The following is a 45,807-nucleotide window of genomic DNA, read 5'->3' as shown; positions in this document are numbered from 1 at the left end:
GGAGACGCCGCATGAGCGCCAAGGCCCTCGTGCCCACGGAGGCAGCGCCGGAGATCCCCGAGAACTGGCGGCACTCCGTGATGATCGCCTATCTCGTCATCCTCGTCGCCTTCGGCGGCGGGGCCGGCTGGGCGTCGGTGGCCAAGATTGCCAGCGCCGCGATCGCGCCCGGCACCATCATGGCGCAGTCGAACAAGAAGACCGTCCAGCATCTCGAGGGCGGCATCGTCCGCGAGATCCTGGTGCGCAACGGCGATCCCGTGACCGAGGGACAGCTTCTCGTGCGCCTCGACAGCACGCAGCCGCGGGCGACCCTCGATACCTTCCGCAACCAGCGCGCCGTCGCCCTGGTGCAGGAGGCGCGCCTCGTCGCCGAGCGGGACGGGGCCGGCATCATCATTCTGCCGGTCGAGCTCAAGGAGCGGGTGAACGATCCCGTGGTCTCACGGGCGCTCGCCGACCAGAACGCCAGCCTGCGCGAGCGCGCCACCTACCTGCGCTCGCAGGTGGACACCCTCAACGCCCGCATCGCCCAGGCGGAGCAGGAAATCAAAGCCCTGCGCAACGACGCCCAGGCCGCCCGCGACCAGATCGCCACCATCGACCAGGAGCTGCCGGGCCTGAAGGGGCTTCTCGCCAAGCAGCTCGTGGCCGTGACCCGCGTGACCACGCTGGAGCGCGAGCGCGCCCGCCTCCAGGGCCTTCAGGACCGGGCCGTCTCGGACGGCGCCAAGGCCGAACAGGGCATCAGCGAGACGAAGTTCCAGATCGAGCAGATCCGCCAGCAGTTCCTGCAGCAGGTCGCCTCGGACCTCATCGACATCCGCAAGACCCTCTCGGACCTCAACGAGAGGGAGAACGTCGCCCGCGACGTGCTCTCGCGCGTCGAGGTGCGCGCGCCGAAAGCCGGCATCGTGCAGGGGCTGGCCTTCTTCACCATCGGCGCGGTCGTGAAGCCGGGCGACACCATCCTCGAGATCGCGCCGACCGGCGAGGAGCTGAGCGTCAGCGTCCAGATCCCGCCGAGCGAGATCGACGCGGTGATGGAAGGGCTCAAGGCCGAGATCAAGTTGCCGACCTTCCACTCCCGCCGGGTGCCGCGGATGTTCGGCAAGCTGCGCTCGGTCTCCTACGACCGGGTGGCCGACCCTCAGAACCCGGGCAACTACTATTTCCAGGGCGAGGTGACGGTCGATCCGGAGACGATCCCCGACGAGATCCGCGACAGCCTCAAGCCCGGCATCCAGGCCGACGTGATCATCACGACCGGCGAGCAGACGCCCCTCGACTACCTGCTCGGGCCGCTCTTCGACCGGGTCAGCCACGGCCTGCGCGAGCGCTGAGGCGCATGGTCCGGGGCGCGATCACCGGCGTAGCCGGAGGTATCGTCGAGGGCTGGCTCGCCCTGGACGGCGGCGGGAGGCCGCGCACGGCGCTGCTGGCCGCCGAGGACGGCATCTCGGTCCGGGCCATCGCCGACCGGTATCGCGCCGACCTGTTCGCGGCGGGGCTCGGCCACGGGCATCACGGTTTTCGGGCGCGGGTGCCGTTGGGGGCGGGGCGCCGCCTCCGGCTCGTGGACGAGGCGAGCGGGCTCGCCCTTTCGGAGATCCTGTTCCCTGCCGCGGATGCGTCCGACGATCGCCCCCTGACCGTCGAGGCGCTGATTGCCGGGCCGCCCCGCTGGACGACCGCCGAGCTCGTCCGGCACGCGGAGAACCTTCCCATCGCGGCGACGCTGGCGGCGCTCGGCCCCCAGGTCGCCCTGGAACGGATGACGCGCTTCATCTTCGGCGAGGTGCCCGACGTCGGCAGCCTGCGGGACCTCGTCCAGGCCGTCACGGACGAGCGGATCGGGCCCGTCGACGCGTTCCGCATGCTCCTGCGGACGGCCGAGCGGATGGCAGGCGGACCGAAGCCCCTGCCCGGCGTCTACGAGGGCACCTACCCGTTCCTGCGCCGATAGGGGCCGGAACGCCGCGAACGGGACGATGCCGGCGCTCATCGCCAGCCTGCCGAGGATGGGCGCGTCGAGAAGGATCGGGCGCGGGGCCGCCTCCGCCGGTCACGGCGTCACGAGCAGGAGGCCGGCGAGCGCCGCCGCTAGGGCCGGCGGCATCACCAGCAGGCCGAGCTTCAGGAACCGCCAGGCGCCCACCGATTCGCCCTCGCGGCGGATGGCCGTCAGCCACAGGATGGTGGCGAGCGAGCCCGTGACCGAGAGGTTCGGCCCGAGGTCGACGCCGATCAGGATCGCGGCGGCGACCCGCTCGGGCACGTCGGCGGCCTGGACGGCGGCGCCCGCGACGAGGCCGGCGGGCAGGTTGTTCACGAGGTTGCAGAGCACGGCCACGAGGCCGCCCGCCCCCCAGGCGGTCGCGTCGGGATGGGCGGTGGCGGCGGCCCGCAGGAGATCGGCGAGGCGGGCGAGGACGCCGGTGGCGCCGAGCGCCTCGACTAGCACGAACAGGCCGGCGACGAGGGGCAGCACGCTCCAGGAGATGTCGCGCATCGTGTCGACGAGGCCGCCCCGGCGGATGGCGAGCACCACGAGCGCCGTCGCGAGGCCCGCGACGAAGGTCGGCAAGCCGAGGTCGAGATCGGCTGCGGAGGCCGCCATCAGCGCCAGCGCCGTGGCGAAGATGCCGGCGGCGGCCACCTTGCCGGTCGTCGAGAGCGGCTTCGTCTCGACCGTGCTCTCGATCCGCATCTCCCGCAGGGCGCCGGCCTGGGTCAGGCGGAGCACCGCGTAGGTGACGGCGATGGAGAGAAGCGAGGGCAGGGCGAAGCGCGCGAGCCAGGCCCCGAGCGGCGGCATGTGCGCGGCGTAGACGACGAGATTGGCCGGGTTCGAGATCGGCAGCACGAAGCTCGCCGCGTTGGCGATGAAGGCGCAGATGAACAGGTAGGGCAGCGGCTCGGCCTTGGCGGCGCGGGCCGCGGCGTAGACGGCGGGCGTCAGCACCACGGCGCAGGCGTCGTTCGAGAGGAACACCGTGACCACGGTCCCGACCGCGTAGACCAGGGCGAAGAGCCGCGTCGCCGAACCCTTCGCGAAGCGCACCGCGAGGGCGGCGAGCCAGTCGAACAGCCCCTCCTTCCGGGCGATCTCGGCGAGCAGCATCATGCCGATCAGGAACAGGTAGACGTCCGTCCCCTTGGCGATGCCGGTCCAGGCGCTCGCGAGCGGCAGGAGGCCGAAGAGGACGAGCGCGGCGGCGCCGAGCACGGCCCAGATCGCCTCGGGCCAGGCGAAGGGCCGCACGATCACGCCGAAGGTAGCGAGGCCGGCGATGATCCAGGTCGCGAGATGGGGTGTCAGCGTGAGCGCGCCCATGATCCGTCGTCTTCGTGATGGGGGTGGTTCAGAGGGGCGAGGCGAGCGCGCTCACCAGTCGCGCCCGGCCCGGTTGGGGCCGAGCTGGTCGCCGCGCAGGCCCTTGTCGGGCCAGGCGGGGAGGTGGAGGTCGTCCGTGCCGATCCGCAGCGGGCGTGGGAGCGTCGCGAAGGCGATGCCGACCGGCTCGATGGCGTCGCGGTCGAAGGCGGTCACGGTCTCGCCGTCCTCTGCGGTGTGCCAGGCCTCGACGGTGATCCGCTTCGCGCCTTCCGGCCACGGGACGTTCGCGGTGAAGCAGCGCTCGCCCTTGGCGGGGGGCGCCATCGGCTGCCAGAAGCCGTCGTCGGCGCGGCAGCGGCAGCGCACGTCCGCGCGGTCGCTCAGCACGAGCGCGCAGGGCGATCGTGTCGGCATCCTCCCGGCCGGCGGTCGCGACGCGGCGGTCGGCCGGGGCCGTGATCATCACGAAGGGCCAGTCCCGGTCGGAGGGCTTGAAGCGCCAGCTGACGACCCCGCCGTCGAGGGCGCAGACGGCGTAGCCCGTCGAGCCGTCCTCGTTCTGCCCCACGGAGCGGGCGGCGGCGTAGTGCGTGCGCCCGTCGGGCGTGATCTCGTTGTAGTGGGTGTGGCCCATCTCCACGAGCCGGACGCGCCCGTTCCAGATCGCGCCGGCGACGTCCGTCGCCTCGGAGCGGACCTGAATGTCGGCGGGGTAGGTGTGCATGAAGACGGCACAGGGAATCCGGGCGGTGCCGTCCTCCCGGAGCGTGTCGCGCACCTGATCCGCGAACCACTGCGCCTGCGCCTTGCCGAGCCGGAAATCGAGGCCGACGCCCTTCCGGCCGTGGCCGGCGCTGACCATGTCGAGGAACAGGCAGCGCACGTCGTTGATCGTGGCGGCGTAGTAGTACTGGCGCAGCGTGACGGCATCGCCGTCCATGTCCACCTCGTGGACGAACGGCTTCGGCAGCCCCGTTCCGTTCCGGAACCGCTCGAAATCCTCCATGCGGCCGTGCTGGCGGTCGTGATCGCCGGGGATGAGGTGGAGCGGCCCGGCCGGATGGTCCCTCAGCGCCGCTTCGAGGATCGCGTACTGGTCGGCCTCGCCGTCGTCGGCGATGTCGCCCGGCAGGTAGACGAAATCGAACCCCTCTCCGCGCAGCGTCGCGATCTCGGCGAGGATCGCGTTCACGTCCGCCTCGAGTCGCTGCTTCTCCCGCGCATCCGCGGGCGTGTCGTCCTCCTTCGGTGCGACGAGATGCAGGTCGCCGACGTGGAGGAAGACGAACGGCGCCTTCGCGCCGCCCTTCGATGCCTTGGCCATGGCCGCCGATCCCCCCGGACGCGCTCAGGCGATCGCCGGCGCGACGCCGGTCGTGGAGCCGCCGCTCGGAGTCGAGGCTACGGGCGGCTCGTAGTCGCGCGTCTCGGGCATCAGGGTCAGGTAGACGACGAAGCCCGCCGCCGCGATCGCGGCCAGCGTCAGGAAGGCGGCGCTGAAGCCGGCGCCGACGATGACGAGGCCCGCGAGCGTCGCGGAGAAGGAGGCGCCGAGCCCCTGGGCGGTCGCCACCGCCCCCTGGGCGACGTTGAAGCGGCCGGTGCCGCGGGTGAGGTCGGCGACCACGATCGGGAAGAGCGCGCCGTAGATACCCGCGCCGATGCCGTCGAGGCACTGCACGGTCACGAGCCAGAACGGGTTGTCCGAGAAGGTGTAGAGCACGCCGCGCAAGGCCAGGAAGCCGAAGGCGGCCAGGAAGATCGGCTTGCGGCCGATGGCGTCGGCGCGGGCGCCGACGAAGACGGCGATCGGCACCATCACGCACTGGGCCGCGACGATGCAGAGCGCGATGAGCGATGTCGCGTAGTCCTTGCCGACGACCTTGGTCAGGAACTGGCCGACCGAGGGCAGCATCGCCGCGTTGGCGAGGTGGAAGGCGGCGCAGAGGCCCGCGAAGAGCAGCAGGTTGCGGTTCGAGAGCAGCGCCGCGAAGCCGGACGGAGCGTGGTCCGCGCTCTGCGCGTCGCCGTCGTCGAGGCCGCGGGCGAGATCGTCGTCGATGGCCTCGGCGGGGATCATCAGCATCGCGACGATCGAGGCGGCCGCCAGCGCCGCCATCAGCCAGAACACGACGATGGGGCCGAACAGGTAGGCGGTGCCGCCGGCGATGGCCGCGGAGGTGGCGTTGCCGGCGTGGTTGAAGCCCTCGTTGCGGCCGATGCGCTTCGAGAACGCCTTGGGCCCCACGATGCCCAGCGTGATCGCGGCGAGCGCGGGCGGGAAGATGGCGCCAGCGATCGCGGCGATGGACTGCGTCGCGGCGACGAGGGCGAAGTTCGAGACGAAGGGCAGGGCGAGGCTGCTCAGCGTCACGGCGACCGCCGCCGCGATGACGATCGCCCGCTTCGAGCGCGTGCGGTCGATGAGGGCGCCGGCCGGCGTCTGCGCGATCAGACCGACGAGACCCGCGATGGTGATCACGAGGCCGATCGTGGCCTCGTTCCAGCCCTGATCCGGGCCCCGGACCGCCAGGAGATAGATGGCGAGATAGGGCCCGAGGCCGTCGCGGACGTCGGCCAGGAAGAAGTTGAGGGCGTCGAGCCCGCGCAGGGTCCGCGTCGACGGGGCGCGCGTCGTCTCCGCCGCCGTGGAACCAAGCTCGCCCATCTCGACCCCCGCGCCCTCGCGGCCACGCTGGTCGCAGCCGGTGCGCTAACAGGGGCCGCCTTGCAAGGTTCCTGGCCTTCCTTTCACGACGGCGTGAGGGCGCCGCCTGGCCCTAAGACTTTGGTCCAAGGGCCGTTTCGGGCCCTTTACCGACCGGCCAGCAGGGGGGACCAAGTGGGATCTGAGGCGTAGGACGGCGTCGGCACTGGCTGCTCCACCTTGCCGGTCACGTCGACCATGTAGAGCTTGCCGCCGCCCTGGCCGCCGGGGTCGCGGAAGAACAGCACGTACTGGCCGTTTGGCGCGAAGGTCGGGCCCTCGTTGTGGAAGCCCTCCGTGAGCACGCGCTCGCCGGTGCCGTCGGACTTCATCACGCAAATCGCGAAGCCGCCCTTGCGCTGACGGGTGAAGGCGATGAGGTCGCCCCGCGGAGACCAGGCCGGCTGCGAGGCCGAGCCCTCGCCGAAGGAGATGCGGCGGGGGTTCGAGCCGTCGGCACCCATCACGTAGATCTGCTGCGAGCCGCCGCGATCCGACTCGAACACGATCTGGCTGCCGTCGGGCGAATAGGTCGGCGAGGTGTCGATGGCCATGCCGTTGGTGATCGGGGTCTGCGCCTTCGAGGCGAGGTCCATCGACACGATGTCGGCGTTGCCGCCCTGCTGGACGCTCATCACGAGGCGGCGGCCGTCCGGCGAGAAGCGGGGGCTGGTGCTCATCGATTCGACGTTGCCGAGGTTCTGGCGGGAGCCGGTCTCGAGGTTGATCACCTGCACGCGCGGTTGGTGGCCGGTGGCCTGGGCCATGAAGGCGATGTCCTGGGTGGCCGGCGAGTAGCGGGGCGCGACCACGGAGAGGTCGCCCGAGGTCAGCGCCCGCACGTTCGCGCCGTCCTGGTCCATGACCATCAGGCGCTTGCGGCGGTTCTCCTTGGGGCCGGACTCGTCGACGAAGGCGATGCGGCTGTCGAACCAGGGACCCAGCCCGGTGATCTTGGTGTAGACCGAATCCGAGATCAGGTGCCCGGTGCGGCGGGCGTTGGCCGGGTCGGTGGCGTATTGCTGGCCGGTCATCTGCTGGCCCGAGGTCACGTCCCAGAGGCGGAACTCGACCTTGAGGCGGCCGCCGCCGTCCCGCGAGACCCGGCCCGTGACGAGACCCTGGACGCCGGCATCCCGCCACTTCTCGAAGCTCGGGGCGGCGTCGAAGGGCGGCTGCTCGGGGAAGCGCGCCTTGTCGAGGGGCGCGAAGTAGCCGGAGCGGCGCAGGTTGTTCGTGACGACGCTGGCGACGAGGCCGCCGAGGCTCGGGTCGCCGGTGAACTCGGCCACCGCGATCGGCATCGGCTGGAAGCTGCCGCCGCCGATGCGCAGCTGGAGCTGCGCGCGGGCCGGCGCGGGGGCGAGGCCGACGAAGAGGGCCGCGAACAGCGCGAGGAGAAGGGCGACGGGCGCCGACGGGCGCCGTTTCGAGAGGCTGTGCGTCATGGGTCCTGTCCGGGCTCCGGCGGAGCGATGAGGGCGGTCGCGGACGGGTCCGGCGTTCTCAGGTCGCCGAGAACTCGAACTCCGCGTTGATGGCCTTCCAGTCGTTGTAATAGGGCGCGTACTGGGCCGGGATCTTGTAGGGCGCGCAACGCCGCACGGCGCGCAGCGCGGCCTGGGCGATGGACTGGTCGACGGCGCTGGCGCCGCCGCGCATGATCCGGGGCTCGGCCCCGAGCGATCCGTTCTGGTTCAGGCGGATGTCGAGCATCGGCAGCACTACGCCCTGCGCCGCGCCCGGCGGCGCCGCGTAGCAGCGCTCGATCTGCTGCTGGAGCATGCCGACGAGGGCGTCGCGCATCGAGGGCGAGAGCCGCTGCGAGGTGCCCGTCGCGGCACCCAGCGCCGCCATCTTCTGCACTTCGTGGCCGGTCGAGCCCGTGGACTGCGAGGGCGCTTTCGAGGCGAGCATGGTCTTGATGTCGCCGGCGTTGAACTTGTCGGCGAGCTCGGCCTGCTTGCGGGCCTTGGCCTCCGCGTCGGCCTTGGCCTTGGCGGCCGCCTCCGCCTTGGCTTTCGCGGCGGCCTCCGCTTTCGCCTTGGCGGCGGCTTCAGCCTTGGCGGCCTCGGCCTTCTCCCTGGCCTCTTCCGCCTTCTCGCGCTCCGCCTCGGCCTTGGCTTCGGCCTCCGCTTTCGCCTTGGCCTCCGCCCGGGCCTTTGCGGCGGCCTCCGCTTTCGCCTTGGCGGCCGCATCCGCCTTGGCCTTGGCTTCCGCGGCGGCCTCCGCCTCCTCGCGCTCGATCAGCTTCGTGAGCTGCTCGCGCTTCTCGGCTTCCGCTTTCGCAGCCTCCGCCTTGGCCTTCGCTTCCGCCTTGGCCGCGGCAGCCTTCTCGGCCGCGGCTTTCGCCGCTTCGGCCCTGGCAGCCTCCGCCTTCGCCGCTTCCGCCTTCTCCTGGGCGAGCTTGGCGGCTTTCGCCTCCTCGGCGCGCTCCAGGCTCTCGCTACGGAGCGGCATCTCGTCGACGGAGGCGAGCTTCATCTGCGCGGTGCGGGTGGGTGCGGCCGGCGCATCCTTGGCGGCGTTCTCGGGCTCGCGCTCCTCGATCTTCTCGGCCTTGCGGTCGGCGCGGGGCGTGGCGTTCGGCATCGGCTTGTCGGCCTCACGCACGCCCTTGGTCAGCTCCGAGAACTGGTTCTCGGTCATCACCTCGACCGGCACGCCCTCCTGGGCCTCCGGCATCGCCTGCGCAACCACGGCGAACAGCGCGAAGCCGAGCAGCCCCGCGTGCACGGCGGCCGAGATCCAGACGCCCGGTTCCCTGCGGTCGAAGGAGAGCCTCACCTCAGCCGGCCTCCCCCGCTCAGCGCTGGTCGGGCTCGGTGACGAGGGCGACCTTCTTGAAGCCGCCGCCGGTCACGATCGCCATCACCTGGGCTACGCGCCCGTAGTCGACCCGCTTGTCGCCGCGCACGAACACTCGCTCCTCGAAGCCGGACTTCGCGGTCTCGGTGAGCCTCGGGATGATGGTGTCGTCGGTGAGCTCGTCGTTCTCCAGGAAGACTTGGCCGGTCTGCCGGATCGAGAGGGTCACGGGCTTGGTGTCGGAGTTGAGGGGGCTCGCCTTCGACTGCGGCAGGTCGAGGGGCACGCCGACCGTCATCATCGGGGCCGCGACCATGAACACGATCAGCAGAACCAGCACGACGTCGATGAACGGCGTCATGTTGATCTCGTTGATGGGGGCGCCGCGGCGTCCGCGCCGCCTGCGCTTGCCGCCCCCCGCTGCCGCTCCGGCCATAGCCATGTCGCGCGTGTCCTTGCTTCAGGCGGCGAGCGAGAGGCGCTCGTCGATCTGCCGGGAGAGGATGGCGGAGAACTCGTCGGCGAAGCCCTCGAGCCGCGACTGCGACTTCGCCACGCTCGCCTGGAGCTTGTTGTAGGCGAGCACCGCGGGAATCGCCGCGAACAGGCCGATGGCGGTGGCGAACAGCGCCTCGGCGATGCCCGGCGCCACCACGGCGAGCGAGGTGTTCTTGGAGGCGGCGATCGAGGTGAAGGCCGTCATGATGCCCCAGACCGTGCCGAACAGGCCGATATAGGGGCCGGCCGAGCCGATCGAGGCGAGGAACAGCAGCTTCGAATCGAGCCGCTCGACCTCTCGCTGGATGGTCACGTCGAGCACCTTGTCGATGCGCTGGGAGAGGGACTGGATCTGCCGGCCCGAGCCCTCGAAGGAGCGCTTCCACTCGCGCATCGCCGCGACGAACAGGGCCGCGAGGCCGGTGGCGGGGCGGTCGTTGAAGGAGCGGTAGAGTTCTTCGAGCGAGCGGCCGGACCAGAAGGCGTCCTCGAAGGCGTCCATCTCCTCCTTGGTGCGGCGGAAGAGCAGCGTCTTGTCGACGATGATCGACCAGCACCAGACCGAGGCGCCGAGCAGCCCCAGCATCACGATCTTCACGACGAGGTGGGCCTGCCAGAACAGGCCGAACAGGCTCATGTCCGCGACGGGCTGGGCGGCCTGCATGGCGTCGGCTGGGTTCATGGCGGGCGGCCCTCGGCTGCGATCCTCGCGCGGTCCTCGCGGACGCCGCGGCGGGGTCCTCGCTTTCGCGACGAAATTGGCGAGCGATATCAGGGCTATCGCGGGCGAATCTGTCGAAAGTAAGGGCCGCGCTTGCACTGCGGCATGAGCGGAACTCCGCGACCGAGTTAAGGCCCCCTTACGGTTAACAATCCCTTGCTCAGGCGCGCTTTGCGGCCGGGGGCTCGAGGCGGCGGCGCAGCGCGTCGGGCATGCGCACCGCCCGCCCGTCGCGGATGCAGGCGACGACCACCTCGGCGCTCACCAGCACCTCCCCGCCCCGGCGCACGCTTTGCGTGAGGTGCATCGAGGCGCCGCGAAGCTCCCGCGTCTCGGTGTGGACCGTCAGTTCGTCGTCCATGCGCGCCGGGCGCAGGTAGTCGAGTGTCATCTTCCGCACCACGAAGACGAGCCCGCCCGCCTCCCGGTGCAGGTCCGACTGGTCGCCGGCGAGCCCCCGCAGCAGCTCCGTGCGGCCCCGCTCCATGAAGCGCAGGTAGCTCGCATGATAGACGAAGCCCGAGAAGTCGGTGTCCTCGTAGTAGACGCGCACGGGGAGGGTGTGGGCGGTGTCCACGGGCTCAGGCGTCCGGCTCGTCGGCGCCTGAGAACAGCCCGAACTGCACGCTCGGATCGCGGGCGGGCTCGGCGAAGCCCATGTGGCGGAAGGCATGGGGCGTGAGGATGCGCCCACGGGGGGTGCGCTGCACGAAGCCCTTCTGGATCAGATAGGGCTCGATGATGTCTTCGATGGCGTCGCGCGGCTCGGAGAGCGCGGCGGCGATGGTCTCGATGCCGACGGGGCCGCCGCCGAAGGAGGCGGCGATCAGCGTCAGGTACTTGCGGTCCATCACGTCGAGCCCGGCCGGGTCGACGTCGAGGAGCTGGAGCGCCCGGTCGGCCACCGCACGCGTCACGGTCGGTGCGTCCTCGACGATGGCGAAGTCGCGCACCCGACGCAGCAGACGCCCGGCGATGCGGGGTGTCCCACGGGCGCGCCGCGCGATCTCGTCGGCGCCTTCCTCCGACATGCCGATGCCGAGGACGCGCGCCCCTCGGCTGACGATGAGGCGCAACTCGTCCACGTCGTAGAACTCGAGCCGGATGGGGATGCCGAAGCGGTCGCGCAGCGGCGTCGTGAGAAGCCCCGCCCGGGTTGTGGCACCGACCAGCGTGAACTTCGGCAGCTCGATCTTCACCGAGCGCGCCGCCGGCCCCTCGCCGATGATGAGGTCGAGCTGGTAGTCCTCCATCGCCGGATAGAGGATCTCCTCCACCGCCGGGTTGAGGCGGTGGATCTCGTCGATGAAGAGCACATCGCGCTCTTCGAGGTTGGTGAGCTGCGCGGCGAGGTCGCCCGCCTTGGCGATCACCGGCCCCGAGGTCGAGCGGAAGTTCACGCCGAGCTCCCGGGCGACGATCTGCGCGAGCGTCGTCTTGCCGAGGCCGGGGGGGCCGACGAACAGCACGTGGTCGAGGGCATCGCCGGTCTTCTTCGCCGCCTCGATGAAGATGCGCATGTTGGCGCGGGCGGCCTTCTGCCCGATGAACTCGGACAGGTTCAGCGGCCGGATCGACTGGTCGACGTCGTCGGGCCGGCTCTCCGGGTTGAGAAGGGATTTCGGCTTGCTCAAGTGGCGGGCTGGCTCGGCGGGCTCGAGAGGCGGAGCGCCCCTCCTAGCCCGCCCCAGCAGGGATGTCTAAGCGGCGGTTCGAGGCCGCCGGAGCCGTGAGCGCTGCCTCGGGCCGGCACGGCGCCCGGTCATCCCGCTGCCGCGCCGGAGCGGGGTTCGCTCCGGCGCCGCGGCCTCAGTTGGCCTCGGGCTCGATCTTCTCCAGGCCGCCGATATGGCGCTGGGCGTAGAGCTGCAGGCCGACCTGGCTGATCAGCTCGAGCTGCGTCTCGAGGAAGTCGATATGGCCCTCCTCGTCCTCGGCGAGGTGCTCGAAGAGGTTCTTCGAGACGCGGTCGTTGATCGACTCGCAGTACTGCGCCGCCTCCAGGTAGAGGGCGCGGGCCTCGTTCTCGGCGGCGAGGTCGGACTCGATGATCTCCTGCACGTTCTGGCCGATGCGCAGCGGGTCGAGCTCCTGGAGGTTCGGGAAGCCTTCGAGGAACAGGATCCGGTCGATGAACTTGTCGGCGTGGTTCATCTCCTCGATCGACTCCTTGCGCCAGGTCTTAGCGAGGTCGATGTAGCCCCAGTCGTTGAGCATGCGGAAATGCAGCCAGTACTGGCTGACGGCGGTCAGCTCGCTGCGCAGGCCACGGTTGAGATACTCGATGACCTTGGTGTCGCCCTTCATTCCCATGCTCTCCGTTCAGATCGTCCGTGACGGTCCGGGAGAGAGCGCGGCGACTCACGCGTTCAGGCTGCCATCTCCTCGGCCGTAGTTTGGAATTGAACCAAACTACACGGGCTGTGGCAACCCGTCGCGCACGCATGGGCGGACGTCGCCGCCGCTTCCTCGAGGGCGTTGCGCATGATCGAGCGGATGGTGCGGGCGCAGCGTCCGCACTTCGGGCTGCAGCCGAGGCAGGCATAGACCTGCGCGGGGGTGCGGGGACAGCCGGGTCCGTCGACGAGGCAGCCGCGAACCGCGCCGTCCGACAGCACGTTGCAGGAGCAGACGATCATGCGCGACCCGGTCCCCGGCCTTCCGCACCGAGCGTGCGGAACATTCCCATTGCCATCGGCGTGCGCGCCAGTTTAGAACTCTTGAAAAGTAGAGGTTTTTCAAGCTCTTAGCGCGCGGAGGGCAGATGACATCGTGCGCGCTCCGGGTCAAGGGGGCGATTCCAACGTGCGCGATCCGGTCGCGCCCTATCGGGCGAGCTCGCGCAGGCCGAGCTTGATGAGCGTCTTCGTTTCCGCACCCTCGCCGGCCTCCCTCAGCGCCGCGGCGATGGCGGCCGAGGCCTGGATCTGGGGATAGCCGAGATTGACGAGCGCCGAGATCGCGTCGGCGACGGGCTGGGGCGCGGTGCGTTCCTCCACGGCCCCGGTCAGCGCGATGAGCGCGGGATCGATGGGCGCGAAGGCGGGCGCCTTGTCCTTCAGCTCCGCGACGAGCCGGGCGGCGAGGCGGGGGCCGACGCCGGGCGCCCGGGCGATGCCGCCCTTGTCGCCGGTGGCGATGGCGGTGGCGAGCGCCCCGGGCTCCAGCACCGAGAGCACGCCGAGCGCCACCCGCGTGCCGACGCCCTGCACGGTCTGGAGCAGGCGGAACCACTCCCGCTCCGCATCGGAGCGGAAGCCGTAGAGGCGGATCATGTCCTCGCGGACATGCGTCTCGATGGCGAGTTCCGCCGCCTCGCCCGGCTGGGGCAGACGCTGAAGGGTGCGGGCCGAGCAGTGCACGAGGTAGCCGACGCCGTGGACGTCGAGGATTACGAAGTCCTCGCCGTAGGAATCGACCACGCCCTTCAGTTTGCCGATCATCCGCTGGAGTCCCCGCCGCCGCACGCCCGAGGCGGCCGCCGCGCCAGCCCTACAGTCCGGTGGCGTCCCGCGCCACGGCTTGAGGGCAGCGCCGCTTCATGAAAGACGGGAGGCCCGCAACGGAGACCCACCGAGACGATGCGCCGGACCCTGCTTGCCGCTCTCACCGCTTCCCTGGCCCTCTCGGCCGCGCCGGTCCTCGCGCAGCAGGACGCGCCACCCGCGCCTAGCGCCGACCCGACGCAGGTGCGGCCCGGCGCCTACGTGCTCGATCCCGCCCACGGCAAGATCACCTGGTCGCTTAACCATCTCGGCTTCTCGACCTATTACGGGCAGATCACCGACGTGGAGGCGAAGGCCACCCTCGATCCGAAGGAGCCGGGGAAGAGCCGCGTCACGGTCACGGTTAGGACGGACAGCGTCAACGGCCTCAACGACCGGCTCAACCAGCACGTCAAGACGCCGGACTTCTTCGACACGGCGAAGTTCCCGACCGCCACCTTCACCACGACCTCCGTCGAGCCGACCAGCCCGACGACGGCGCGCATCCTCGGCGACCTGACCCTGAAGGGCGTGACGAAGCCGATCGCCATCGACGCCACCTTCAACCAGGCCGGCATCGCGCCGACCGACAAGAAGTACACGGTCGGCTTCGATGGTCGCACGGTGATCAAGCGCTCGGACTTCGGGATCAACGCCTTCCTGCCGATCCTCGGCGACGAGGTGACGCTGCGCCTCGAGGGCGAGTTCAAGGCGGCCGAGTAGGGGGTCTCAGCCCCTGGCCAGCGCGGCGGCGATCCGCGCCGCCGCCGGCCCGGAGAGCGCGGCCGGCGCGTGCGCCTTGGCGAGCGCGTGGGCGCCGCGGTGGCTCGCGTGGGTGATGGCGATGGCCAGCGCGTCGGCCGCATCGGCGAGCTTGAACTCGGCCTTCGGCAGCAGGAACCTCACCATCGCCTGGATCTGGACCTTCTCGGCGTGGCCGGAGCCGGCGACGGTCTTCTTGATGAGGTTCGCCGAGTATTCCGACACCGGGATGCCGGCGAGCGCCGGCACCAGGAGCGCCACAGCGCGGGCGTGGCCGAGCTTCAGCGTCGCCTGCGCGTCCTTGTTGACGAAGGTCTCCTCGACGGAGACCTCGTCGGGCTTCGTCGCGGCGACCACCCGGCCGATGCCCTCGTAGAGCTCGCGCAGGCGCAGCGCGAGCGGCAGGTCGCCGTCGGAGGTGACGACGCCGCAATCCCCGTAGGAGAGCTTGGTGCCCGTCGCCGTGATGATGCCCCAGCCGGTGCGGCGCAGGCCCGGATCGATGCCGAGGATGCGGACGGTCTCGCTCATGCCGTGATCCGTCCCATCGCGCCGCGCGGCCTCAGCCCTGGAGCTTGGCGATCAGCGCCTCGGAGAGGGCGAAGTTGACGTAGACGTTCTGCACGTCGTCCTGATCCTCGATGACCTCGACGAGGCGCATCAGCTTCTCGCCGGTCTCGTCGTCGACGTCGACGGTGTTCTGCGCCTTCCAGATCAGGGCGGTGCGGGTCGGCTCGCCGAAGCGGGCCTCCAGCGCCTTCGAGACCTCGCCGTAGGAATCCTGGGCGCAGGTGACCTCGTGGCCGTCCTCGTCGGAGCGCACGTCGTCGGCGCCGGCCTCGATCGCCGCCTCCAGCATGGTGTCGGCGTCCGCCACGGAGGCCGGGAAGGCCACGACGCCGACCCGGTCGAACATGAAGGCGACGGCCCCGGTCTCGGCGAGGCTGCCGCCGGACTTGGTGAAGGCCGAGCGCACGTCGGAGGCGGTGCGGTTGCGGTTGTCGGTCTGCGCCTCGACGATGAGCGCTGCCCCGCCGGGACCGTAGCCCTCGTAGCGGATCTCCTCGTAGTTCTCGCCCTCGCCGCCGGCCGCCTTCTTGATCGCCCGCTCGATGTTGTCCTTGGGCATGTTCTCGGCGCGGGCCGCGAGCACCGCCGCGCGCAGGCGCGGGTTCATGGCGGGGTCCGGCGTGCCGAGCTTGGCCGCGACCGTGATCTCGCGGGCGAGCTTGCCGAAGAGCTTCGAGCGGACGGCATCCACCCGCCCCTTGCGGTGCATGATGTTCTTGAACTGGGAATGGCCGGCCATGGGAACCGCTGAGTGTCCGGTCGCGGGGCGTGAAGGCCGCCCCGGCGCCGCGCGTCGGGAGAGGACCGGTTTATAGGCGCGCCCGCCCCGCGGAGGCAACGCGGGGAGCCCTGCGCCGCGCCCACGCGTTGTGAGGAGATGAGACCCGGACGCAGCCTGCTCGCGCTCCTCCTCGGCCTGGCCGGAGGCGCGCTCCTGTTCCCGAGGCCGGCAAAGGGCGGCTGCGAGGCGCCGCCGCGCGATCTCAGGCGGCGCTGCGGGCCGGTCCGTGCCAGGCGCGCAGCGCCTCGAGGGTGACGATCCCGCCGGGCCAGGCGCGGCCGGCGAGGTGCCGGTGCGGGGCGCCCGGCTCCCCGAGGTCCGAGACGGCGGAGAAGGCCCCGTCGAGCCGGTGCCCTTCCGTGTAGCGGCTGCGGGTGGCGAGGACCGGCAGGCCCGCGTCGAGCGCCGAGCGGATGCCGGCGGCTGAATCCTCGAAGGCCACGGCATCTTCCGCCGCGACGCCGAGGCGCTCCAGGGCGAGGAGGAACACGTCGGGCGCGGGCTTCTTGCGGGCGGCCTCGTCGCCGGCGGCGATCACGTCGAAGGGCCGCTCGCCCGGGGCGAAGTTGGCGGCGACGAGCGCGTCGACGTTCGGGCGGGTGGTGGTGGTGGCGACCGCGAGCTTCACGCCCGCCGAGCGCGCCTCGGCGATCAGCCGGGCGACGCCGGGGCGCAGCGGCAGCGCGCCGTCGGCGACGAGCGCACCGTAGAACTGCGTCTTGAGGTCGTGGATCTCCGGCAGCCGCGCCAGGAGATCGGCGGCCTCCCCGGGATGGGCCATCTCGATGTAGTGGGCGAGCCGCTCCTTGCCGCCCATCACCTTGAGCAGATCGGCGTAGAGGGCCGGCTCCCAGTGCCAGGGCAAGCCCAGCTGCGCGAAGGCCCGGTTGAAGGCCCGGCGGTGCAGGTCCTCGGTCTCGGCGAGCGTGCCGTCGACGTCGAAGATCAGCGCCCTCAGCACGCGAGCGTCCTGCCGGAAGCTCGATCCGCCGCGTCGCGGATCGCATCGATGCGGGCGGCGTAGCGCTCGGGTCCGTCCTTGAACACGGCGTTGCCGGCCACGAACGCGTTGGCGCCCGCCGCCGCCGCACGGCCGACCGTTTCCGGGCCGATGCCGCCGTCGACCTCGATGTCGATGTCGCGGCCCGCCGTCATCGCCCGCACGCGGGAGACGGTCTCCAGCGCGCTGTCGAGGAAGCTCTGGCCGCCGAAGCCGGGGTTCACGGTCATCACCAGCACGAGATCGACCATGTCGATCAGCGGCTCGACCATGGCGGCCGGCGTCCCGGGGTTGAGGGCGAGCCCCGCCCGCTTGCCGAGCCCCCGGATCGTCTGGAGCGAGCGGTGGGCGTGGGGGCCGGCCTCGACATGGACCGTGATGGTGTCGGCGCCGGCCTCCGCGAAGGCGGCGAGGTAGGGGTCGGCCGGGGCGATCATCAGGTGGACGTCGAAGGGCTTGTCCGTGAAGCGCCGCAGGGCCTTCACCACGGGCGGGCCGAAGGTGAGGTTCGGGACGAAGTGCCCGTCCATCACGTCGAGATGGATCCAGTCGCCCCCCGCCGCGTCCACGGCACGCACCTCCTCGCCGAGCCGGGCGAAGTCGGCCGAGAGGATCGAGGGAGCGATGAGGGTGCGGGGCATGCCTGTCTCCGCGGCCGGCAGGCGCCGGCCGCTCTCGCATCGCAATATAGCGTTTCCGACCTGCGCGTACAGGAAGCAGGGACCTGAATCGCCTTCGCCCGGCTCAGCTCCGCAGGGCCTGCTTGATGGTGACGCGCCAGGGCGTCGTCGGCCGGCCGATCAGCGCGGCGAGGGTTCGGCCGCCGTCGTAGAGGGCGCCCTTCGCCGCGCCCGCGTCGGAATTCGAGAGGAGGCCTGCGAAGGCATCCGGAAGTCCCGCCCCGATCAGCGCGTCCTTGAACGCAGCCTCCGTCAGGTCCCGGTACGCGACGGGCCGCCCCGACAGCTCGGCGACGGCGGCGGCGAACTCGGCGAGGGTGTAGGCCTCGTCACCGGCAAGCTCGTGGATCGCGCCGGATGCGTCGGCTCCGGTCAGCACGGCGGCCGCCGCGTCGGCGTAGTCCGCGCGGGCAGCCGAGGCGATGCGTCCGTCGCCTGCGCAGCCGAGCAGGGCGCCGTGAGCGAGGGCGGCCGGGATCGAGGCGGTGTAGTTCTCCGTGTACCAGCCGTTGCGCAGGATCGTGAACGGCAGGCCGGACGCGCGCAGCAGCGCCTCCGTGCGGCGATGCTCCTCGCCGAGGGCGAGCGGCGTGGTGTCGGCATGGAGGAGGCTCGTGTAGGCAACCGAGGCGATCCCAGCGCGCTTGGCCGCCTCGATCACGTTGCGATGCTGGGCGACCCGCTGCCCGATCTCGCTCGATGAGATCATGAGAAGCCGGCCGATCCCCTGGAAGGCGGCGTCGAGGGTCTCGGGGCGCCCGTAATCCGCGATCCGAAGCTCGACGCCGAGGTCGGCGATCCGCCGCGCAGTTTCGCTCGCAGGGTCGCGCACGCCTGCCACGATCCGGCCGGGCGGCACCGTCCGGAGCAACGCTTCGACGACGAGCCGGCCGAGCTGCCCCGTAGCGCCCGTCACGAACAGGCGGGTCGGATGATTTGAACTCATAGGTTGGTTCCTCTTGCTTCTATCGAGAGACAAGGGAACTAGATGAGACCAAGTGGGTGGTGAAGGAGGCAGTTTCTTGGAACAAGGTGAGGCCGAGGGAACCGCCGCGGAGGGCGCCCGGGACGAGCTCGCTGCTAAGTTCGCGTCGTGGCAGGTGCTTCACTTCGATCCTGCCGGCTGCCCCGTGCGCGACGTGCTCGACCGGCTCGGGGACAAGTGGTCGACGCTGATCCTACTCGCGCTCTCCGGCGGCCCCGCGCGGTTCAGCGCGCTGAACCGGGCCGTCCCGGACATCTCGAAGCGGATGCTGACGCAGACCCTGCGCGACCTTGAGCGGGACGGCTTCGTCGGGCGCGAGGTGTTTCCGACGAAGCCACCGAGCGTCGAGTATCGGCTGACGCCGCTCGGCTTCACGATGCTGGAGCCGCTGGCAAACCTGATCCTATGGGCTGAGGAGCGGCATGCCGCGATCCGGGCCGCCCGGCTTCGTTTCGACGAGGCGAACAGCGCTGCCGCATGGCCTGGCGCCTGACGCGGGCCACGGTGCGCTCAGGCCAGCCGCCGGCGGCGCTCCACGAGCTGCATGATGATCGGTGTCAGGATCAGCTGCATGGCGAGGTCGAGCTTGCCGCCGGGGATGACGATGGAGTTCGCCCGGCTCATGAAGCTGTCGTGGAGCATCGACACGAGGTAGGAGAAGTCGATGCCCTTCGGGTCCTTGAAGCGGATCACCACCATCGACTCGTCGGCGGTCGGGATCCAGCGGGCGATGAACGGGTTCGAGGTGTCGACGGTGGGCACCCGCTGGAAGTTGATGTCCGTCCAGGAGAATTGCGGGCAGATCGTCTGCACGTAGTCCGGCATCCGCCGCAGGATCACGTCGGTGACGGCCTCCGTCGAGTAGCCCCGGAACGAGCGGTCCCGGTGCAGCTTCTGGATCCACTCCAGGTTGATCACCGGCACGACACCGATCTTGAGGTCGGCGTAGCGGGCGATGTCGACCTGCTCGTTGACGACGCAGCCATGCAGGCCCTCGTAGAAGAGCAGGTCCGATCCGGACGGGAACTCCTCCCAGGCCGAGAAGCCGCCCTCGCGCACGCCGTAGAGCTCGGCGTCGGCCCGGTTGTGGGCGTAGTGCCGGGTGCGGCCGCCGCCGGACTCCCCGTAGGTCCGGAAGACCTCCTCCAGATCGGGCAGCAGGTTGGCGCGGGGCGCGAAATGGCTGAGCGTCGGCTCGGCCGCCATCATCGCGTGCATGGTCTCGCGGTCGAAGGCGTGGAAGCCGTCGCCCTCGATGTAGACGGCGCTCACGTCCTCCCGGCGGAAGATCTGCTCGAAGGTGTTGCGCACGGAGGTCGTGCCGGCTCCCGAGGAGCCGGTCACGGAGATGATCGGATGACGCGCCGACATCCTCGCCTCGGATCCGCTACGAGGGCCGACGTCAGCCGCGCATCAGGCCGCGCTGCCCGAACAGGGGCGAGCGGCTCGCGGCGTGGTTGCGGCCGCCGTAGTACTTCGCCACGCACTCGACCTCCTCCGCCGAGCCGAACACCAGCGGCGAGCGCTCGTGGATGCCGGTTGCGGCGATGTCGAGGATGCGCCGCTCGCCGTCCGTGGCGCCCGCGCCCGCCTGTTCCATCAGCATGGCGATGGGCGCGCACTCGTAGAGGAGGCGCAGGCGGCCCTGCGCGTAGCCCTTGCGGGCATCGCCCGGATACAGGAACACGCCGCCGCGCATGAGCACGCGCTGGGCGTCCGCCACCAGCGAGGCGAGCCAGCGCATGTTGAAGTCCTTGTCCCGCGGGCCCTCGGAGCCGCGCAGGCAATCCTCGATGAAGGCCTTCACCGGAGCGTCCCAGTGGCGGGAGTTCGAGGCGTTGATCGCGAACTCCTTCGTCGTCGCCGGCACGTCGAGGGCGGGATGCGTCAGCCGGAAGGCGCGGGTCGCGCGGTCGAGGGTGAAGATCTGCGTGCCCGCGCCGAAGGTGACGACGAGGGTCGTCGCCGGGCCGTAGGTGACGAAGCCCGCCGCGACCTGCGCGCTGCCCGGCGTCGTGAAGGAGGCGATCGGGTTCGCCGGATCGCTCACCACGGGGCGGATGCCGAAGATCGTGCCCACCGCCATGTTGACGCCGATGTTCGACGAGCCGTCGAGCGGGTCGATGGCGACGGCGAGCGGCGCGCCGGGATTGAGGGCCATGACGCCCTCGGCCTCCTCGGAGGCGACCTCCGCGACGGGGCTCGCCTTGAGCGCCTCGGTGACGCGCTCATGGGCGATGACGTCGAGGGCCTTCTGCACGTCGCCGTCGCTGTTCTCGGAGCCGGCCGCGGCGAGGTCGCCGGCGAGCGCCCCGCGCCCGATCACCTCGCTGATGTCGATCGCCGCCTCGGCGATTGCCGCCACCACTTTGGCCGCGTCGGAGAGCCCGGCGTCGAGGCCGCCCAGGTACGCGTCGAGCCCCGTTCCGACCGCGAGAGCCGCCATCCCCGTCATCCCCTCAAGCCTTGCCCCGGCGGTTCGATGCCGGCCGCGCACGGCGTCTGATAGCGGTCCGCGCGGCCGTATGATACCGCCGCGCTCAGGTCCCGCGCCAGGGGTGGGGACGGTTGCGGGAAAGAAATCTAAATTTCCTTGCGGGCGCTTCCAAAAAAACTAGAACCGCCGCATGCGCAATCTCTCTCTCAAGCAGCTCCAGGCGGTCGCGGCGGTCGCCCGCCTCGGGACGATGACCCGCGCGGCCCAGGAGCTGAACGTCACCTCGGCGGCGCTCTATGCGCGCATCCGCCAGCTCGAGGACGAGGCGGGGCTGCTGCTGTTCGACCGCACGCCCAACGGCCTCAAGCCGACGGATGCCGGCCGCGAGATGCTGTGGGCGATCGACAGCATCAACACCGTGCTCGAGACCTGCGCCGACCGGTTGCGCACCCTCAAGGGCGGGGCCGGCGGCCGTGTCAGCCTCGGCGTCGTCTCGACGGCAAAGTATTTCGCGCCGCAGGTGATCAGCGGCTTCATCGAAGGCCATCCCGGCGTCGAGATCAGCCTCTCGGTAGGCAACCGCGGCGTCACCGTCGAGGCCCTGCGCAATTACGAGACCGACTTCGCCATCATGGGCCGGCCGCCCCGCGACTTCGCCATTGAGGCGCAGATCTTCGGGCCGCACCCCCTCGTGCTCGTCGCCGCACCCGGCCACCGCCTCGTCGGGCGCCGGGGCCTGAGGCGGGCCGATCTCGGCGAGGAGTCGTTCCTCGTGCGCGAGGAGGGCTCTGGCACCCGCACGGTGTTCGAGGAGTACATGGCCGGCATCATCACCCGGCGGGCCAACCTCGTGATCGACTCCGGCTCGAACGAGACCATCAAGCAGGCGGTGATGGCCGGACTCGGCATCGCGCTCCTCTCCGCGCACACCGTGGCGACCGAGATCGAGAGCGGGCGGCTCGCGATCATCGACGTCCAGGGCCTGCCGATCCGCCGCGACTGGTTCGCCGTGCGCCGCGCCGACAAGACCCTCGGTCCCGCGGCGCAGGGCCTGTGGGAGTACCTCGTCACCGAGGGCGCCCGCTGGCTGCCCCAGGTCGACGTCAACCCGAAGGTCGAGACCGGCGCGTGAGCGGCGTCGTCGTCGCAGGGGCGGGTCAGGCCGGCCTTCAGCTCGCCGCCTCGCTCCGCGAGGCCGGCTACGACGGCGACGTGACCCTCGTCGGCGACGAGCCCTTCGCGCCCTATCAGCGCCCGCCGCTCTCGAAGGCCTATCTCGCCGGCAAGACCGACGCCGCAGGGCTCGGGCTGCGCGCCGAGGGCTTTTACGCCGACAATCGCGTCGGCCTGCGCCTCGGGACCCGCGCCACGGCGATCGACCGGACGGGGCGTCGGCTGATCCTCGAAGGGGGCGAGGCGCTGTCCTACGAGCACCTCGTCTTGGCGCTCGGCGCGCGCAACCGGCCCCTGCCGGTGCCCGGCTTCGATCTCGCCGGCGTGCGCCAGCTGCGGGGTCTCGCCGACGCGGACGCCCTGAAGGGGGCACTCGCCGACGTCGCCGCCGTGGCGGTGGTCGGGGCCGGCTTCATCGGGCTGGAGTTCGCCGCGGTCGCCGCGGCGCGGGGCCTGTCGGTGACGGTGATCGAGGCGGCCGACCGGCCCATGGCGCGGGCCGTCTCCGCCGAGATGGGCGCCTTCTTCCGTGCGGCGCACGAGGCGGCCGGCATCCGCTTCCGGTTCGGGAGCGGCGTCGCCGCTCTCGAAGGGGAGGGGGGACGCGTCGCCGGCCTGCGCCTGAGCGAGGGCGGGACCGTTCCCGCCGACCTCGTCGTGGTCGGGATCGGCGTCCTGCCGAACCAGGAGATCGCCCGCGAGGCGGGTCTTGCCGCCGAGGACGGCATCCGCGTCGACGCGATGCTCGCCACCGACGATCCCGCGATCTCGGCCATCGGCGACTGCGCCCGTTTCCACAGTCCCTACGCCGCCGGGCTGACGGCGGACGGCACGGTGCGCATCGAATCGGTGCAGAACGCCATCGACCAGGGCCGCTGCCTCGCCGCGCGCCTCACCGGCCGGCCCGCTTCCTATGAGGCGGTGCCCTGGTTCTGGAGCGACCAGGGCCCCTACAAGCTTCAGATGGCGGGGCTCGCCGCGCCGGGCGACGCTTCGGTGATCCGCGGGCGCGGCGAGGCCTTCTCGGTCTTCCGGTTCCGGCACGATCGCCTCAGCGCCGTCGAGTCCGTCAATCGCCCGGCCGATCACATGATCGCCCGGCGCCTGCTCGCGGCACGCACGCCGCTGACGCCGGAGCAGGCCGCCGATCCGGGCCTCGACCTCAAGGCACTCGTGGCGAAATAGTCGACTACCGGTCGTTCTCGGTGGTGAGATCGCCGAGGCGGGTGCCCTCGTCGCCGGCTGCGGTGCCGTCGAGGGCGACGCCCGGCGCGCTGCCGCCGGTGAAGCGGATGCCCGCGTTCATGAAGGCGCTGCGCAGCACCTCGACGCGTCCGGCGGGCGTCTCCGTGGTGCCGGCCTCGAAGGCACCGATCTCGTCCTCGCCGAGCCCGGTCCGGGCCGCGAGCTCGGCGGTGCTCCACCCGAGCAGCCCCCGAGCGCCCCGCGCCTGGGAGGGGCTGAGGCCCGCGGCATTCGCCTGGCCCGCGCCGCTCTCGTCCGATCCGACCACACGCTCCTCCTGTTCTGCTGCACGGTTCTCAACGGCGGCGACCGGGCTTCGTTCACGTCTCCGCGCCTGTGGATGCCGACGTATTTCGCCTTATCACGCCCGCGCGACCACAATTGTGCTGAAATCTTATCCGATCCGCGGGGCCGAAGGCTCCGGTCCGATGCCGGAGCGCAGGGGACGCGCGGGCCGCCGGGACAAGCGGCGGGGACCGGGCGCCGGATACACGGGGGATCGGATGATGAGGAGAGTGCTGCTGACCGCTCTGGCCGGCGGGTTCGCCCTGGCGGCGGGGCTGGAGACCGGCACCGCTCAGGCGCAGGGCATGGGAGGCGGCGGCGTCTCCGGCTTCGGAGCCAAGCATCGCCGGCCCGAGGAGGAGAAGAAGCCGCAATACGTCCCGCCGACCAAGCCGACCGAGAAGCAGTTCCCGCTCGACGCCACCTGGACGGCGGTGAGCATCAACGGCAAGTCCTTCGGCGGCGTCGACCGTCCGAGCTTCATCATCGACAAGCAGTACCGAGCCCGCGGCTACGGTGGCTGCAACACGTTCGCGGCCACCGCCTTCCCGCTGCGCGAGCAGCACCTCGCGGTGGGCCCGCTCGCGCTCTCCAAGAAGTCCTGCGACAAGAGCCTCCAGGCGGCCGAGCAGGCATTCTTCGTCGCGCTGCGCACCGCCGCGCAGTGGGATCTCGTCGGCTCGCAGCTCGTCATCAAGAGTCCGAACGGCGAGTTGCGCTTCGACCGCGCCCTTTAACCGGGCGTTGACCACGTCGGCCGAGGGCTCGCCCCGATTCACGCTCCCTTGACCCGCCCGGGCGCCTCCTTCGCTCCTGAGTACGGGAGCGTGTCGGATGCGGGCGGGGATCGGGACGGATCGGAAGTTCTCCCCGCGGGCCGAGGCGGCCGTCGAGGCCGCCTACCTGCCGCGCAGCCTCCATCCGGCCGCCCCCTGGATCGCCGTAGCCGCGCCGCTGCTGGCGACGCTGATCCTCGTCGCCGCCCGCCTCGCCGGGGTTTGATCTCTCCCCCGGACGCGGCCCAAGGCATCGCCCGCCGATGACCGGAGGCGTGCTGCACGTCATCTCGGGCCTGCGCACCGGCGGGGCCGAGACCATGCTGATCGCCCTGTGCCGGGCGCTCCTCGCCCGCGGCATTCCCCAGCGCGTCGTCAGCCTCACCCCCGACGGTCCGAACGAGCCGGCGCTGCGGGCGCTCGGCGTCGACGTGCGGGTGATCGCCCCGCGCGGCCTCCTCGGGGCGCCGGGCGCGCTCCTGTCGCTCGCCCGGCTGATCCGCCGCGAGAGCCCGGCGGTGCTCCAGGGCTGGCTCTACCATGGCGACCTGTTCGCGGCGCTCGGTCACCGCCTCGCCGGGGCGCCGCGGGAGACGCTGCTCGCCTGGGGCCTGCGCAACTCCGACATCGACCACGCCCGCTACGGCCGCCTGCTCGCGGTCTGCGCCCGGCTGTCGCGGTGGCCGGGCCTCGTCGTCTCGAACAGCGGCGCCGGCGTCGATTTCCACCGCGCCCAGGGCTACCGGCCCCGGCGCACCGCCGTCATCCCCAACGGCATCGACACGGTGCGCTTCAGGCCCGACCCGGCGGCCCGCGCCGAAATCCGCGCCGGCCTCGGGCTCGACGAGACCCGCGTCGTCGCCCTTCACGCCGCCCGGCTCGATCCGATGAAGGATCACGCGACCCTGCTCGCCGCCGCTGCCCGCGTGCCGGAGGTAACGGTGCTGCTGATGGGGGCCGGCACGGAGACCCTGGCCCTGCCGCCGAACGCGCTCGCCCTCGGGCGGCGGGACGATCCGGAGCGGGTCGCGGCGGCCTGCGAAATTGCCGTGTCCTCCTCCGCCTTCGGCGAAGGATTCTCGAACGCGCTGGCCGAGGGTATGGCCGCCGGCCTCGTGCCGGTCGCCACCGAGGTCGGCGACGCGCGGCTGATCCTCGGACCGCACGGGCGCCTCGTGCCCCGCTCCGACCCTGCGGCTCTCGCGGCGGCGCTCGCCGATGTCGCTGCCGGGCCGCTTCGGGAGCAGGGGCTCGCGGCGCGGGCGCGGATCGAGCGCGAGTTCGGCGTCGAGGCCATGGCCGAGCGCTTCCTCGTTGCCTGGCGGGAGGCCGGCGCAAGGCTCTGATCCTCAATTCCACGTCCTGAAAATGGTATATTTCGCAAATCTCGACGCGAGATCGGAAACAGGCTAGGGCTCCGCCGATCGGCCGCGAACCGTGGCCGCACCGTGCATTCTTCAGGAGCGTTCGATGGCCGACACCGCAGCCAATTTCCGGGGATCGACCGCGCCCGGCCACGGCCGCATCTACGGCGCCATCACCGAGACCATCGGCAACACCCCCCTCGTGCGCCTGAACCGGCTGCCGAAGGAGCGCGGGATCGATGCCGAGATCCTGCTCAAGCTCGAGTTCTTCAACCCCATCGCCAGCGTCAAGGACCGTATCGGCGTCAACATGATCGACGCGCTGGAGGCCTCGGGCCGGCTGAAGCCCGGCGGCACGCTGATCGAGCCGACCTCGGGCAACACCGGCATCGCGCTGGCCTTCGTCGCCGCCTCTCGCGGCTACCGGCTGATCCTGGTGATGCCGGAGACCATGTCGATCGAGCGGCGCAAGATGCTCGCCTTCCTCGGCGCCGAGCTGGAGCTGACCCCCGGCCCGCAGGGCATGAAGGGCGCCATCGCCAAGGCGGAGGAGCTGCTCAAGGAGATCCCCGGCGCGGTCATCCCGCAGCAGTTCGAGAACCCGGCCAACCCCGAGATCCACCGCAAGACCACCGCGGAGGAGATCTGGAACGACACGCAGGGCCAGCTCGACGCCTTCGTGGCCGGCGTCGGCACCGGCGGCACTGTGACGGGCGTCGGCCAGGTGCTGAAGCCGCGCCTCCCGAACCTCAAGGTCTTCGCCGTGGAGCCTGAGGATTCTCCGGTGTTGTCGGGCGGCCAGCCCGGCCCGCACAAGATCCAGGGCATCGGCGCCGGCTTCGTGCCGCCGGTCCTCGACCGCTCGGTGATCGACGACGTCATCACCGTCTCGAACCAGACGGCGTTCGAGACCGCCCGGCTGCTTGGCCGCCTGGAGGGCATCCCCGGCGGCATCTCGACGGGCGGCAACGTCGCCGCGGCGCTGGAGCTGGCGAGCCGGCCGGAGTTCAAGGGCAAGCGCATCGTCACCGTCGCCTGCTCGTTTGCCGAGCGCTACATCTCCTCGGCGCTGTTCGAGGGCATCTGAGACGGCTCCGCCGGGCCGCTCTCGGGCGGTCCGGCAACCTGCCTGCGCCCCGTCCGTTGTCCTTTCAATCGGAAAGGATCACGCATGACGAGCCAGGACACGCAACGCCCCTCCCTGCGGGACTTCGACGCCACCGCCGACCGCAACGGCCAGGACCTCGGGCAGGATTCGCCCCTCGATATCGGCGTTCCTAGCCGGACGCAGGCCGATCTGCTCTCCCGCCCCGACGGCGAGGCCGAGACCGCCCGCATCGCTTCGGGCAAGCCGGGGCAGGACGCCACCGACGCGACCGAGGCCGAGACGCCGCCGGAGAACCTCGCCCGCCTGCGCGGCGAGACCGGCGCTTCCGAGATCGGGAAGGACGCGTCCGGCGAGGCGATCGAGCGCGCCACGGCGGCCCTCGGCCAGGACGACGGCAAGCGCTGATGCCGGGCGACGCCACCACCCCGACAGAGACCGTCACCCGGCCTGACAACGAGGTCGGCAGCCCTGGCCGCGCACCGGCCGGCGGCGGCCGTCAGACGCCCGAGCAGGCGAGGCTGACGGAGCGCGCTCCCACGGGCGGAGACGATCCGGAGCGCAAGGACCTCTGGTCGCAGCACGGCGAGCCGGGCCGCAGCCCGCCGACGCCGGGCGGCTCCTCCGGCGGGCATTCGGATCAGAAGGCCTCGCGCGGCCCCGAAGCGGACCGGCCGGTCGCTGGCGGATTGTCGAAGCCCGAGCGGAAGGCGGAGGCCGAGCGATGAGCGAGGACAGGCCCGACCGGGACAAGCCGAAGGCGGACAAGCCCGCCAACACGGCGCCCGACGCCGTGAAGGACCCGAGCGAGAAGACGGGCGGCAAGCCCGGCCTCGGTCCGAGGGGCAAGCCTTCGGACGGCGAGACCGATCCCGGCAGCGGCTAGAATCCGTCCCGCCGGCCTCTCGGAGGGGCCGGCGGGACCTTTGAAGTCTCAGGCGGACAGCGCTTCCTTCGAGCGCTCGGCGCGCTTGCGGTCGTTAGGGTCGAGCACGGCCTTGCGCAGGCGGATCGACTTCGGCGTGACCTCGACGAGCTCGTCGTCCTGGATCCAGGCGAGGGAGCGCTCCAGCGTCATGCGGATCGGCGGGGTCAGGCGGACGGCCTCGTCCTTCGAGGTCGTGCGGATGTTGGTGAGCTTCTTGCCCTTGAGCACGTTCACTTCGAGGTCGTTCTCGCGGTTGTGCTCGCCGACGATCATGCCCTGGTAGACCTTCCAGCCGGGCTCGATCATCATCGGGCCGCGATCCTCGAGGTTCCACATGGCGTAGGCCACGGCCTCGCCCTTGTCGTTCGAGATCAGCACGCCGTTGCGCCGGCCCGGCATCTCGCCCTTGTAGGGCTCGTAGGCCTTGAACAGCCGGTTCATGATCGCGGTGCCGCGGGTGTCGGTGAGCAGCTCGCCCTGGTAGCCGATCAGGCCGCGGGTGGGGGCGTGGAAGACGAGGCGCAGGCGGTCGCCACCCGAGGGCTTCATCTCCAGCATCTCGGCCTTGCGCTCGCTCATCTTCTGAACGACGACGCCGGAGTGCTCCTCGTCCACGTCGATGACGACCTCCTCGACGGGCTCCAGGATGCCGCCCGCCTCGTCCTTCTCGTAGACGACGCGGGGGCGCGAGACGGCGATCTCGAAGCCCTCGCGGCGCATGGTCTCGATCAGGATCGAGAGCTGCAGCTCGCCGCGACCGGAGACGTAGAAAGAGTCCTTGTCGGCCGCTTCCTCGATCTTGAGCGTGACGTTGCCCTCGGCCTCCTTGAACAGGCGGTCTCGGATCATGCGGCTCGTGACCTTGTCGCCCTCGGTGCCGGCGAGCGGCGAATCGTTGACGATGAACGACATGGTGACGGTCGGCGGATCGATCGGCTGGGCCTGGATCGGCTCCTCGACCTGCGGGTCGCAGAAGGTGTCGGCGACCGTGCCCTTCACGAGGCCGGCGATGGAGACGATGTCGCCCGCCTCGCCGACGTCGATCGGCGCACGCTCCAGGCCCCGGAAGGCGAGGATCTTCGAGACGCGGCCGGTCTCGACCGTCTTGCCGTCGCGGGAGAGCACCTTGATCGACTGGTTCGGCTTCACCGTGCCCGAGGCGATGCGCCCGGTGATGATGCGGCCGAGGAAGGGGTTCGCCTCGAGCAACGTCCCGAGCATCCGGAACGGACCCTCCTCGACGCGGGCCTGGGGCACGTGCTCCAGAACGAGGTTGAAGAGCGGGGCGAGGCCCTCCGACTGGTCGCCGTCCGGCGCGGTCGCCATCCAGCCGGCGCGGCCGGAGCCGTAGAGGATCGGGAAGTCAAGCTGCTCGTCGGTGGCGTCCAGCGCCGCGAACAGGTCGAAGACCTCGTTGACGACCTCGTTGATGCGCGCGTCCGGCCGGTCGACCTTGTTGATGGCCACGATCGGGCGAAGGCCGATCTTGAGCGCCTTGCCGACCACGAACTTGGTCTGCGGCATCGGGCCCTCGGCGGCGTCGACCAGCACGATGACGCCGTCGACCATCGAGAGGATGCGCTCGACCTCGCCGCCGAAATCGGCGTGGCCGGGGGTGTCGACGATGTTGACGCGGGTGTCCTGCCAGACGACCGAGGTCGCCTTGGCCAGGATGGTGATGCCGCGCTCCTTCTCGAGGTCGTTCGAGTCCATCGCCCGCTCCTCGACCCGCTGATTCTCGCGGAAGGTGCCGGATTGCTGGAGCAGCTTGTCGACGAGCGTGGTCTTGCCGTGGTCGACGTGGGCGATGATGGCGATGTTGCGCAGCTTCATCTTCGATGTCCGAAGCGGGGTGCCCGCGAGCGCGCGGCCGGCGGCAGCGTGCCGTCGCCTGAGAAGCGGTGTTCGGGCGGTTGCATCGCAATAGAACCTGAGGGCCGCCGTGGCAAGAAGCGCGACGAGAGCGACCCGCGGTCAGGACTGGAGCGAAAGTAGCAGGGAGAGCGCCGCCATCGGCAGGGAGGCGAAGACCGCGAAGCGCAGCCAGGCGGGACGGTAGGACAGGATCAGCACTACCGCGAGCCCGGCGCCGGTGAGCGCGCCGATCCACTGGATCGGCCCGAAATTCGCGCCCTCGACCAGCATCGCGGCGGCCAGCGAGCCGAGAATCGCGATCCAGCCGCCGAGACGCAGCGGCAGGGCGCGGCCCGCCGGCACCCGCGCGCCGAACACGTCGCGGTGGTGACGGTCGAGGCTCAGCGCCATCAGCGCGAGGCCGCAGAAGCACAGGGACAGGTTGAGGGCGACGACGAGGGGCGTCATGCGCGGCCGAATCCTTCCCGGGCGAGGTCCTGCCGCGCCGTGGCGGCCTGTCCGCGGCGGGCGACGCTGCCGGCCTTGTGGGCGGCGAAGGCGAGGCCTCCGCCGATCGCGATCATCACCGTGTCGAAGGCGAGGAAGCGCATACCGTCGCCGAAGGGGCTCCCGACGGTGGCGGCATCCACGAGCGGCACCGCCAGGAAGAGCAGGGCGGCGAGCGCAAGCCCCTCCCGCCAGGCGGCGCGGTGCGGCCGCAGGCAGGCGGCGACCGCCACCAGGGCCCAGAGCCCGAAGAAGGCGCCGATCTCGACGCCGGCCCTGCCGGCGAGGTCGAGAGGCAGCAGGCGGTTCGCCAGAAAGTAGGCGGCGATACCGGCGGGGAGCCCCGCGACGGTGCCGACGTTGAGGATCTGCACGAGGCGCAGGCCGAAGCCCGTCCGCTCGCCGGGCTTGGGTACGCGGGCCACCGTCCAGAGAACGAGCCCCGTCGCCACCGTCGCGGCGCCGAGGATGCCGCAGAGGAAGAACAGCACACGCAGGACGGGCCCCGCGAAATGCGCCTCGTGGAGGCCGATGAAGGCGGTCGAGGCGTAAGCGACCGGGCCCGGGTCGCTGGGCTTCCCGGTATAGGCGCCCGTCGTGCCCTCGAAGGCGACCTGCGGGTGGAGATGCGCGAGCCCGTGCGGCTCCTCGAAATAGGCGATCACAGCCGCGTGGGCGTCGGCCGGGTTCTGCACGCCGATGCCCTCGATGGGTGTCGCCGGCGCTCGCGCGATCGCCTCGCGCACCATCGGGCCGAGGGGAGCGAGCGTGCCGGACCGGCCGGCGGGCATCCGCGTCTCCGGCATCATCCCGGATTCGGTGAAGAAGCGCAGCTCCTCGCCCTTGTACGCGGTCGAGGCGCCCCAGGGCATGTACATCGGCGCGAGCGTCACGAGGCCGGTGTAGGTGATCATCAGGTGGAAGGGCAGCGCCAGCACCCCGGCGACGTTGTGCGCGTCAAGCCAGCTCCGCTGCCTGGCCTTGCTCCGGCGGAACGTGAAGAGGTCGGCGAAGATGCGCCGATGCGTGACGATCCCGGAGATCAGCGCCACGAGCAGCACCAGGGCGCAGGTGCCCACCACCCAGCGCCCCGTGAGGGGCGGCATGCTGAGCTCGAAGTGGAAGCGGTAGAGGAAGTCGCCGCCCCGCGTGTCGCGCGCGGCGCTGCGGGCGCCGGTCTCGGGGTCGAGGCGCGCCTTGTGGAAGGGGCCTTCGAGGGTCTTCCACCAGTGGGCGGTGGCGACCGGGTCCTCCGCCTTCGGCAGCTCGATGAACCAGCCGCCGGCGTCGGGTGCCTCACGCGCCAGGAAGGCGGCGGCGCGCTCGGCGACCTGGCCGGGCTCGTGCTCGACGCCGAGGCGCAGCTCCGGGCGCATCCAGGCGGAGATGTCGTCCTTGTAGTAGCTCGCCGTGCCGGTCACGAAGACCGCGAACAGCACCCATCCGACCACGAGGCCGGACCAGGCGTGAAGCCAGGCCATCGATTGGCGAAGGCCCTGCCGCATGGCCGGCCTCAGGCCCGGGCGCCGAGGGCGAGCATCAGCCCGCCGCCGAGGACGAGGGCCGGCACGGCAATCCATAGGGCCGAGCGCCACAGGGACCGGGCGGCGAACACCGCGCAGACCAGGAAGGCCATCACCGCGAAGCTGAGGAGGGTGGCCGTCGCCACGGCCTCGGAGCGGGCCATCGGCAGGATCAGCGAGAACAGCGCGGTGGCGAGCGCCGCCACGCCGTAGCCGCCCAGCGCCGCCAGCAGCACGCGCGCGGCGACGGCCAGACGATAGGGAGTCGAGCGGCGCGCCGCCTGGGCTGAACTCACGGGAAGCTCTCCGGAAGCGGGTGGAGCGGGAGCCCGATTAACAAGCGCGCGCGGGGCGCGGCAACCGCTATCTTTCGGAATCATTCCAGAGTTCGCGCAGGGACTTAGCAGGGATTTCAAGCGCCCTGCCGAACGTGCGGAGATGCGATCGCCGGCGCGCGGCGGGCCTTGCGGAGGCGCCGCCGGAGGCTCAAAGCAGGCCGCTCCCGAACGAGAGAGCCGCCGCGTCCGTGACCCAGCCCCGCCCGCCGATCCGCGTCCGCGGCCGCTCCTTCATGGCGACCGTGCTGGCGCCGACGCCGCCCCTCGAGGATTGGCTCGCCGACCTCGACGGGCTGTCGCGGCGGGCGCCGGCCTTCTTCGCCGGGCGGCCGGTTCTGCTCGACCTCTCGGCGCTACGGCCGGACCGGGCCGGCGCCGAGGCGCTGGTCGCGGAACTCCACGGGCGCGGCATCACCGTGGTGGCCCTCGAAGGGGAGGGCGCGGAGGGTTTCGGCGCCGGCCTGCCGCCGGCGCTCAGCGGCGGCCGTCCGGGCGCCGAGATCGAGACCGCCGAAACCACGCCGGAGCCGCCGCGCGCCGCCGCGCCGGCCCGGTCGCTGGTCCTCGACCAGCCGGTGCGCTCCGGCCAGGCGGTGGTGCATCTCGACGGCGACGTCACGGTGCTGGGCTCCGTCGCCTCGGGGGCGGAGGTGGTGGCCGGCGGCTCGGTCCACGTCTACGGGGCGCTGCGCGGGCGGGCGGTGGCGGGGGCGGCGGGCGATCCGCTCGCGCGCATCTTCTGCCGCCGCTTCGAGCCGGAGCTCGTCGCCATCGACGGCCTCTACCGCACCGCCGACGATCTCGACGGCACCCGGCGGGGCCAGGCCGTGCAGGTCCGGCTCGTCGACGACGCGCTGCGGATCGCTCCCCTCGACGGCTGAGGGCGGGCCGCGAAAATATGGTTTCCGCCGCCTTGCGATCGGCGGCCTCCGTTAACGGTCCGGTAACGATCTGAGCCCTGAATGGCCGGGTAAGGAATCGTTCATGGCCGTCACCAAGCCCTTAACCGACACCGCCCCGCTCGCCTTCCGCGGCCGCGCCTTCAAGGCGCTGGCGCTGGCGCCGCGGGGGCCGCTGCCCGAGTGGCTCGCGGGGCTCGACGCGGCGCTTGCCCGCTCGCCGACGCTGCTCGACGGGCGCGCCCTCATCCTCGACGTGGCCGAATGCAAGCCTGATGGCGAGGCGCTCGCCGCCCTCATGGCCGACCTCGCAGGCCGCGGTATCCGCGTGCTGGGCATCGAGGGCGCAGAGCCCGGTCTCGCCGCCGAGAGCCTGCCGCCCTTCCTCCTCGCCGGCCGTCCCGTCCCGAATCTCGACGTGGTGCCGGTGCCCGAAAAACCCTCGCCGAAGAGCCTGACCATCGAGGGCTCGATCCGCTCCGGCCGCTCCGTCGTCCACCACGAGGGCGACGTCACCGTGATGGGCTCGGTCTCGTCGGGCGCCGAGGTCCTCGCGGGCGGCTCGATCCACGTCTACGGCGCCCTGCGCGGCCGGGCTATCGCCGGCGCCGCGCGCAACCCGCGCGCCCGAATCTACTGCCGGAAGTTCGAGCCCGAGCTCCTCGGCATCGACCGCCTCGTCCGCACGGCCGAGGACCTCAACCCGACCCTGCGAGGCAAGCCCGCGCAGATCTGGCTCGACGGCGGCGCCCTGCGCATCGCCGGCCTCGATTAAGGAGAGACGCGCGTGTCCAAGGTTCTCGTTGTCACTTCCGGAAAGGGCGGCGTCGGCAAGACGACGACGACCGCAGCCCTCGGCGCCGCCCTCGCGCAGGGCGGCCAGAGCGTCGTCGTCGTCGATTTCGACGTCGGCCTGCGCAACCTCGACCTCGTGATGGGCGCCGAGCGGCGGGTCGTCTACGACCTCATCAACGTCGTCAACGGCGACGCCAAGCTCCCGCAGGCGCTGATCCGCGACAAGCGCCTCGACACGCTCCACCTGCTGCCCGCATCCCAGACCCGGGACAAGGACGCGCTCACCGACGCCGGTGTCGCCCGCGTGATGGAGGAGCTGCGGGAGAAGTTCGACTGGGTGATCTGCGACAGCCCGGCCGGCATCGAGCGCGGCGCGACGCTCGCCATGCGCCACGCCGACGTCGCGGTGGTCGTCACCAACCCCGAGGTCTCGTCGGTGCGCGACTCGGACCGGATCATCGGCCTCCTCGACGCCAAGACGCTCCGCGCCGAGAAGGGCGAGAGCATGGAGAAGCACCTGATCCTCACCCGCTACGACCCCAACCGGGCCGACCGCGGCGACATGCTCAAGACCGAGGACGTGCTCGAGATCCTCTCGATCCCGCTGCTCGCCATCATCCCGGAGAGCCAGGAGGTCTTACGCGCCTCGAACGTCGGCTGCCCGGTGACGCTCAACAACCCGCTCTGCGCCCCGGCCCGCGCCTACTCCGACGCGGCGCGCCGCCTGAAGGGCGAGACCATCGCCATGAGCGTGCCGAGCGAGCGCCGGTCCTTCCTGGACAAGCTGTTCCTGCGGAGGGCGGCATGAGTCTTCTCGGATTGTTCCAGCGCCGGACCTCCGGCACGGTCGCCCGCGACCGTCTGCAGCTCATCCTGGCGCACGAGCGCGCCGAGACCGGCCGCCCCGACCTCGTCGTGACGCTCCGCGAGGAGATCCTGGCGGTGATCGCCCGGCACGTGCCGGTGGAGCGCGACAAGGTCCGCATCACCCTGGAGCGCGGCGAAGGGGTCTCGACGCTCGGCGTCGACATCGAGCTGTCGCTGCCCGCCGCCAAGCAGCTCGCCGCCTGAACGGGGCCGACCGCCGGCGAAAAGCCCCCGGATCGAAGGATCCGGGGGCTTTCGCCTGCCGCGCGCCCGTTGCGTTGAGACAGGGGCGGGTCGCGCGGCGCGGCCGTCTTGCCGCGGCCTGTTGGGGAAGGCCCGCCGCCGGGGCGAGCCTCGACGCTCTCAGAAGAAGCCGAGCTTCTTCGCCGAGTAGCTGACGAGCATGTTCTTCGTCTGCTGGTAGTGGTCGAGCATCATCTTGTGGGTCTCGCGGCCGATGCCGGACTGCTTGTAGCCGCCGAAGGCCGCGTGGGCCGGGTAGGCGTGGTAGCAGTTCGTCCAGACGCGGCCGGCCTGGATCTCCCGGCCGAAGCGGTAGGCGCGGGTCCCGTCGCGGGTCCAGACGCCGGCGCCGAGGCCGTAGAGCGTGTCGTTGGCGATGGAGAGCGCCTCGGCGTCGTCCTTGAAGGTCGTGACCGACAGGACCGGCCCGAAGATCTCCTCTTGGAAGATGCGCATCTTGTTGTGGCCCTTGAACACGGTCGGCTTCATGTAGAAGCCCTCCGCGAACTCGCCCTCCTTGACGTTGCGCTCGCCGCCGGTGAGGCACTGGGCCCCCTCCTGCTTGCCGATGTCGACGTAGCTGAGGATCTTCTCGAGCTGCTCCGAGGAGGCCTGCGCGCCGATCATCGTCGCCGGGTCGAGGGGCGAGCCCTGCGTGATCGCCTCGACGCGCTTCACGGCGCGCTCGATGAAGCGGTCGTAGATCGACTCGTGCACGAGCGCCCGGCTCGGGCAGGTGCAGACCTCGCCCTGGTTGAGGGCGAACATCGTGAAGCCTTCGAGCGCCTTGTCGAAGAAGTCGTCGTCCTCGTTAGCCACGTCCGCGAAGAAGATGTTCGGCGACTTGCCGCCGAGCTCCAGCGTCACCGGGATCAGGTTCTGCGAGGCGTACTGCATGATGAGGCGGCCGGTGGTCGTCTCACCGGTGAAGGCGATCTTGGCGATGCGGTTCGAGGAGGCGAGCGGCTTGCCGGCCTCGAGGCCGAAGCCGTTGACGACGTTGATGACGCCCGGCGGCAGCAGGTCGGCGATCAGCTCCATCACCACGAGGATCGAGGCCGGTGTTTGCTCGGCGGGCTTGAGGACCACGCAGTTGCCTGCGGCGAGCGCCGGGGCGAGCTTCCAGACCGCCATCAGGATCGGGAAGTTCCACGGGATGATCTGGCCGACGACGCCGAGCGGCTCGTGGAAGTGGTAGGCCACCGTGTCGTGGTCGATCTCGGAGATCGAGCCCTCCTGCGCCCGCAGGCAGCCGGCGAAGTAGCGCCAATGGTCGATGGCGAGCGGGATGTCGGCGTGGGTGGTCTCGCGGATCGGCTTGCCGTTGTCCCAGGTCTCGGCCAGCGCGATGAGGTCGAGGTTCTCCTCCATCCGGTCGGCGAGCCTGTTGAGGATGCGCGCGCGCTCGGCCGGCGCGGTGCGGGCCCAGGACTCGCGGGCGGCGTGGGCCGCGTCGAGGGCCTTCTCGACGTCCTGCGCGTCGGAGCGGGCGACCTCGCACACGACCTTGCCGGTGATCGGCGACGTATTCTCGAAGTAGCGGCCGTTCACCGGCGCCACCCACTGGCCGCCGATGAAGTTGTCGTAACGCGCGGAGAAGGGCGATTTCGTGCGGCCTTCCGCCAGAAATTCGGGCTTGTTCATGGATGTCTCCTCGCTTCGGCTTGTTCTGGGGCTCGCCGTGCCGCCGATGCGGGCGCAGGCAACGGCGAACGCTGTGCCGAATCAAGGTGGACTTTAGGCCAAATTTCCCGCGCGGGCGCCAAGTCTCGGTAAAGCTTGGCCTTTTCGGCGCGCCGGCTCAGCGCTTGCGCGGTGCCGCCCTGGCGGTCTCGGCCGGCTCGATGCGCCTCGCGGCGGTGTCGAGGCCGTTCTGGTGGAGGACGAGCCCGGTAGTGCGGCCGGCGGCGTCCGCGGTGAAGGTGATCTGCGCGTCGACGGCCTTGAGGAAGAACGTCCGCGGGCCCTCGGCGTAGAGCGGGTTGCGCGCCTGCCCCGTCGCCTGGGCGTAGAGGCGCCCGTCCGCGAAGGTCACGCTGATGGCGAAGCCCGGCGCCAGCATGTACCGGCCGGCATGGGCGCGCAGGCGCTCCGGCTCGATCGCGACCTCGCGGTGCTCGGGCTTCGGCGCGGCCAGCGCGCGCTTGGCCTCCTCCGGGTCGATGCGGGGCCCGAGCCGGTCGAGGCCGCCCTGGCGCAGGATCACGCCGGTCGGCCGCCCGTCGGGCTCCGTCTCGAAGGTGAGACGGGCGTCGACCACCTTGGAGAAGAAGGTGCGGTCGCTCTCCGGCAGGAGCGCGAAGGCGGCCTGTCCCGTACCCTGGGCGGTGAGGTGGTCGCCCTCCCGCGCGATCGTCAGGAAGAAGCGCGGCCCGAGCCGGTAGCTGCCGACGTAGCGGTCGAGGATCACGTCCTCCAGCACGATGGCCTGGGGCGGATCGAAGATACCGAAGCGCAGCGCCGCGAGCTCGCGGGAGATCTTCTGCACCGGCGCCGTCTCGGTGTTGGCGAGGATCACCACGGTCAGGCGCTCGTCCGGGTAGTGGTCGAGGCTCGAGATGAAGCCGAAGACCGAACCCCCATGCGACCAGAGCCGGCGGTCGTGGGCGCGGCCGACATACCAGCCGAGACCGTAGCCGCGGCCCTCGTCGGCGAAGGTCTGCTCCAGGGAGGCCGCCGAAAGAAGGCGGCCGCCGACCAGCGCCTCCGTCCACGTGAGGAGGTCGTCGGCGGTGGCGTAGAGGCCGCCGGCCGCCCAGGTCGCGCTGGACGCCATCGGCGTCGCGTTGCGCCACTGCGCCTGTCCCCGCCGATAGCCGGAGGCGCGGCGCGGCAGGAGGGCGGTGGCGTCGTCGTAGCCGGTCTCCTTGAGGCCGAGCGGCGCCAGGATCGCCTCGCGCAGGTACTCCGCGTAGGGCCGGCCGGAGGCGGCCTCGATGACCATGCCGAGGAGGATGTAGTTGGTGTTGCTGTACTCGAACCGGGCGCCCGGCTCGAACAGCAGCGGTTCGCTCTCGGTCAGCGCCACGAGCTCGCGGGGGCCGTGCTCCGTTCGCGCGATCTCCGGGATGTAATTGGCGAGCGCCGTGAAGTTGATGATCCCCGAGCTGTGCCGCAGGAGATCGCGCAGGCTCACCTTCTCCCAGGCCGCCGGCAGGCCGGGGACGTGGCGGCCGACCGGATCGGCGAGATCGAGCCTGCCGGCCTCGGCGAGCTTCAGGATCGCGGCGGCGGTGAAGCCCTTCGTCAGCGAGCCGATGCGGAAATGCGTGTCGAGGGTGTTGGCGATCCCCCACTCGCGGTTCGCCGGCCCGAAGGCGCGCCGGAACAGCGGCTTGCCGTTCTGGGCGACGAGGATCGTGCCGGAGAACAGCCCCGCCTCGACATAGGGGGCGATCAGGGCTGCCGCTCTCGCGGCATAGTCGCGCTCGGCGCGGGACGGTTCCTGCGCCCGCGCCGCCATCACGCCCGCCAGGAGCAGCAGCGGCGCGAGGACGAGACGGGAGAGCCCCAAGAGCGCATCGACCACCAAACCCCTCTCCCGGCGCCGCAAGCTGAGCCGCACCATCGGTCGCCGGCCATTGCGGCTGCCGCATGGCGGAGGCGCGCGGCGGGCCCGGTCCGGCCACGAGGCCGCCACGGAGCCGCGCGAAGGCGCCCGCGGCTCGATCGCTCCCGCGTTGTCCTGCGGCGGCGGAGGAGCCGTCTCCGCGCAAGGCAGCACCGTGGCTTCAGATTCCACCGCCGTTTCCGGACGAAGCGAGCAGACCGGCTCCTCGGCGCCCTGGTGGGGGCCGGGCTTCGCCGAGTTCGTCGCCATCGTCGCGCTGATGATGGCGGTGACCGCGATGTCGATCGACAACCTGCTGCCTGCCTTCCCGGCCATCGAGGCGCGCTTCGGCCTCGCGGACCCGAATAGCGCCCAGCTCCTCGTCTACGTCTACATGATCGGCTTCGGGCTGGCGCAGATCGTCTACGGGCCGGTCTCGGACGCGCTCGGCCGCCGCCCGGTGTTCCTGGCGAGCCTCGCCCTCTACGCGGTCGGCTGCGGGCTGGCGATGCTGGCGCCCACTTTCGAGGGGCTGCTCGCGGCCCGCGTCATCCAGGGCCTCGGCGCGGCGGGCGGACGCGTGCTCTCCACCGCGATCGTGCGCGACCGCTTCGCCGGGCGCGAGATGGCGAGCGTGATGTCGCTCATCATGATGGTGTTCCTGATCGTGCCGATGGTCGCCCCGGCGGTCGGCGGCGCGATGCTGGCGCTCGGCTCCTGGACCTACGTCTTCGTCTCGATGCTGGCGCTGGCCGGCGTCCTCTCCGTCTGGTTCACGGCGCGGATGCCCGAGACTTTGCACCCTGAGTATCGCCGGCCGCTGTCGTTCCGCGCGACGAAGGCCGCGCTCGTCACGACGCTCCGCACCCGCACCGCGATCGGCTACGCCACGGCGCTCGGGCTGCTGACCGGCTGCATCATGGGCTATGTCGGCTCGGCCCAGCAGCTCTTCGATAGCGGCCTCTACCGGCTCGGTGCCCTGTTCCCGCTGGCCTTCGGCATCGTCGCGGGGGCGATGGGCAGCGCTACCCTCGTCAACGCCCGCCTCGTGCGCCGGCTCGGGATGCGCACGCTCTCGCATGCCGGCCTGACCGCCTTCGTCGTCGTCGGCCTCGGGCAGGTCGGCCTGGCGCTCGCCTACGGGGGCAAGCCGCCGCTCGCCGCCTTCCTGGCGGTGCTCGCCCTCAACCAGTTCCTGATCAGCTTCGCGATGCCGAACTTCAACGCCCTGGCGCTGGAGCCGCTGGGCGCCATCGCCGGCACGGCCTCGTCCTTCCTCGGCTTCTACACGACGATCCTCGGGGCAGGCTGCGGCTTCCTGATCGGCGCGGCCTTCGACGGAAGCACCCTGCCGATCGGCCTCGGATACGCGGGGCTCGGCCTCCTGGCGCTCCTCGTCGTCGCCTGGACCGAGCGGGGCCGGCTCTACCGGGGCGGCGTGGCGGGCTGAGCATGCACAGGACAGGCGGGGCGCCTTAACGCGGCCTTCAGGGCGTTGCGGGACGGTCTCCGGGTCGTCTCGAAACCCCGGAGCCCCCCCGTGAACGGCCGCGTACAGGACGCCACTCTGCTCGTCGCGCGGCTCGCCCTCGCGGCGGCCCTCTTGCCCACCGGCATCGCCCGGGCGCTCAACGTCTCGGGCTTCGCCCTGACGCTGGCCTCGGCCGCGATCCCCTTCCCGAACGCCGTCGCGACGCTCGCGGTGATGATCCAGGTGTTCGGGCCGCTCTGCGTGCTCGCCGGCGTGATGCCGCGGGCGAGCGGCCTCGCGCTCGCCGCCTTCGCCCTCGCGATGGCGCCGGTCCTGCACCCGTTCTGGCAGTATGGCGGTGCCGCAATCGTCACCGAGCGCGCCCTCTTCCTCGCCGATCTCGGCCTCGCCGGCGGCTTCCTCGTCTACGCGCTCATGGGGCCCGGCGCCTGGAGCTGGCAGGGCTGGCGCCGCGGAGCGGTCGCACCGCGCAAGGCCGCGCCGGCGGCTCGCAAGCGCAGCGGCGGCCGGGCGCCGGCTCGGGCCGCGGCCTGACGTTCAGCCCCGCAGGCGGTCCGTGATCGTGGCGAGGTGCTCGGCCATGCGCCGGCCGCTCGCCGCGTAGCTCATGGTCTCGGCGATGGAGCGCCGGCCCCGCTCGCCGAGGTCGCGGGCGAAGTCGCGGTCCTCGAACAGCTTGCGCATGTGCTCGGCGGCGTGCGCCGTCGAGGGCTGCGCCCAGCTCTGGCCGATGGCGTAGGGGGGGTAGACCCGGTTGAGCTTCACCATCGTGCAGTCGACGAGCAGGCTATTGTCGTCGTTCATGAACTCGAGGTTGCCGGAGTAGCGGCTGCCGATCACCGGGCGTCCGAGCAGCATCGCCTCCGCCATGGTCAGGCCGAGGCCCTCGCTGCGGTGGAGCGAGACGTAGGCGTCGGAGGCCTGGATCAGGCTCATGGTGCGGTCGTAGGTCCAGACCTCGTCGATGATGGTGACGTTGGCGTCCTCCGCCGCCTCCCGCAGGGCCTCGACGTGGTCGGGGTGGCGCTCGCCGAACGAGGTCTTGATGACGAGCCGCGCGTCGCGGCTGTCCCCGAACGCCTCGCGGAAGGCGCGGATCAGCCCGACCGGGTTCTTGCGCTCCATGACGCTCGTCATGTGGAAGACGAAGGCGAGGGTGAACACGCCCTCCTCGAGCCCGAGCTCGCGCCGTCCCACCGCCTCGAAGGCGGGCAGCTCCAGGCCCGGCAGGAAGACCCGGACCGGCTGGCGGTAGCGCTCGCGCAGGCCCTCGGCGACGAAGCTCGTGGCCGTCCACAGCTCGTCGCACTCCATCGCCGCCCGGTCCCAGGACTCGGGGATCTCGCCGAACTCCCAGTACCAGTAGCCGACCCGGTAGCTGCGCGGGCTCCGCGGCCGCAGGCCGCCCTGCCGGAAGGCCTCCCCGAACAGGGGCTCGGGCTGCACGTGGATCATCGTGACGTCGTAGGGCTCGCAGCCGATGGCGGGCGTCGCCAGGGGCACGTCGGTGGCGAGGCTCACGGGCACGTTGCGCAGGCTCGTCGGCACGCCGTTGACGGCGAGCCCTGCGGCGAGGCTCTCGACGGAGATGCGCAGGCCCGACGGGTAGGAGAAGTGGCCGAGCACGTTGAGGCCGGGACGCACCACCTCGCGGGCGAGCGCGCCGAGATCCCGCGCGGCGAGCCAGTCGCGGGCGAGGAAGGAGGTCGCGTCGAGCCTGCGCGCGAGATGCTCGAGAAGGGCTCTCGCCTCGCCCTCGTCCTCGAGCGCCCGCGGGAACAGATCCTGCCATGCCTGCGTGCCGCGATAGGCGACCCGGACCTGCTGCGCGTCACTCATGATCGCCGGGGTCGTCTGGCGGAAGAGCCAGTCCTGGCCGATCCCGTGACGCTCGGCCGCCCAGCGTACCAGCTCGACGAGACCGAACACCGTGCCGCCCGCCGGCACCGCCTCCTGCCAGTCGGGGTTCGTCGCCCAGGTGATCATCAGCTCGCGCACCGGCTGCTCGTCGATCGAGGCGAGGAGCCAGCGCAACTCCGCCATCGGCAGGTCGTCGATGCCGACCACCTCGTAGAGCCGCGGCAGCAGGGCCTTGCGGCCGCTGGGAAGCATCAGGAGCGGCTCGCGCTCCCGCAGGGCCCGGTCGTGGAAGGCCACCTGCCGGAGCCGGTCGCCGAAGCCCGCCGCGAAGGCCGCGTCGATCCAGGGCGCGTAATCGGGCCCGAGGCCGAGGGTCCGAAGGGCGTCCCGCTTCATGTAGTCGGCAAATTCACCCTTCGCACCTTCGCTCAAGGCGAGGGGAAAGCGGCGCCGCAGATCCCGGCGCATGCCGAGCACCGTGAGGATCAGGCGGGCCGCATCCGCCGCCGAGCGCTCCGTGAAGCGGATGTCGGTCCGGCCGGAGAACGCGTTCCAGTCCGCTCCGGCGAGGACGGCGAGCGCGCCGTCGTCATGGGCGTCCGGCGCACCCTTGGCGACGAAGGGCTGCGCCATGCGCTCGATGTCGATCCGCAGCTGCGTCGCGATCCCGGCCTTGGTACTGCCGGGCCGCAGGCGGGGCGCGAAGTTGAAGGCGTCGAGGCCGGGGTGGAAATAGGGATCCTGCCCGATCCCCAGAGCCTGGAGGCGGCGGGCGAACAGGATCTGGTCGTCGGTGGGATTGGTGTGCCCGCGGGAGGCGCCCTCGTGATGGGTCAGCACCGAGAAGGGCGTGTAGACGATGCGGAAGCCGAGCTTCCAGATCCGCGCGCAGAGCTCGATGTCGCTGTAGGAGAGGATGAAGTCCTCGTCGTAGCCGCCGGCCAGTTCGAACACGTCCCGCCGGATCAGCTGGCAGGCGCCGGTGACGGCCATCCAGTTCCGCAGGAGATCGGCCGGCCCGTAGACGCCCCACTCCGCCGCGGGCGTGCGGTGGTAGATATGGGCGGCCAGCGTGAACAGGCCGAGGGCGACGCCCGCGTGCTGGATCTCGCCGTCCGGGTACAGGAGCTTCGGGCCGACGACGCCGACGCCGGGCACGAGCGCGCGGCGCACCAGCTCCGTCAGCCAGTCGGGGTCCGTGACCTCGATGTCGTTGTTGAGGAAGAGCAGCAACTCGCCGGTTGCCGCCTCCGCGCCCCGGTTGCAGGCGCGGGAATAGTTGAACTCCTCGTCGAAGGCGACGATCCGCACGCCGGAGCGTGCGCAACTCTCGTAGTAGGCGCGCACGTCCGCGTCCGTCGAACCGTTGTCGACGACGATGATCTCGATGTTGCGATAGTCGGTCTTCTCGAGCAGCCCGTCGATGCAGGTCGAGATCAGCCGGAAACGGTTCTTGTTGGGGATGACGATCGAGATCTTGGGCTCGGCGGGCAGCGGCCAGACCGCCCTGAACAGCCCGTTCGGGAGGCTCTCGGCGGAGGCCGCGATGCCGTCCGCCGCGAGATAGGTCTCGAGCACCGAGCGGCCGAGAGCGGCATCGTCACGACGGGTCCGGTCGCCACGGCGCCGACGGCTCAGGATGCGGGGCAGGCGCTCGATCCGGGGCGTGAGCCGCGAGGCCCAGAGGTTCAGCTCCCATTCCGAGCGCGGGGCGGCTCCGAGGGCCTCGACGGCCCGGCGGGCCAGGCCGGCGTCGATCGCGGTCAGGCGGCCGAAGTAGTTGTAGGTCGTCAGCAGCTCCGGCGACCAGCCGGGCTTGAGCTGGACCGTCTCGGTGTCATCGCGGCCGACGAGGGTCTCGTCGCTGTAGCAGATGTCGTAGGGCAGCTCCTCGCGTGCTTGGCTCAGCTCGAGCAGCGCCTCGCGCTCGAGGATGTCGCCGCCGTCGAGGAACACGAGGAAGTCGCCGCGCGCGGCCGCGATCGCCGCGCCGGCGCTGGCCAGCGCGGGCAGCACCGAGCCGTCCGCGGGACCTTCCTCGTCGGTGGCCGATGGCGCGCCCGCCGAAGCGGGGGCTGCCTCGAACCGCTCGAAGGGGATCGCGTGCCAGTGCGTCCAGGCCTGCCCGGAGAGGCTCGCGAGGGTGCGCCGCGTCTCGTCGGGCGAGGTCTTGCGGACGAGGACGGTGAAGACCGGCGGCCTGCCCTCGGCCGCCTTCCGGGCGCGGACCGGCAGGGCCGTGCGGCCCTCCCGACGGCCGTGGGTCGCGTAGTGGATCAGCGGGTTGGCGCCCGTGTCCACGACGTCCGGATTGTTGAGGAGGTAGAGGCGGCTGTCGAACGCCTTGCTCGGGTTCTTACCCTCGGCGGCGCCCTTGCGCAGGTAGTGGAGGGCGGGGTCCTCGCCCTTCTCGAGGGCGTTCCAGTAGGTCTCGGCGTACCATTTTGCGTCGAAGAGGCCCGACTCCTCGATGATCTTCTTCTGCCGCAGTGCTTTGCGGCGCGCCTTGAAGCCCTTCTCGATGCCGGCGATGTACGTCGTCAGTCGCGCCAAGGGCTCGTTCCTTCTCGAGTGCGCGCGCGGGCCTTCTGCCTCGCGCAGCGCGGATCGGGCTCGTGGGTAAACGTCCGCTAGCGGCCGTAGACGTCCTCAAGGCGGATGATGTCGTCCTCGCCGGTGTAGGAGCCGACCTGGACCTCGATCAGCTCGAGGGGGATCTTGCCGGGGTTGGTGAGGCGGTGGGTCGCGCCGATCGGCAGGTAGACGGCCTCGTTCTCGTGGACGAGCACGACGCGCTCGTCGATCGTCACCTCCGCCGTGCCCTTCACGACCACCCAGTGCTCGGCCCGGTGGAAGTGCTTCTGGAGCGAGAGCCGGCCGCCCGGCGTCACCTGGATGCGCTTGACCTGGAAGCGCTCGCCGATGTCGATGCGCTGGTACCAGCCCCAGGGGCGGTACATCCGCCGGTGGGCGTCGGCCTCCGGGTAGGCCTTCGCCCGCAGCGCCGTCACCAGGTCCTTGACGCCGCCGGAGGCCGCCTTTGAGGTGACGAGCACCGCATCGGAGGTCGTGACGACGACGACGTCCTCGAGCCCGACCACGGCGGTGACCTGCTCGCCCTCGTTGTGGATCAGGCTGCCCGTGGTGCCCACGACCTCGACCCGACCGCGGAGCGCATTGCCGTCCGAATCGCGTGGCAGCACGTCCCAGACCGCGTCCCAGGTGCCGACGTCCGACCAGGGGAAGGAGACCGGGAGCACACCCGCCCGACCGGTCCGCTCCATGACGGCGTAGTCGATCGAGGTCTTCGGCGCCTGCCCGAAGGCGCCGGCGTCGAGGCGCACGAAGTCGAGGTCGCGCTGGGCCCCTGCATAGGCCGCGCGGGCGGCTTCAAGCACGGCGGGCGCCTGCGCCTCGAGCTCGGCCAGCATCACGTCGCCCCGGAACAGGAAGTAGCCGGAGTTCCAGAGCGCCCCGTCCGCGATGAGGCGCTCCGCGCCCGCCCGGTCGGGCTTCTCCACGAAGCGCTCGACCGCGTAGGCGCCGGGCGCGCCGGAGAGCGGCTGCCCGCGGCGGATGTAGCCGTAGGCGGTCGCCGGGCCGGTCGGCTCGATCCCGAGCGTCATGATCGCGCCGGCCCGCGCGCCGACCGCGGCCGCGCGGACCGCATCCACGAAGGCGCCCGTATCGCCGATGACGTGGTCGGCGGCCAGGATCAGCACCACGCCTTGCGGGTCCTGCGCGGCCGCGTGCAGCGCGGCGACCGCCACCGCGGCGGCGGAGTCGCGCCGCTCGGGCTCGAGCAGGATGTCCGCTTCCACGCCGGCCTGCGCGAGCTGCTCGGCCACGATGAAACGGGCCTCGGCATGGGTGAGGACGGCGGGCCGCCCGAACACGTCGCTGCCCTGCGCGACCCGGCGCACCGTCTCCTGGAAGGTCGACGCGTGCTCGCTGACGAGGCGCGTGAACTGCTTGGGCATGCTCTCGCGCGAGGAGGGCCAGAGGCGCGTCCCGGAGCCGCCGCAGAGGATGATCGGATGAACGAGATCGGATCGCGACATGGTTCGGCTCGCTCGCTGGTCGTCCTGATGCCGGTTTGGCCTGGCGTCCGCGACCGTTGCCGGCGCGAGCGCCTGCCGCCGACCCGGTCCCGGATCGGCGCTCGACCCCCGGGCGCGATCCCTAGCATGGCCCCGGGCGCTTGCCACCGGCCGCAGTGCACAAATGCC

47 protein-coding genes are annotated in these 45,807 nt (G+C 71.3%); 19 read left to right on the top strand and 28 right to left on the bottom strand.

Annotated features, from left to right (window positions below; all coding sequences use genetic code 11):
• Both MFF04_RS06695 and MFF04_RS06690 read left to right on the top strand, forming a co-directional pair.
• Positions 1 to 1,343: HlyD family type I secretion periplasmic adaptor subunit (locus MFF04_RS06695; RefSeq protein WP_238274676.1), on the top strand; the 1,343-nt coding region annotated here is incomplete at its 5' end.
• 5 nt (positions 1,344 to 1,348) lie between these two features.
• Positions 1,349 to 1,966, top strand: a complete 618-nt coding sequence (locus MFF04_RS06690; RefSeq protein ID WP_238274675.1) for a hypothetical protein — start codon at positions 1,349 to 1,351, stop codon at positions 1,964 to 1,966.
• 99 nt (positions 1,967 to 2,065) lie between these two features.
• Here MFF04_RS06690 and MFF04_RS06685 read toward each other — a convergent pair whose 3' ends face one another.
• From MFF04_RS06685 to ruvA, 12 genes are all read right to left on the bottom strand, one after another.
• A complete protein-coding gene (locus tag MFF04_RS06685; protein ID WP_238274674.1) occupies positions 2,066 to 3,337 on the bottom strand; it encodes an arsenic transporter in 1,272 nt (423 codons plus the stop codon).
• A gap of 28 nt (positions 3,338 to 3,365) precedes the next feature.
• Positions 3,366 to 4,664 carry a metallophosphoesterase family protein gene (locus MFF04_RS06680; protein ID WP_238274673.1) on the bottom strand — a complete coding sequence of 433 codons (1,299 nt, stop codon included), beginning with the start codon at positions 4,662 to 4,664 and terminating at the stop codon, positions 3,366 to 3,368.
• A gap of 24 nt (positions 4,665 to 4,688) precedes the next feature.
• Positions 4,689 to 6,008, bottom strand: coding sequence for an MFS transporter (locus tag MFF04_RS06675; RefSeq protein WP_238274672.1), 1,320 nt, complete (start codon positions 6,006 to 6,008; stop codon positions 4,689 to 4,691).
• Between the two features lie 146 nt (positions 6,009 to 6,154).
• Positions 6,155 to 7,495 carry a Tol-Pal system beta propeller repeat protein TolB gene (tolB, locus tag MFF04_RS06670; protein WP_238274671.1) on the bottom strand — a complete coding sequence of 447 codons (1,341 nt, stop codon included), beginning with the start codon at positions 7,493 to 7,495 and terminating at the stop codon, positions 6,155 to 6,157.
• A 58-nt stretch (positions 7,496 to 7,553) separates the two neighbouring features.
• Positions 7,554 to 8,834, bottom strand: a complete 1,281-nt coding sequence (tolA, locus tag MFF04_RS06665; RefSeq protein ID WP_238274670.1) for a cell envelope integrity protein TolA — start codon at positions 8,832 to 8,834, stop codon at positions 7,554 to 7,556.
• 19 nt (positions 8,835 to 8,853) lie between these two features.
• A complete protein-coding gene (locus MFF04_RS06660; protein ID WP_373319975.1) occupies positions 8,854 to 9,291 on the bottom strand; it encodes an ExbD/TolR family protein in 438 nt (145 codons plus the stop codon).
• A gap of 24 nt (positions 9,292 to 9,315) precedes the next feature.
• Positions 9,316 to 10,035, bottom strand: a complete 720-nt coding sequence (tolQ, locus tag MFF04_RS06655; protein WP_238274668.1) for a protein TolQ — start codon at positions 10,033 to 10,035, stop codon at positions 9,316 to 9,318.
• Positions 10,036 to 10,234: 199 nt separating this feature from the next.
• The gene (ybgC, locus tag MFF04_RS06650; RefSeq protein ID WP_238274667.1) at positions 10,235 to 10,651 is read right to left on the bottom strand and encodes a tol-pal system-associated acyl-CoA thioesterase; all 417 of its coding nucleotides are present in this window, start codon (positions 10,649 to 10,651) and stop codon (positions 10,235 to 10,237) included.
• A gap of 4 nt (positions 10,652 to 10,655) precedes the next feature.
• Positions 10,656 to 11,708: a Holliday junction branch migration DNA helicase RuvB gene (gene ruvB / locus MFF04_RS06645; RefSeq protein ID WP_238274666.1), complete on the bottom strand. Its 1,053-nt coding sequence runs from the start codon at positions 11,706 to 11,708 to the stop codon at positions 10,656 to 10,658.
• Between the two features lie 175 nt (positions 11,709 to 11,883).
• Entirely contained in the window at positions 11,884 to 12,381 is a 498-nt protein-coding gene (gene bfr, locus MFF04_RS06640; RefSeq protein WP_238274665.1) for a bacterioferritin, read from the bottom strand.
• A gap of 62 nt (positions 12,382 to 12,443) precedes the next feature.
• On the bottom strand, positions 12,444 to 12,713 hold the full coding sequence (locus MFF04_RS06635) for a (2Fe-2S)-binding protein (protein ID WP_238274664.1): 270 nt from the start codon (positions 12,711 to 12,713) through the stop codon (positions 12,444 to 12,446).
• 186 nt (positions 12,714 to 12,899) lie between these two features.
• On the bottom strand, positions 12,900 to 13,517 hold the full coding sequence (gene ruvA / locus MFF04_RS06630) for a Holliday junction branch migration protein RuvA (RefSeq protein WP_238274663.1): 618 nt from the start codon (positions 13,515 to 13,517) through the stop codon (positions 12,900 to 12,902).
• 138 nt (positions 13,518 to 13,655) lie between these two features.
• On the opposite strand from ruvA, the gene MFF04_RS06625 reads away from it, so the two are divergent.
• Positions 13,656 to 14,282: a YceI family protein gene (locus MFF04_RS06625; protein WP_238274662.1), complete on the top strand. Its 627-nt coding sequence runs from the start codon at positions 13,656 to 13,658 to the stop codon at positions 14,280 to 14,282.
• A 6-nt stretch (positions 14,283 to 14,288) separates the two neighbouring features.
• On the opposite strand, the gene ruvC is transcribed toward MFF04_RS06625, so the two are convergent.
• From ruvC to MFF04_RS06600, 5 genes are all read right to left on the bottom strand, one after another.
• Positions 14,289 to 14,852 carry a crossover junction endodeoxyribonuclease RuvC gene (ruvC, locus tag MFF04_RS06620; RefSeq protein ID WP_238274661.1) on the bottom strand — a complete coding sequence of 188 codons (564 nt, stop codon included), beginning with the start codon at positions 14,850 to 14,852 and terminating at the stop codon, positions 14,289 to 14,291.
• A 31-nt stretch (positions 14,853 to 14,883) separates the two neighbouring features.
• Positions 14,884 to 15,630 (bottom strand): YebC/PmpR family DNA-binding transcriptional regulator, encoded by a 747-nt coding sequence (locus tag MFF04_RS06615; RefSeq protein WP_238274660.1) that lies wholly within the window; start codon positions 15,628 to 15,630, stop codon positions 14,884 to 14,886.
• A 244-nt stretch (positions 15,631 to 15,874) separates the two neighbouring features.
• The gene (locus MFF04_RS06610) at positions 15,875 to 16,633 is read right to left on the bottom strand and encodes an HAD-IA family hydrolase (protein WP_238274659.1); all 759 of its coding nucleotides are present in this window, start codon (positions 16,631 to 16,633) and stop codon (positions 15,875 to 15,877) included.
• Complete coding sequence (gene rpe / locus MFF04_RS06605; protein WP_238274658.1) at positions 16,627 to 17,313, bottom strand: ribulose-phosphate 3-epimerase; 687 nt, start codon at positions 17,311 to 17,313, stop codon at positions 16,627 to 16,629. Before rpe ends, MFF04_RS06610 begins: the two co-directional genes overlap by 7 nt.
• A 103-nt stretch (positions 17,314 to 17,416) precedes the next feature.
• Positions 17,417 to 18,298, bottom strand: coding sequence for an SDR family oxidoreductase (locus MFF04_RS06600; RefSeq protein WP_238274657.1), 882 nt, complete (start codon positions 18,296 to 18,298; stop codon positions 17,417 to 17,419).
• 76 nt (positions 18,299 to 18,374) lie between these two features.
• On the opposite strand from MFF04_RS06600, the gene MFF04_RS06595 reads away from it, so the two are divergent.
• The gene (locus MFF04_RS06595) at positions 18,375 to 18,830 is read left to right on the top strand and encodes a winged helix-turn-helix transcriptional regulator (protein WP_238274656.1); all 456 of its coding nucleotides are present in this window, start codon (positions 18,375 to 18,377) and stop codon (positions 18,828 to 18,830) included.
• 17 nt (positions 18,831 to 18,847) lie between these two features.
• Here the strand turns inward: MFF04_RS06595 and MFF04_RS06590 are convergent, their stop codons facing one another.
• Together MFF04_RS06590 and MFF04_RS06585 are read right to left on the bottom strand one after the other, a co-directional pair.
• Positions 18,848 to 19,708 carry a phosphoribulokinase gene (locus MFF04_RS06590; protein WP_238274655.1) on the bottom strand — a complete coding sequence of 287 codons (861 nt, stop codon included), beginning with the start codon at positions 19,706 to 19,708 and terminating at the stop codon, positions 18,848 to 18,850.
• 31 nt (positions 19,709 to 19,739) lie between these two features.
• Entirely contained in the window at positions 19,740 to 20,783 is a 1,044-nt protein-coding gene (locus MFF04_RS06585) for a class 1 fructose-bisphosphatase (protein ID WP_238274654.1), read from the bottom strand.
• A gap of 181 nt (positions 20,784 to 20,964) precedes the next feature.
• On the opposite strand from MFF04_RS06585, the gene MFF04_RS06580 reads away from it, so the two are divergent.
• Together MFF04_RS06580 and MFF04_RS06575 are read left to right on the top strand one after the other, a co-directional pair.
• Positions 20,965 to 21,906, top strand: coding sequence for a LysR family transcriptional regulator (locus MFF04_RS06580; RefSeq protein WP_238274653.1), 942 nt, complete (start codon positions 20,965 to 20,967; stop codon positions 21,904 to 21,906).
• On the top strand, positions 21,903 to 23,132 hold the full coding sequence (locus MFF04_RS06575; RefSeq protein ID WP_238274652.1) for an NAD(P)/FAD-dependent oxidoreductase: 1,230 nt from the start codon (positions 21,903 to 21,905) through the stop codon (positions 23,130 to 23,132). The genes MFF04_RS06580 and MFF04_RS06575 overlap by 4 nt, the downstream gene beginning before the upstream one ends.
• Before the next feature lie 4 nt (positions 23,133 to 23,136).
• Here the strand turns inward: MFF04_RS06575 and MFF04_RS06570 are convergent, their stop codons facing one another.
• On the bottom strand, positions 23,137 to 23,460 hold the full coding sequence (locus tag MFF04_RS06570) for a helix-turn-helix domain-containing protein (RefSeq protein WP_238274651.1): 324 nt from the start codon (positions 23,458 to 23,460) through the stop codon (positions 23,137 to 23,139).
• Between the two features lie 238 nt (positions 23,461 to 23,698).
• On the opposite strand from MFF04_RS06570, the gene MFF04_RS06565 reads away from it, so the two are divergent.
• From MFF04_RS06565 to MFF04_RS06535, 7 genes are all read left to right on the top strand, one after another.
• Positions 23,699 to 24,214 carry an META domain-containing protein gene (locus MFF04_RS06565; protein WP_238274679.1) on the top strand — a complete coding sequence of 172 codons (516 nt, stop codon included), beginning with the start codon at positions 23,699 to 23,701 and terminating at the stop codon, positions 24,212 to 24,214.
• A 97-nt stretch (positions 24,215 to 24,311) separates the two neighbouring features.
• Complete coding sequence (locus tag MFF04_RS06560) at positions 24,312 to 24,479, top strand: hypothetical protein (RefSeq protein WP_238274650.1); 168 nt, start codon at positions 24,312 to 24,314, stop codon at positions 24,477 to 24,479.
• 49 nt (positions 24,480 to 24,528) lie between these two features.
• Positions 24,529 to 25,599, top strand: a complete 1,071-nt coding sequence (locus MFF04_RS06555; protein WP_238274649.1) for a glycosyltransferase — start codon at positions 24,529 to 24,531, stop codon at positions 25,597 to 25,599.
• 124 nt (positions 25,600 to 25,723) lie between these two features.
• A complete protein-coding gene (cysK, locus tag MFF04_RS06550; RefSeq protein ID WP_238274648.1) occupies positions 25,724 to 26,704 on the top strand; it encodes a cysteine synthase A in 981 nt (326 codons plus the stop codon).
• A gap of 84 nt (positions 26,705 to 26,788) precedes the next feature.
• The gene (locus tag MFF04_RS06545) at positions 26,789 to 27,130 is read left to right on the top strand and encodes a hypothetical protein (protein WP_238274647.1); all 342 of its coding nucleotides are present in this window, start codon (positions 26,789 to 26,791) and stop codon (positions 27,128 to 27,130) included.
• The gene (locus MFF04_RS06540) at positions 27,130 to 27,450 is read left to right on the top strand and encodes a hypothetical protein (RefSeq protein WP_238274646.1); all 321 of its coding nucleotides are present in this window, start codon (positions 27,130 to 27,132) and stop codon (positions 27,448 to 27,450) included. Before MFF04_RS06545 ends, MFF04_RS06540 begins: the two co-directional genes overlap by 1 nt.
• Complete coding sequence (locus tag MFF04_RS06535) at positions 27,447 to 27,608, top strand: hypothetical protein (protein WP_238274645.1); 162 nt, start codon at positions 27,447 to 27,449, stop codon at positions 27,606 to 27,608. Before MFF04_RS06540 ends, MFF04_RS06535 begins: the two co-directional genes overlap by 4 nt.
• A gap of 48 nt (positions 27,609 to 27,656) precedes the next feature.
• Here MFF04_RS06535 and typA read toward each other — a convergent pair whose 3' ends face one another.
• The 4 genes from typA to MFF04_RS06515 all read right to left on the bottom strand — a co-directional run bounded on the left by typA (position 27,657) and on the right by MFF04_RS06515 (position 31,830).
• Positions 27,657 to 29,483: a translational GTPase TypA gene (gene typA / locus MFF04_RS06530; RefSeq protein ID WP_238274644.1), complete on the bottom strand. Its 1,827-nt coding sequence runs from the start codon at positions 29,481 to 29,483 to the stop codon at positions 27,657 to 27,659.
• Positions 29,484 to 29,624: 141 nt separating this feature from the next.
• Positions 29,625 to 29,972 carry a DUF3325 domain-containing protein gene (locus MFF04_RS06525; protein ID WP_238274643.1) on the bottom strand — a complete coding sequence of 116 codons (348 nt, stop codon included), beginning with the start codon at positions 29,970 to 29,972 and terminating at the stop codon, positions 29,625 to 29,627.
• Positions 29,969 to 31,516 (bottom strand): PepSY-associated TM helix domain-containing protein, encoded by a 1,548-nt coding sequence (locus MFF04_RS06520; protein ID WP_238274642.1) that lies wholly within the window; start codon positions 31,514 to 31,516, stop codon positions 29,969 to 29,971. Before MFF04_RS06520 ends, MFF04_RS06525 begins: the two co-directional genes overlap by 4 nt.
• 8 nt (positions 31,517 to 31,524) lie before the next feature.
• Positions 31,525 to 31,830 (bottom strand): iron transporter, encoded by a 306-nt coding sequence (locus tag MFF04_RS06515; protein ID WP_238274641.1) that lies wholly within the window; start codon positions 31,828 to 31,830, stop codon positions 31,525 to 31,527.
• A 275-nt stretch (positions 31,831 to 32,105) separates the two neighbouring features.
• On the opposite strand from MFF04_RS06515, the gene minC (MFF04_RS06510) reads away from it, so the two are divergent.
• The 4 genes from minC (MFF04_RS06510) to minE all read left to right on the top strand — a co-directional run bounded on the left by minC (MFF04_RS06510) (position 32,106) and on the right by minE (position 34,637).
• Entirely contained in the window at positions 32,106 to 32,753 is a 648-nt protein-coding gene (gene minC / locus MFF04_RS06510) for a septum site-determining protein MinC (RefSeq protein ID WP_238274678.1), read from the top strand.
• A gap of 103 nt (positions 32,754 to 32,856) precedes the next feature.
• Positions 32,857 to 33,546 carry a septum site-determining protein MinC gene (gene minC / locus MFF04_RS06505; protein ID WP_238274640.1) on the top strand — a complete coding sequence of 230 codons (690 nt, stop codon included), beginning with the start codon at positions 32,857 to 32,859 and terminating at the stop codon, positions 33,544 to 33,546.
• A gap of 12 nt (positions 33,547 to 33,558) precedes the next feature.
• A complete protein-coding gene (gene minD / locus MFF04_RS06500) occupies positions 33,559 to 34,374 on the top strand; it encodes a septum site-determining protein MinD (RefSeq protein WP_238274639.1) in 816 nt (271 codons plus the stop codon).
• A complete protein-coding gene (gene minE / locus MFF04_RS06495; RefSeq protein WP_238274638.1) occupies positions 34,371 to 34,637 on the top strand; it encodes a cell division topological specificity factor MinE in 267 nt (88 codons plus the stop codon). The genes minD and minE overlap by 4 nt, the downstream gene beginning before the upstream one ends.
• 159 nt (positions 34,638 to 34,796) lie before the next feature.
• Here the strand turns inward: minE and adh are convergent, their stop codons facing one another.
• Both adh and MFF04_RS06485 read right to left on the bottom strand, forming a co-directional pair.
• On the bottom strand, positions 34,797 to 36,320 hold the full coding sequence (gene adh, locus MFF04_RS06490) for an aldehyde dehydrogenase (RefSeq protein WP_238274637.1): 1,524 nt from the start codon (positions 36,318 to 36,320) through the stop codon (positions 34,797 to 34,799).
• 157 nt (positions 36,321 to 36,477) lie between these two features.
• Positions 36,478 to 38,205 (bottom strand): serine hydrolase, encoded by a 1,728-nt coding sequence (locus tag MFF04_RS06485; protein WP_238274636.1) that lies wholly within the window; start codon positions 38,203 to 38,205, stop codon positions 36,478 to 36,480.
• 304 nt (positions 38,206 to 38,509) lie between these two features.
• Here MFF04_RS06485 and MFF04_RS06480 point away from each other — a divergent pair, with 304 nt between their 5' ends.
• Entirely contained in the window at positions 38,510 to 39,676 is a 1,167-nt protein-coding gene (locus tag MFF04_RS06480; protein ID WP_306308059.1) for a multidrug effflux MFS transporter, read from the top strand.
• Between the two features lie 90 nt (positions 39,677 to 39,766).
• A complete protein-coding gene (locus tag MFF04_RS06475; RefSeq protein ID WP_238274635.1) occupies positions 39,767 to 40,252 on the top strand; it encodes a DoxX family membrane protein in 486 nt (161 codons plus the stop codon).
• A 3-nt stretch (positions 40,253 to 40,255) separates the two neighbouring features.
• On the opposite strand, the gene MFF04_RS06470 is transcribed toward MFF04_RS06475, so the two are convergent.
• Both MFF04_RS06470 and MFF04_RS06465 read right to left on the bottom strand, forming a co-directional pair.
• Positions 40,256 to 44,131: a glycosyltransferase gene (locus tag MFF04_RS06470; RefSeq protein WP_238274634.1), complete on the bottom strand. Its 3,876-nt coding sequence runs from the start codon at positions 44,129 to 44,131 to the stop codon at positions 40,256 to 40,258.
• A gap of 77 nt (positions 44,132 to 44,208) precedes the next feature.
• The gene (locus MFF04_RS06465) at positions 44,209 to 45,639 is read right to left on the bottom strand and encodes a mannose-1-phosphate guanylyltransferase/mannose-6-phosphate isomerase (RefSeq protein WP_238274633.1); all 1,431 of its coding nucleotides are present in this window, start codon (positions 45,637 to 45,639) and stop codon (positions 44,209 to 44,211) included.
• Between the last annotated feature and the right edge of the window lie 168 nt (positions 45,640 to 45,807).

The sequence above is a fragment of the Methylobacterium jeotgali genome (assembly GCF_022179345.1).
GTDB classification, from domain to species: Bacteria; Pseudomonadota; Alphaproteobacteria; order Rhizobiales; family Beijerinckiaceae; genus Methylobacterium; species Methylobacterium jeotgali.
The sequence above is the reverse complement of the archived record's forward strand: the minus strand, read 5'-3'. Positions and strand labels throughout refer to the sequence as shown.

Coding starts and splice junctions, on each gene's coding strand:
- MFF04_RS06690 (WP_238274675.1), top strand. CDS start 1,349: ATGGTCCGGGGCGCGATCACCGGCGTAGCCGGAGGTATCGTCGAGGGC.
- MFF04_RS06685 (WP_238274674.1), bottom strand. CDS start 3,337: ATGGGCGCGCTCACGCTGACACCCCATCTCGCGACCTGGATCATCGCC.
- MFF04_RS06680 (WP_238274673.1), bottom strand. CDS start 4,664: ATGGCCAAGGCATCGAAGGGCGGCGCGAAGGCGCCGTTCGTCTTCCTC.
- MFF04_RS06675 (WP_238274672.1), bottom strand. CDS start 6,008: ATGGGCGAGCTTGGTTCCACGGCGGCGGAGACGACGCGCGCCCCGTCG.
- tolB (WP_238274671.1), bottom strand. CDS start 7,495: ATGACGCACAGCCTCTCGAAACGGCGCCCGTCGGCGCCCGTCGCCCTT.
- MFF04_RS06660 (WP_373319975.1), bottom strand. CDS start 9,291: ATGGCCGGAGCGGCAGCGGGGGGCGGCAAGCGCAGGCGGCGCGGACGC.
- tolQ (WP_238274668.1), bottom strand. CDS start 10,035: ATGAACCCAGCCGACGCCATGCAGGCCGCCCAGCCCGTCGCGGACATG.
- bfr (WP_238274665.1), bottom strand. CDS start 12,381: ATGAAGGGCGACACCAAGGTCATCGAGTATCTCAACCGTGGCCTGCGC.
- MFF04_RS06635 (WP_238274664.1), bottom strand. CDS start 12,713: ATGATCGTCTGCTCCTGCAACGTGCTGTCGGACGGCGCGGTTCGCGGC.
- ruvA (WP_238274663.1), bottom strand. CDS start 13,517: ATGATCGGCAAACTGAAGGGCGTGGTCGATTCCTACGGCGAGGACTTC.
- MFF04_RS06625 (WP_238274662.1), top strand. CDS start 13,656: ATGCGCCGGACCCTGCTTGCCGCTCTCACCGCTTCCCTGGCCCTCTCG.
- ruvC (WP_238274661.1), bottom strand. CDS start 14,852: ATGAGCGAGACCGTCCGCATCCTCGGCATCGATCCGGGCCTGCGCCGC.
- MFF04_RS06615 (WP_238274660.1), bottom strand. CDS start 15,630: ATGGCCGGCCATTCCCAGTTCAAGAACATCATGCACCGCAAGGGGCGG.
- rpe (WP_238274658.1), bottom strand. CDS start 17,313: ATGCCCCGCACCCTCATCGCTCCCTCGATCCTCTCGGCCGACTTCGCC.
- MFF04_RS06600 (WP_238274657.1), bottom strand. CDS start 18,298: ATGAGTTCAAATCATCCGACCCGCCTGTTCGTGACGGGCGCTACGGGG.
- MFF04_RS06590 (WP_238274655.1), bottom strand. CDS start 19,708: ATGTCGGCGCGTCATCCGATCATCTCCGTGACCGGCTCCTCGGGAGCC.
- MFF04_RS06585 (WP_238274654.1), bottom strand. CDS start 20,783: ATGGCGGCTCTCGCGGTCGGAACGGGGCTCGACGCGTACCTGGGCGGC.
- MFF04_RS06580 (WP_238274653.1), top strand. CDS start 20,965: ATGCGCAATCTCTCTCTCAAGCAGCTCCAGGCGGTCGCGGCGGTCGCC.
- MFF04_RS06565 (WP_238274679.1), top strand. CDS start 23,699: ATGAGGAGAGTGCTGCTGACCGCTCTGGCCGGCGGGTTCGCCCTGGCG.
- MFF04_RS06560 (WP_238274650.1), top strand. CDS start 24,312: ATGCGGGCGGGGATCGGGACGGATCGGAAGTTCTCCCCGCGGGCCGAG.
- cysK (WP_238274648.1), top strand. CDS start 25,724: ATGGCCGACACCGCAGCCAATTTCCGGGGATCGACCGCGCCCGGCCAC.
- MFF04_RS06545 (WP_238274647.1), top strand. CDS start 26,789: ATGACGAGCCAGGACACGCAACGCCCCTCCCTGCGGGACTTCGACGCC.
- MFF04_RS06540 (WP_238274646.1), top strand. CDS start 27,130: ATGCCGGGCGACGCCACCACCCCGACAGAGACCGTCACCCGGCCTGAC.
- MFF04_RS06535 (WP_238274645.1), top strand. CDS start 27,447: ATGAGCGAGGACAGGCCCGACCGGGACAAGCCGAAGGCGGACAAGCCC.
- typA (WP_238274644.1), bottom strand. CDS start 29,483: ATGAAGCTGCGCAACATCGCCATCATCGCCCACGTCGACCACGGCAAG.
- MFF04_RS06525 (WP_238274643.1), bottom strand. CDS start 29,972: ATGACGCCCCTCGTCGTCGCCCTCAACCTGTCCCTGTGCTTCTGCGGC.
- MFF04_RS06520 (WP_238274642.1), bottom strand. CDS start 31,516: ATGCGGCAGGGCCTTCGCCAATCGATGGCCTGGCTTCACGCCTGGTCC.
- minC (WP_238274678.1), top strand. CDS start 32,106: ATGGCGACCGTGCTGGCGCCGACGCCGCCCCTCGAGGATTGGCTCGCC.
- minC (WP_238274640.1), top strand. CDS start 32,857: ATGGCCGTCACCAAGCCCTTAACCGACACCGCCCCGCTCGCCTTCCGC.
- minE (WP_238274638.1), top strand. CDS start 34,371: ATGAGTCTTCTCGGATTGTTCCAGCGCCGGACCTCCGGCACGGTCGCC.
- adh (WP_238274637.1), bottom strand. CDS start 36,320: ATGAACAAGCCCGAATTTCTGGCGGAAGGCCGCACGAAATCGCCCTTC.
- MFF04_RS06480 (WP_306308059.1), top strand. CDS start 38,510: ATGGCGGTGACCGCGATGTCGATCGACAACCTGCTGCCTGCCTTCCCG.
- MFF04_RS06465 (WP_238274633.1), bottom strand. CDS start 45,639: ATGTCGCGATCCGATCTCGTTCATCCGATCATCCTCTGCGGCGGCTCC.